The organism is Haemophilus paracuniculus (assembly GCF_002015115.1).
GTDB classification, from domain to species: domain Bacteria; phylum Pseudomonadota; class Gammaproteobacteria; order Enterobacterales; family Pasteurellaceae; genus Haemophilus_E; species Haemophilus_E paracuniculus.
Map to the genome: position 1 here is coordinate 207,784 of NZ_MUYA01000004.1, position 57,671 is coordinate 265,454.

The window sequence follows — 57,671 nt, forward strand, 5'->3', positions numbered from 1 at the left end:
CCCAATCCCTGGTTCGAGCTTTATCGACATTCTCAAACTGTTCCAAGAAGATCCGCAAACAGAAGCGATTGTAATGATCGGCGAGATCGGTGGATCAGCGGAAGAAGAAGCGGCTGCCTTTATCAAAGCTAATGTAACCAAGCCAGTGGTGAGCTACATCGCCGGCGTAACCGCCCCGAAAGGCAAACGAATGGGGCACGCAGGGGCGATCATCAGCGGCGGCAAAGGCACGGCAGATGAAAAATTCAAAGCCCTTGAAGACGCAGGCGTAAAAACCGTGCGTAGCTTGGCGGACATCGGTTCAGCCTTACGCTCGCTCTTGAAGTAAGGACATTCAATGCCATTACACAAACCCGTTATCTCAAATCAGCACGGTGCGTTGGTAATGGCATTCGTGCCTTTCCTTTACGGAATGTTCGCAGGGCAGCCGAGCCTCTGGCATTTACTGCTCGGACTGGCGTGGCTCGCCCTCTATTTCTGCTCTTATCCGCTACTTTCCCTGTTCAGCAAAAAGCCAACCGAACGAAATCGTCAGTGGGCAATCATTTACGGCGTCATCAGCCTAATTTTTGCGATCCCCGTACTGATTTACCGCCCTCAACTATGGCAATTTTTCGTGCCAATCCTACCGCTTGCAGCGGTACAACTCCACTTCGCCAAACAACGCAACGAACGCCATATCCTCAACGACCTCGCAGGGATTTTAACCTTTGGCATCGTGGGAATGGCAAGCTATTTTCTGACAACTGAACAACTTAATTTTGCGATTTTAATTGAACCCACCCTCTTTTTTATTGGCACAACCCTCTATATCAAAAGCGTGGCAAGAGAACGTAAAAATCCCCTTTACCTCAAACTCAGCCTCACGTGGCACTTGGCAATATTGTTGATCTACCTATCCAACACCCAATATCTGATCGCCTTTGCCTATCTCACCGCCCTCGTGAGAGCAATTATAATTCCTCGCCAAAAATGGAACATCAAACAAATCGGTATTCTAGAATTTCCGATAACATTGTTATTTTTGGTGGCACTGATCTTAGGGAGGTAGCAATTTGCTTAAAACATAACTACTCAAAAGTAGCCATTCAAAATCAACCAAATCCGTGTATAATTGCCCGCGTTTATGAGGGGAAATGATGTTCAAAGCTCGTTCAAATCGCACTGCCTTTCGTTCTTCTACTCGCCGTTCGCAAGCGGTTCAAGGGGATCGGAAAAAAATCAAAAAGCTACCCCTTGCATTGGCGGATACGGTGGTGGTGCTGTTTAATAAGCCCTATGATGTGCTGACCCAATTTACGGACGAGCAAGGGCGGCAGACGCTGAAAGATTTTATCCCCATTCCGCAGATTTACCCTGTGGGGCGGTTGGATCGAGATAGTGAGGGGCTTTTGTTGCTGACCAACAACGGCGAAATTCAGCATCGGCTCGCCCACCCTCGTTTTGAAAAAGCCAAAACCTACTGGGTGCAAGTTGAGGGCGAACCGCAGTCGGACGATCTCGCCAAACTCGAAAAAGGGGTGATCTTGAAAGACGGTTTAACCAAGCCAGCCCACGTTCGCCCGATTGATCCGCCCGATTTTAACTGGGCAACCGCCCCGAAAATTCGGGAACGCAAAACCATTCCAACCAGCTGGCTTGAATTGACGATTAGCGAGGGCAAAAATCGCCAAGTGCGGCGGATGACGGCACACATCGGTTTTCCTACCCTGCGGTTAATTCGAGTGCGGATCGGGCAATTTGCCCTTGACGATCTGAATGCGGGGGAATATAAAATCCTATCCGATGCGGAAAAAGCCCAACTATTTCGCCATTTACAACTGCGAGAATCACGATGATAACCAAACAGCCCCCTGAAATCCTTTCGATTAAAACGGTCGCCAAAAGCCGAATTTTCTCGGTGCAAGCGGTCGATTTGCGTTTTTCCAACGGCGAACTTCGCACCTACGAACGCCTTACCCCGCAACGCCGATCTTCGGTAATGGTGTTGCCGATCCACGAAGATCATCTTATTTTTGTGAAAGAATATGCGGTCGGGCCGGAACGTTATGAACTCACGTTCCCGAAAGGGATTGTCGATCAGGGCGAACAGCCGATTGAGAGTGCCAACCGCGAATTGCAAGAGGAAATCGGCTTTGGGGCGAAAAGCCTTGTGCCGTTGCGGACGCTCTATTCCTCGCCGAGCCATATGTACGGCTTAATGCACTTGTTTGTAGCGACCGATCTTTATCCCTCTCAATTAACGGGCGATGAGCCTGAGCCGTTGGAAATCGTGCGTTATCCGCTGGCTAAAATTGATGAATTATTAGCCGATCCAGCTTTTGCCGAATCTCGCAATTTGTCGGCGTTATTTTTGTTACGGGATTATCTCAACCAAACCAAGGGGTAATATGCTGACATCTTCGCTACTTCACGCCGTGATCAAGATCGCCCACCAAGCTGGCGAGCATTTGCAACGGTTTTACGCTCGTTCGGTGGCGGTGCAGATTAAATCGGACAAAACCCCCGTTACCGAAGCGGATCTCTTTATCAGCCAGTTTGTGATCGAGCAGTTGCAAGCCCTCACGCCTGATGTGCCGATTTTGTCGGAAGAAAATTGCAACATTCCCCTCGCTGAACGAGCCAACTGGCAACAGTATTGGATTATCGATCCGCTAGACGGCACGCAACAATTCATTGACCGTACCGATCAATTTGCGGTGGTGATTGCGTTGGTACAGCACAATCGCCCTGTGTTAGGCGTGATTCACGCTCCACAACTCAGCAAAACTTACTACGCAATGCAGGGCTTCGGGGCATTTTTGCAAAAAAATGGCGAAATCCTACCGCTTGCACCGCGTCCGTTGCCTGCTCATTCCTTTAAAATTGCGGTCGGCACTTCCCACCAGCCAAAAATTTTGGCGAGCGTTCAGCCACCGTATCAGGCGAGCTTTGTGCAGTATGGTTCAAGCAGTTTGAAAGCAGGTTTGGTGGCGGAAGGCGTTGCCGATTGCTATGTGCGACTCGGCGACACGGGCGAGTGGGACACCGCCGCTGCGGAAATTTTGCTGGCGGAAATCGGTGGGGCGATTTTCAATTTGGCGTTTGAGCCGTTGAGTTACAATCGGCGAGAAACCTTTGTCAATCCGCATTTTGTGATGGTCGGCAACCGCCAAGGCGAGTGGCAAAATATCTTTCGTTTCAATCGGTAATAACCATTCGCTTTTTCGGGCGAAATGTTGCATAGTACGCAAATTTTTAAAAACAAGGACAGATAAATAATGATCGCAGACAATAACTGTATCGTGATTTTCGGGGCGTCAGGCGACCTGACTTATCGTAAATTGATCCCTGCCCTCTATAATCTTTACAAAATCGGCAGGCTGGCGGAACATTTTTCCGTGCTGGGCGTGTCTCGCACCGAGATGACGGACGACAGTTTCCGTGAAAAAATGCGTCAAGCCCTGATCAAAAGCGAAAATGCAAGCGGTGAGATGCTCGAAAATTTTTGCCAACACCTTTACTATCAAGCGGTCAATACGTCCGACCCTGTCGATTACGGCAAACTTTTGCCACGCCTTGACGAGTTGCACGATAAATATCAAACGGGCGGCAACACCCTCTACTACCTTTCCACCCCGCCGAGCCTGTATGGCGTGATCCCCGAATGTTTGGCAGCTCACGGCTTGAACACCGAAGAATTTGGCTGGAAACGGATTATCGTGGAAAAACCGTTCGGCTACGACATCAAAACCGCCAAAGAGCTGGACGTGCAGATCCACCGTTTCTTTGAAGAACATCAAATCTACCGTATCGACCACTATCTCGGCAAAGAAACCGTACAAAATTTGCTCGTTTTACGTTTCTCAAACGGCTTATTTGAACCCCTTTGGAACCGCAATTTTATCGACTATGTGGAAATCACAGGGGCGGAATCGATTGGCGTGGAAGACCGAGGCGGTTACTATGACGGCTCGGGGGCGATGCGTGATATGTTCCAAAACCACTTGTTGCAAGTGTTGGCAATGGTGGCGATGGAACCGCCTGCGATCATCAACGCTGATTCAATGCGTGATGAAGTGGCGAAAGTGTTGCACTGCTTGCACCCATTGAGTGTCGAAGACGTGAAAAATAATTTGGTGCTAGGGCAATATGTGCGAGGCGAAGTGAACGGCGAAGAAGTGCAGGGCTACCTTGAAGAAAAAGGCGTGCCAGCGGATTCCTTGACCGAAACCTATATGGCGTTGCGTTGCGAAATCGACAACTGGCGTTGGGCAGGCGTGCCGTTTTATGTGCGTTCGGGCAAGCGAATGCCGACTCGGGTAACGGAAGTGGTGATCCATTTCAAAACCACCCCTCACCCCGTATTTAGCCAAAACGCCCCCGACAATAAATTGATTATCCGCATTCAGCCCGATGAGGGCATTTCAATGCGATTCGGTTTGAAAAAACCAGGGGCAGGCTTTGAGGCGAAAGAGGTTTCAATGGATTTTCGCTACGCCGATCTCGCCTCGCCGAGTTTGCTGACCGCTTACGAACGCTTGCTATTAGACGCAATGAAAGGCGATGCGACCTTATTCGCTCGTACTGACGCGGTGCACGCCTGCTGGAAATTTGTGCAACCGATCCTCGACTACAAAGCCGAACGCGGTAGAGTGTACGAATACGAAGCGGGAACTTGGGGTCCAACGGAAGCGGATAAACTGATCGCCAAACACGGCAGAGTGTGGCGGAAACCAACTGGCGAAATGAAAAAGAAAATTTAAGGGCAATAAAAATGAACACCACTATTTTTGAGACCGCCCAAGCGGCGGTTGAGCAAATCGCTCAACAATTTTTGGCGTTAAGCCGTGAAAACCGCCCCGTGCATATTTCCCTCTCGGGCGGCAGCACCCCTAAATTACTGTTTAAAACCCTCGCCGAAGCCCCGTTCAATCAAGAAATTGCGTGGCAAAATCTGCATTTTTGGTGGGGCGATGAGCGAATGGTTGAGCCGAATGATCCTGAAAGTAACTACGGCGAAGTGCAAAAATTGCTGTTCGACAAGGTACAAATCCCTGCGGAAAATATCCACCGCATTCGGGGCGAAAACGAGGTGGCACAAGAGCTAACCAGATTTTCACAGGAACTGACCGCTTGCGTGCCAGATTTAGCCTTTGATTGGATTATTTTAGGAATGGGAACGGACGGACACACCGCTTCACTATTCCCACACCAAACGGATTTTGACGATCCCAATCCTGCCGTAATCGCCAAACACCCCGAAAGCGGTCAGATCCGCATTTCCAAAACGGCGACTTTACTTGAAAAGGCAAAACGGATCACCTATTTGGTTACGGGCGAAAGCAAGGCAGAAATTTTAAAAGAAATCAAAACCACCCCAGCAGATCAACTGCCTTACCCCGCAGCAAAAATCCAAGCGAAAAATGGGATTACCGAGTGGTATCTCGACCAAGAGGCGGGGAAGTTGCTGTAAACATAAAGTGCAAACAGCGTTCGCACAATCTCAGGTAGGGACGCCAAGCTGGCGTCCTCACAAATAAAACATTACAAGCGGTCAGATTTTTTAAAATTTTCCGCAAACCATTTCAATAATCTAACAGGAGCAAAAAATGTCAGTGAAAGGCGATATTGGCGTCATCGGGTTAGCCGTGATGGGGCAAAACTTGATTTTAAATATGAACGACAAGGGTTTTAAAGTCGTGGCATATAACCGTACCACCGCCAAAGTGGACGAATTTTTAATGGGAGCGGCGAAAGACACCAACATTATCGGGGCATATTCGTTGCAGGATTTAGCCGATAAGCTCGAAAAACCACGCAAAGTAATGCTAATGGTGCGTGCGGGCGAGGTGGTCGATCAATTTATTGAGGCGTTGCTGCCGCATTTGGAAGAGGGCGACATCATTATTGACGGCGGTAATTCAAACTACCCTGACACCAACCGCCGCGTTGCCGCATTGCGTGAGAAAGGGATTCGCTTTGTCGGGGCAGGTGTATCGGGTGGCGAAGAGGGGGCGAGACACGGACCGTCCATTATGCCAGGCGGTAACATTGAAGCGTGGGAACACGTTAAGCCAATTTTACAAGCGATTGCCGCCAAAACCGACAAAGGCGAGCCGTGCTGCGACTGGGTTGGGGCAGAAGGCTCGGGGCATTTCGTCAAAATGGTGCATAACGGGATCGAATATGGCGATATGCAGTTGATCTGCGAAGCCTACCAATTCCTCAAAGACGGCTTGGGCTTAGGCTACGATGAAATGCAACAGATCTTCGCCGAGTGGAAGAAAACCGAACTCGACAGCTATTTGATCGACATCACTACCGATATTTTGGGCTACAAAGATGCAGACGGTCAGCCGTTGGTGGAAAAAATCCTCGACACCGCAGGGCAAAAAGGCACGGGTAAATGGACAGGCATCAACGCCCTCGATCTCGGTATTCCATTAACTCTTATCACTGAATCCGTGTTCGCCCGTTGCGTTTCTTCGTTCAAAGATCAACGCGTAGAAGCGGAAAAACTATTCGGCAAAACTATCGGCAAAGTGGAGGGCGATAAAGCCGTTTGGATCGAAGCGGTGCGTAAAGCCTTGCTCGCTTCAAAAATCATCTCTTACGCCCAAGGCTTTATGCTGATCCGTGAAGCCTCGCAAAATAACGGCTGGAACATCAACTACGGTGGCACGGCATTATTATGGCGTGAGGGCTGCATTATCCGCAGTCGTTTCCTCGGCAATATCCGTGATGCGTACGAAGCCGATCCGAATTTAGTGTTCCTCGGTTCAGATCCTTACTTCAAAGGCATTTTGGAAAACTGTTTGGCAGACTGGCGTAAAGTGGTGGCGAAAGCGATTGAAATCGGCGTGCCAATGCCGTGTATGGCGTCTGCGATTACTTTCTTAGACGGCTACACCTCGGCTCGCTTGCCAGCCAACTTGCTACAAGCCCAACGCGATTACTTCGGCGCTCACACCTACGAACGCACCGACAAGCCGCGTGGCGAATTTTTCCATACCAACTGGACAGGGCGTGGCGGCAATACTGCCTCAACCACTTACGATGTCTAATTAACCTTTGGGCGAGTGCAAAACTCGCCCTTACCGATTTTTTCTATGTCTTTACTTGACGTTCATCAACTCAGTAAACGCTTTACCGACCACATCGGGCTGTTCCGCCAGCAGGATTTTTACGCGGTGCAAGCGGTCAGTTTCTCGCTAAAAAGACGAGAAACGCTGGCGATTATCGGCGAAAACGGAGCGGGTAAATCGACCCTCGCCAAAATGATCGCAGGGATCACCGAACCCACCGCTGGCACAATGCACTTTTCGGGGCAGGAACTGCGGTTCGGCGACTATGATTTCCGAGCCAAACATATCCGAATGATGTTTCAAGATCCGAATGATGCCTTTGATCCCAATCTCAACATCGGGCAGATCCTCGATGCCCCATTACGGCTTGCCACGGGCTTATCAGAACAGGAACGCAACGAGCGGATTTTCAACACCTTGCGATTGGTGGGAATGTATCCCGAACACGCTTTGATCCCGATTCGAGACGCATCAAGCAGTCAGAAACAGCGGATCGCCCTCGCCCGTGCCTTGATTTTAGAGCCTGAAATCATCATCGCAGACGATACATTGAGCAACCTTGATTTTTCGGTCAAAACCCAACTGCTCAACCTAATGCTGAATTTGCAACAACGGCTCGGCATTGCCTACATTTATGTGGGGCAGCACCTTGGCATTATTAAGCACGTAGCCGATAAATTGATGGTAATGCACCAAGGGGAAGTGGTGGAATATGACGAAACCAAACAGATTTTGCTCAATCCGCAAAGCCCGATCACGGCACGCCTTATCGAAAGTCATTTCGGCAAAAAATTAACGGCGGAGGCGTTTGCACAATCTCATTTTTAAATTGAATGGAGCATAAATATGGAACTCACCCAAGCAATTCAACAACGCAAAACGATCAAAGCCTTTGATCGCAATGCGAAAATCAGCCGTGCAGAACTGGAAGAAATGCTCAACCTCGCCCAGCTCGCCCCCTCAAAAGCCAACTTGCAACCGTGGCGATTTATGGTGCTAGACAGCCCCGAACAAAAAAGCCTGCTCAACGGCAAAGTGGCATTCAATGAACTGCCGTGCGAAACGGCTTCGGCGGTGGTGTTGATTTTGGCAGATCTGCACTATCCACAACTGCTCAGCGATATTTTAGATCTTGCGGTGGAAAAAGGTTATCTGCACCCTGCCACCCGCCAAAATTCCTTTGAATTTTTGAGCAATATGCACAACAGCCAAACCCCACAACAGATTCGCGATCAAGTGCTGATCGATAGCAGCCTTGTATCAATGCAATTGATGTTAATCGCCAAAGATCGGGGCTATGATAGCCACGCCATCGGCATTTTCGACCGTGAGGCGGTGCTAAACAGTTTCAATCTTGATGGGGAACGCTATGTGCCAGTGATGATCCTCGCCCTCGGCAAAGCCGCCGCTCAACCGATTCCAAGCGTGCGATTACCGCTCGATTATACCCTCGCCTATAACGGCGAACCGTTCAAAAAATAGCGAACAAGCGGGTAGATTTTTGATTTTTCCAAGCGAAATTTATTAAAAATTGCTAGAATCTACCCGCTTGTTTTTTGACTCTTACCTTTTATGAAAACCGATTTAACAACTCGACAAAATTTATTTAGCAAAATTATTTTTGCCAGCCGTTGGTTGCAATTACCGATTTATTTAGGGCTAATTGTGGTGCAGGCGATTTACGCCTACAAATTCATCAAATCCTTGTGGAATTTGGTGGTAAACCTCGGCGTAATGGACGAAAACACCATTATGTTAGCGGTGCTGAACTTAATTGATGTGGTAATGATTGCCAACTTGCTGATTATGGTAATTGTGGGCGGCTACGAAACCTTTGTTTCGCGGCTGAATGTGGATTCCCACCCTGATCAACCCGAATGGCTGGACCACGTTAATGCCTCGGTGCTGAAAGTGAAACTCTCAATGGCGATTATCAGCATTTCCTCAATCAATTTGCTACAAACCTTTATCAACGTGCCAAAACTGCCCGTTGAAACGATTCAATGGCAAATTTTAATCCATTGCGTCTTTATTCTATCGGCGATTGGAATGGCTTACACGGATAAAATTTTAACGGCAACCGCCAACCAAAATAACCACTAACAAGGGGTCAGATTTGACCAAATTTTTGAAAGGAAACATTTATGAAACATTATGATTATTTAGCCATCGGCGGCGGCAGCGGTGGGATCGCTTCCATTAACCGAGCGGCAAGCTACGGCAAAAAATGTGCGATTATTGAAGCCAAACACCTCGGCGGCACTTGCGTAAACGTGGGCTGCGTGCCGAAAAAAGTGATGTGGCACGGAGCGCAAATCGCCGAGGCAATCAAACTCTACGCCCCTGATTATGGTTTTGACGTGAGCCTCAACCACTTCGACTTCAACAAATTGATCGAAAGCCGTGAAGCCTACATCGGCCGTATTCACACCTCGTACAACAACGTGCTCGGCAAAAACAACGTGGATGTGATCAACGGTTTCGCCAAATTTGTGAACAAAAACACGGTGGAAGTTACCCTCGCCAACGGCGAAAAAGAGCAAATCACCGCCGATCATATTTTGATCGCCACAGGCGGTCGCCCAACTCGCCCAGCGATTAAAGGGGCGGAATATGGGATTGATTCAGATGGCTTCTTCGCCCTCAACGCCCTGCCAAAACGCGTTGCGGTGGTGGGTGCAGGCTATATTGCTGTGGAAATCGCTGGCGTATTAAATAGCCTCGGCTCAGAAACCCACTTATTCGTTCGCCAACACGCCCCACTTCGCACCTTTGATCCACTGATTGTGGAAACCTTGCTTGAAGTAATGGCACAAGACGGCATTCAACTACACACCCAAGCGATTCCGCAAGAAGTGGTGAAAAACGCGGACGGCTCGCTCACCCTCAAATTGGAAGACGGACGTAGCCAAACGGTGGATTGCTTGATTTGGGCGATCGGTCGCCAGCCAGCGACAGACGTAATCAACCTTGAAGCGACAGGTGTTGCCACCAACGAAAAAGGCTACATCAAAGTCGATAAATTCCAAAACACCAATGTGGACGGCATTTATGCGGTGGGCGACATCATCGAAGGCGGCATCGAATTAACCCCAGTCGCCGTGGCAGCAGGTCGCCGTTTGTCAGAACGCTTGTTCAACAACAAACCGAACGAACATTTGGACTACAACCTCGTGCCAACGGTGGTTTTCAGCCACCCGCCAATCGGCACGATCGGCTTAACCGAACCGCAAGCGATTGAGCAATACGGTGCAGACAACGTGAAAGTGTACAAATCCTCATTCACGCCAATGTACAGTGCGGTTACCCAACACCGCCAACCGTGCCGAATGAAATTAGTGTGTGTCGGCGAACAGCAAAAAATCGTGGGCTTACACGGCATCGGCTTCGGAATGGACGAAATCCTACAAGGCTTTGCGGTCGCGATCAAAATGGGTGCCACCAAAGCCGACTTCGACAACACCGTAGCAATCCACCCAACCGCCGCGGAAGAGTTTGTAACGATGCGATAGGCAAAACAAGCGGTAGGATTGACGGAAATTCCCAAAAATCTTACCGCTTGTTTGAGATTGTTACTTTTCTTTGCTTCGCCAAAGAAAAGTAACCAAAAGAAAGGCGACCCCGAGCATTTTGCTGATGTTTCGCTTGTTTCTAATTTCTACGGTCGATTTGTAAACTCGCTTGCTACGTAAGCTCAAACAGTACAAATCGCCCTTGAAATTAACGAAACCGCTCAACGCAAAATGACGGGGATTTTTTCTTGCAAAATTTTAAAATCTTTGGAAAGAATAAGAAGACTTTTAGGAATTCTATCTGACAAAAAATAATTTCTGCGAAATGGGAACTAAATTTCCCTTTTTTCTACTAACAAGCGGGCATTTTGCCTGTTTTTTATCATTTTTATTAAGGATCAATTATGAAAAAATTACTCGGTTTAGCGGTGGTTGCTTTGGCATTGACCGCCTGTTCACAAGGCGGAAACCGCCCAAAACACGATAACCCAGCTTTTCAAAAAGCGATGCAAGAGTGCCGTAAAACAAGTCAAGAACGTACCGCTTTTGAGAATTGTATGGTGCAACGTGGTTTTGAAAAACCAGCGGAAATGAAAGACCACCCGAAAAATCCCGAAGTGGAACAAGCCTTAAAAGCCTGCCACCAAAACAACGCTGACCGTACTGCCGTTGAAAATTGTATGAAACAAAAAGGCTTTGAAAAACCTGAACACAAAGGCGAGAAAAAAGGCAAAAAAGTCAAACATAAAACCCACAAAGCGAAAAAATCTGCACAAGCGAATTAAGTCAGATTCTCATAAATACAAACTTTCCCTTTGCAGAATGAGGGTGTTAGTAATCAATAAAAAAGGCGGAATTTCCGCCTTTTTATTATTAAGTTATCAAGAACTTTGATTACCAATACGCACGAACACCAATAACGGTGGTGTTATCACGCACTTTTGAGGTTTTTGCACCGTTGGTGTAGTTTTTGGTGCTTGCTGTTTTCCACTCTACGAAGGTTTTTAAGTATTTCGGTACGATGTAATACTCTGTGCCCACCATAAATTCGTGGGTTTTCGCTTTGCGGTTGTTCGCTGAGGTTTTGTCGGTTTTGAACGCATACATTGTGTAAGCGTTTAATTGGTCGGTAACTTTTTGGTAAACCACCGTTCTCACTTGGTTTTGGGTGCGTTTATTACCCAAAATACCGCTTTGGTTTTTACCGATGCTACGCTCTAAGTCTAAGCCAAGGGTGGTTTTGTCAAAGGTGTATTTGGTGCCGAGTGAGTAAGCGGTACGATTTGAATCGTTCATAAAACGCTCGCGAGTTACGCCCGTTGCCACGGTGGCACTTTGTTTGTCGTCAATTTTGTGCTTGTAGATTGCCGCCAAACCCCATACATCTTTACGCTCAACGGCCAAATCTAAACCGTTGTTGCCACGTTGGCTGCGGTCGCCGTAGAATCCACCCACTTTTAAGCCCTCGATGCCTTGGTAGCTATATTGTAACGCACGGCGAGCTGAACCTACTAATAAACCCTCGCTGAGACTTAATGTGTTTGGTAGGTCGGTTTGTTTCACTTCATCGGTAATCACAGTCATATTACCGTAAAGTACTTCGCCGTATTTTTTGTTGCCGATACCCGCATAAAGTTGGCGTGTGTAAATATCGTCAAAATCGTGTTGTGAGCGAGATGTGCCACGGAAACGCCATTCGACACGACCAATCCCGTAGTAGCCGTAACCTAACTCTTGGCTCGCTTTAAAGCCGAAACGTGAGCTGTTATTTCTCACCGCTTCATTGATATGCTCACGGGTTGTTCCCGCTGCGGTTGAGGTTTTGTTTGAGTTGCTGGTCCATTTCAAACGAGCCGATCCCGTAAAATCGACTTTTGTGCCTAAATCTTCGTTTTCATAGACAGTAATAGCGGAAGCCGTATTCACCGCTAAGGCAAGTGCCGAAATGGCAAGGGTTACTTTTTTCATCATTGACTCCGAGTTTAAGAAAAAGTGGCGAAAGGTTATCCGAAACCGATTGCGAGTGCAAGGCGATTTGGTTGTTTGATATTCCCACCCGTTATAATGGGCGAGAATTACGCCAATTTTAGGTTAATTTCAATGCAAGGGGTGGGATCATTAAAAATTCACATAAATATTCGTCAAAACCCAAATCTCTGCTCGAACAAAATCCCCCCATCATTTTGCGTTGAGCGTTTCGTCAATTTCAAGGTCAATTTGTACTGTTTGAGCCTACACAGTAGGCGAGTTTACAAATTGACCGCAGAAATTAGAAACAAGCGAAACAACAGCAAAATGTCTGGGGTCGCCTTTCTTTTTGGTTACTTTTTCTTTGGCGAAGCAAAGAAAAAGTAACAGAACCAAAAATACGCTATAATCCCCCCCACTTTTCACTTCAAAATGGATCGATTTATGCAAACAAATTCCCCCGTAATTGCGATTGTCGCAGGCGAGATTTCTGGCGATATTTTAGGGGCTGGGCTGATTTCTGCCCTTAAAATTCACTACCCTCACGCTCGTTTTGTCGGGGTGGCTGGCGAGCGAATGAAACAGGCTGGCTGTGAAAGTCTGTTTGATATGGAAGAACTGGCGGTGATGGGCTTGGCGGAAGTGGTGAAACATTTGCCACGCCTGCTGAAACGGCGGAAGCAGGTGATCGATACAATGCTCGAACTCAAACCCGATGTGTTTATCGGCATTGACGCCCCTGATTTTAACCTTGATGTCGAGCTGAAATTAAAGGCGAACGGGATTAAAACCATTCACTACGTTAGCCCGTCCGTGTGGGCGTGGCGGCAAAATCGGGTGCATAAAATCGGCAAGGCGACCGACCTCGTCCTCGCCTTTCTGCCCTTTGAAAAAGCCTTTTACGACCGCTTTAACGTGCCGTGTCGTTTTATCGGGCATACAATGGCGGACGCAATCCCCCTCAAACCGAGCCGTGCGGAGGCGTGCCAAGCCTTGAATTTGGACGAAAATCAACGCTATCTAGCGATTTTGTGTGGTAGTCGCGGTAGCGAAGTGGCATTTTTAAGTGAGCCATTCCTCAAAACCGCTCAAATCCTCAAACAGAAATATCCCGACCTGCAATTTTTAGTGCCGATGGTCAATCAAACACGGATCGACCAATTTAACCAAATCAAAGCGAAAATCGCCCCTGATCTCGATCTGCACATTTTGCACGGCAACGCTCGCCAAGCGATGATCGCCGCCGAAGCAACTCTACTCGCCTCTGGCACAGCGGCGTTGGAAGCGATGTTGTGTAAATCGCCAATGGTGGTGGGCTACAAAATGAAACCGCTCACCTATTCGATTGCGAAACGGATGGTCAAAACCAATTACATCTCGTTGCCAAATTTACTCGCCAATGCACCGCTTGTACCCGAGTTAATTCAGCACGAATGTACCCCTGAAAACTTAGCCGCGGCGTTGAGCGGTTATTTATCAACCGATCCTGAACAAAAAATCCAAACCCACGCCCTCAAACAACGCTTCACCGAGTTGCATCAACAAATCCAATGCAACGCCGATCAACAAGCAGCACAGGCTGTGGTGGATGTGATTTATGGTTGAGAAAGGTTTTTTTGGGAAATTTCCCAAAATCCCACCCCTTGCAACAGGTTTTAATCATTCCACAATCCAAGTTGCCCGTGATTGGGTTTTTCTGGATTTTTGGATTCAGGGAAATGGGTGTTTAGCCCGATTAGGCGTACTTTTCGTCCGTCTCGCCGTTGCCAGATTTGGGTGAGTAATGCCAAAAATTGGGCTTTTTCAAAGCCTTGTTCGGTTGTTTTTTCGAGAGTGGTTTGGGTGAAATCGTCAAATTTGAGCTTGATCCCCAATTTCTTAAATTCGCTCAACGGCTTGTCGCCCCAGTTGCGTTCAAGGCGGAAACGCAATTTTTCAAACAGTTCTTCGACAAATTTTTCCGCTTCGCTCAGATCGTCAATATCTTCCAGTAGGGTGTTTTCCACCGCTTGCGATTTACGCGGGCGATTGACTTCCACCCCTCGCTCATCAATGGCGTGGCTAAAATCCCACAATCGCTGCCCAAATTTGCCGAAATGGTGCAAAATGGTGGCACGATCCGACCGCTGAATGTCGGCACAGGTGTGAAAACCGAGCTGTTTCAATTTTTCGTGGGTAACTTTGCCGACCCCAGGGATTTTTTTGAGGGGCAATTTCGCCACAAAATCCGCCACATTTTCGGGCGGGATCACAAATTGTCCGTTCGGTTTATTTTGATCTGAGGCAATCTTGGCGAGAAATTTCAAAGGGGCGACCCCAGCGGATGCGGTCAATTTCAATTCGTCCCAAATTGCTTGGCGAATGGCTTGGGCGATCCACGTTGCTGAGCCAAAACAATGCGGATTATTGCTCACATCGAGATAGGCTTCATCGAGGGAAAGCGGTTCAATCACGTCCGTATAACGGCGGAAAATTTGATGAATTTGTGCCGAAATGCCTTTATATAACGGCATATTGATGGGAAGTAGCACCAAATGCGGGCAACGTTTCAACGCTTGGGCGGACGACATCGCACTATGCAAACCAAATTTGCGTGCTTCATAATTGCAAGTGGCAAGCACCCCACGCTGATCGAGCGAACCACCGACCGCAATCGGCTTACCCACCAGCGAGGGGTTATCTCGTATTTCCACCGCCGCATAAAAGCAGTCCATATCAATATGAATGATTTTTCGCACTTCCGACATTCAAAATTTCCCACCAAACCATCGCTTGATTATGGCAGAAAACTGGATAAAAATACATATCCAATATGCATATTTGTAAATAAGATTGATTATCATTTTCTTAAAACTTAAAATCCACACTCTATTTAATGTTATTGATAAAAGGGGATTTTAATGAATTTACATAAAAACCATTCTGCCTTGTGGAAGTTAAGTGCTATTTCGGTGGCGATTGCAAGCGTATCTGGCTTTGCTTATGAACAAGGGAAAGGAAAAATCGCTCAAATTGCAGTGGGTGAGAAAGTTGAGAAAATCGATCAGGTTACTAGCGAAGATTTAAACGAACGGATTCGAGGGGAATTTGACCGTTCGGGTAATCCTGTGCGGATTATTTGGTATGAGGATGATATTCAAACGGGGGCAAATAACCAAGGGCAAATTCACGGCAAAGTGATTGCGGAAGGTAGAGAAACCCAAACGAGTGAACAACGTGCCAGTGCCATTGCGGTGGAAGCCCAAGGAAACGGCATTGATGCACTCGGTTGGTCTGCTCCGTCAAATCCACGCGATGTGGATTTCCATTTAACCACTATTACCAACAGTGGGCGTGTTCTAGGGGAAGCCGATTTAACCGCTGGTAAAGCAGAAACACACGGTGATGTGCAAAGTTTTGGCAGCGGAAACGGGATTTCGATTATTTCTCTCTCCGATTACGGTAAAAGCAATGTGCAGGCAGGGGCGGACGGTGTTGTCGATGGTTATAGCGGTGCAACGGGTATTTCATCACGCTCGGTTCGCTCTGCCACGACCAGCACTCGCTCAACGGCAAGCACGGAAAGCCTACCTCTCACGCCTGAAACGGCTGAATCGGATATGTACGGCAAAACCGCCAAAGTGGTGCTAGATAAATTGGAAAATAGCGGTACGATTGAAGGAAAATTTAGCGGCAAAGCGGATCAATCGATCACCATTCCCCATACAGCAAGCTATAAACCACAATTTTATAATGTGGTGGCTTCGGCAGTGGGTAATGCGTTAAATGCAGCATCTTATGTGAATACGATTGATCGCTACACTTATTCTGAACAGAAGCAAAATCACGCTGAAATTGGTAATATCAATAATAGTGGCACAATGTTGGGTAATGCCGATCTATTGGCAGGTAAAAATATCACCCATACCCGCACCCATTCTTCAAATTCGGGCAATGCGGTTTCTGCTTTTGCCAAATCAGGAAGTTATGCCAAACATAGCACGGTTGCCAAAGTCGGCGATATTGAAAATAGCGGGCAGTTAGTAGGGCAATTACGCCAAGTGTCAGGGCAAAACTCTAATTATCAAGGGTATCATCTTTATTCTGATGCCGTGGCTTATGGCAGTGGTAATGGGGTTTCTGTTACCACCGATTCTTATAATTACAACGTGCCGACCACCTCATCTAGCCTTGGGAATGTCACCAATTCAGGCAAAATCAGTGGTTCAGGTGAATTAAAAGCAGGCTCAGGAATGGGCGTGCTAATGGCTCAATCCTATGCGTCTGGTAATGGTCTTTCTGTTTATGCACACGGCAAAAATGAAACCAGCTCGTTGGGGAATGTGGAAAATAAAGGGATTATCAAAGGCGAAATGACCGTCTATGGCGGAGCAACTAACGGTAAAGTTTTCGTGCCAGAAATTACCGAAACCAAACCGCAAACAAGTTCATCGTCCCTCTCTGCTTGGCTCGCGCCAAGTCGCCCAGCGGCTAAACAGAGCAACCTTAATCATCAAGCGAGTACGGTTCAAAGCCAAACCGATGTTCACGCCAGCGGTAATGGCATTTCCGTTTGGACTTACGGCGAATCAGGCTCTCAAAATAGCAATCCGTGGCTCGCCCCTAACAAGCAGACCAAAATTAAATCAACCCTTGGCAACATTGATAACCAAGGGGTGATCAGTGGTTACAACAAGGTTTATCAAGGCTTTTCCCAAAATGAAAATACACGGGTAGATTATCGTAATAACGGAAATGGGATCAGCATTGATGCCGAAACTAATGCCAATATTACAAATGCAGGGATCATTTCGGGCAGTTTGAGTGCCATTCTCGCACAGGGCAAAATTGATTCCAGATTCAGTTTTAGCCAACCCACTTATCAATCAGGTTTCAAAGGCAAAGTGGAAAACTATGGGATTATGGCGGGTCGTATGATTACAGGCGGCTATCAATTAGAAAATAATAATCCACAGGTGCATAAATACTTTGAAGCCACCCCAGCTCAAATGCAAAATAAAGGGATTTATGTTCGCCTTGATGCCACAGGGAATATTAGCTCCGTGGAACGTGCCGAAAATTCTACCTTTACGAATAAACAAGGCGTGCAATATCACATCATTAACGCACCGCTTGTTTCAGAAAATAAAGATAGCGAACTAAACGCGGAGGCATTTTATAATCACTCTATCATCAATGGCGTTGGATTAAATAATGGGACGTTAGTCGCCAATAAAGGTCTTGTCGTTCAAGATAGTATTATCAATGGCTTCCGAACTGCCTTGAAACTAAATAGCGACCAGACGGCAATCCTGATGGATAGCACCTTAAATGCCAATGGTTTCAATGTAAACCAAGATCAGCCGACCTATGCCATTTTAGGTAATCAAGAGAACAACAATCTGATCCTAGGAGGGAAAAGCAGCCAGATCAACGGTAACATTGATCTTAAAGGCGGTGATGATTCACTCACTATGGCTTCCTCAACAGTCAAATTTAATGGAAATACCCTTGATATGGGCGAGGGAAATGACCGCCTTAAATTTGGCGTTGATAGCACAAATCCGCCTCCAACAACCACGCCAATTCGGGTCGATTATGCGGTCAAAAATGCGGAAACCGTCGAAGTGAATCAACCAACCACCTTTACCGCAGAGGCGAAAATCACCGGTACGGATCAAATTGCACTGAATAGCAACCTCACCTATCAAGTGCCGACGCCAACACAACACGCCCTCTACGATAATAACCGCACGGGTAAAATTGCCTTAACGGGGCAGGGAAATTTTGTGGTAGATATTGCGCAATCTCCGGCAAATTATGAAGTAAGTTTTGGCAAGTTACAGCTAGAAAATCAGGAAAATGGCGTTAAATTTAGTACCTCCAATGCAGTGCAAGCGGTGGAATTAAAAGAGGGCAAACTGGTTATCAATCCAAAAGCCCCAGAGCCGCCTGCTCCAACCAAGGAAGAGCTGGAACAAGCGAATCAACAAGCCAACCAGCTACAAGATCAGTTCAATCAATTACAGCAAGATTTAGCCAACAAACAAGCTGAACTGGAACGCTTGCAAGCGACAAAAAATCAGTCGGATCTGACCGCTAGCAAAGCTCAACAGTCGCAAGCCACAACTGCTGAACAACTTGCCAAAGCGGAACAAGATCTCGCAAATAAACAGGCAGAATTGGCACGTTTACAAACGGCAAAAAATCAGTCGGATCTGACCGCTAGCAAGGCTCAACAATCGCAAGCCACAACCGCCGAGCAACTTGCCAAAGCGGAACAAGAGCTTGCTAACAAACAGGTGGAATTGGCACGTTTACAAACTGCAAAAAATCAGTCGGATCTGACCGCTAGCAAAGCTGAACAATCGCAAGCGACAACCGCCGAGCAACTTGCCAAAGCGAAGCAAGAGCTTGCCAATAAACAGGCGGAATTGGCACGTTTACAAACGGCAAAAAATCAATCGGATCTGACCGCTAGCAAGGCTCTACAATCGCAAGCCACAACTGCCGAACAACTTGCCAAAGCGGAGCAAGAGCTTGCTAAACAAAAAGCAGAGCTTGAACGCTTACAAAAGGTTAAAAATCAAACGGCAACGAAAGCTGACACTTTTGCGACATCCTATTCAGCCGCTTACCAAAGCTACATTCAAGCGTGGCAACGCACTGGCGTGAATATGTTAGAGAAATCGGCTTCGACCAAAGATAAATCGGCGGAACAAGCCAACCGAGCGGTCAATCAATATCTTGCCAAAACCGTTAAGCAAAATATCTATGGCGGTATTCCACGCCTTGCACAAGATAACAGCTCTCGCTACCGTGAGCAGATTTTGAGCAGCGATAATCCTTTGGGGCAGGGGCAAATTCAAGTGAATGCTGCTACACCCCATCAAAAACAACGTTTTAGCCATGTGGTTGATTCCGCACAATTCGCAGGCGTACTCACCTCCGGTCGCTATGGCGTTACGGATCAGCTTGCATTAGGGATGGCGTTCGGCACAGGCAAAACCGCATTGAATGGTATCAATCAAGATAAATTAAAAGGCAACGATCATTTTGCTAGCTTATTCTTGAATTACCATCCAAACAACTGGACATTGAGTGCTGGCGTGGGATATGGCGTGCTTGATTTGAAAGGCACTCGAACCATCGATAACAGATTTGATTCCGCTAAATTTGAGAGCAAAGCCAAAGCAAATCGTGTTAGCCTCTATTCGCAACTCAAATATACGTTACCGCTTTCTGACATCTGGTCGATTGAGCCGAAAATTGGCGTTGCCCACCAGTTCACCAAACAGAGTGAAATTCGCGAAACAGGCGTGACTGGGTTAGTTGCCGAACCATTAAAACAAAACACCACAGAATTGTCCGCAGGTTCAGATCTGATTGCGAAAATACCAACCGCCAATGGCAAAATGCAGGCTAAACTCTCATTGGCTTATCTTGCCACCTCGGGTGAAAAAGATCTAACGGCACGCTTTAATGGTGGCTCACCATTCAGATTGGATACCGTCAAATCACCAAATCAAGTGCAACTTGGGCTAGGCGTGGGTTATCAATGGCATAACGGTTTTGCCTTGAATCTTGATGCTTCACATCGTGCAAGCAAAACCGTTAAACAAACGGCGATAAATGCCGGCGTTTCCTACCAGTGGTAGTGAAATAATCCTCCTGCAAGCGGGTAAATTTGTAAAAATTTTTGCAAATCTACCCGCTTGTTTTTTCAATTATGGCATACTACGTCCATTTTAAATTTAGGGGGAAATTTCAATGTTATTCGGTCTTTCGATTGTATTTATTCCACTCGTATTGGGCTATCTGTTTCGTTTCGCCAACCATCAGGCGTTGCTCGGCAAAATCACGATGCTTTGCCTCTATTTGATTTTGTTGGCGATGGGGATTTCGGTCGGGCAGTTAGACGATTTAACCACCAAACTGCCCCAAATCGGGGCGATTGCGTTCGGGGCTTGTGCGATTTTATTTTTGAGCAACGTGGCGTGCATTGCGATTTTCGATCTGTTCCGCCCCCTTTCGCAAAAAACGGACGAAAACCAACCGCTTCCCTCTCGCCTCGCCCAACTGTGGGAATCATTGCAACTCTGTTTGACCGTGTTCGCTGGCGTGCTCATCGGCTTTTTCAGCAAAGGGATTATCGACTTTCCGCTACACAGCAGCACCTACGTTTTGGTGGTAATGATTTTCTGCGTAGGCAGCCAATTACGCAGCAGTGGCATTCCGTTGCGAGAAGTGTTTATCAACAAACGCGGCTGGCAAGCCTCGATTTTGTTTATTGTGAGCTGTTTGCTCGGCGGCGTAGTGTTGGGCTATCTGTTCGATTTGCCAATGGCGAGAGCCTTAGCGATTGCCTCGGGCTTTGGCTGGTATTCCTTGTCAAGCGTGCTGTTGAACGATGCGTGGGGGGCAGTTTACGGCAGCATTGCGTTCTTCAACGACTTGGCGAGAGAAATTTTGTGCCTGCTGTTTATTCCGTTCTTGATGAAACGGTTGCCGTCCACCGCCGTAAGTGTCGCAGGGGCAACCGCAATGGACTGCACCCTGCCGATTATCCAAAAATCGGGCGGGATTCAAATCGTCCCCTTCGCAATGAGCTTCGGCGTGATTATCAACCTCGCCGCCCCGATTTTATTGGCGTTTTTTATTGGGGTGGGGTCATAATTATCTAAAATCCCACCCCTTGCAACGGTTCAATCTGCCGTCCATTCTGGTCAAAATTCGCCTTATCTAGCCAGCGTTCAAGTCGGATTTTATTGGCGTGCCATTCGTGGTCGAGTAGGGAAAACCAGGCGGTGTCGCGGGTGCGGTTTTTGTACACTTGCATTTGGCGGAATGTGCCTTCGTAGCGGAAGCCGAGGCGTTCGGCGGCGTGGCGTGAGGGGGCGTTGAGGGCGTCGCATTTCCATTCGTAACGGCGGTAGCCCAGCGTTTCAAACACATATTTCATCACGAGATATTGGGCTTCGGTTGCCATTCGGGTGCGTTGTAGGGCGGTGGAATAGACCACCCAGCCCATTTCAAGGGTGCGGTTGTGGCGGTCGATTCGCATTAGGGCAAAACTTCCCAAAATCTGACCGCTTGTTTTGGCTTTGATCTCGAGATAATAGGGATCAGTCGATTGGTGCATTTGGGCTTCAAACGGCTCGAAATCCGCTCGGCTGGCGAAAGGCTCAATCGGTAAATATGTCCAATTTTGATAATTCTCAAAAAAAGAAAGAGTTTAGCATTTCTTTTTAAAAATCTAACCGCTTGTTGGCTAATTTTTATTTATTCTAATGTTGTTCTATTTAACCCAAATCCCTCTGGTATCAACAATCCACCGTTGGCGAATTTCGCTCACAGGCTTGGCTTTAAATGGTTTGTGATCGACTAAAAGCACCAAAATATCCGCTTGTTCGAGGGCGTTCTCAAAATCGACCAATTTTACTTTACCTGCCAAAGATTTCGGCAACTCAGCCACATTCGGCTCAACTGCCCAAACTTCATCCGAATGCCAATCGGCAAGTTCGGCGGTAATTTCCACCGAAGGGCTTTCTCGCAAGTCGTCAATATCAGGTTTGAACGCCAAGCCCAAGCAGGCGATTTTCACTTCGCTCGCTTTTACGTTTTTCGCCGTAACACAATCCGCCAAGGCTGATTTGACTTTGTCGATCACCCAGTGCGGTTTGTGATCGTTCACTTCACGAGCGGTTCGGATCAGGCGAGCCTGCTCTGGGGCTTGTGCCACGATAAACCACGGATCGACAGCGATGCAATGTCCGCCCACGCCTGCCCCAGGTTGCAGAATGTTCACACGCGGGTGGCGGTTCGCCAATGCAATCAATTCCCACACGCTGATGTTGAGTTTGTCGCAAATCAACGAAAGCTCGTTGGCGAAAGCGATGTTCACATCACGGAAGCTGTTTTCGGTGAGTTTGCACATTTCGGCGGTACGAGCGTTGGTTTGAATGCACTCGCCTTTAACAAAAATTTGATACAAAGCCACCGCTTGTTCGGCACATTTTGGGGTCAAACCGCCGATCACTCGGTCGTTTTCAAACAGCTCGGTCATAATTTTGCCCGGCAACACACGTTCAGGGCAGTAAGCGAGATGAATATCGGCGTTTTCGCCTGCGTCCGTTGGGAACGAAAGATCAGGACGAGCCTGTTTAAGCCATTGCTCAACGGATTCGGTCGCTCCGACTGGCGAGGTGGATTCCAACACCACCAAATCGCCCTTTTTCAACACAGGGGCAATCGACTTCGCCGCCGCTTCCACATAGGCAAGATCGGGTTGATAATCGCCCTTGAATGGGGTCGGCACCGCGATCAAAAACGCGTCCGCAGGTTGCACCGTTAAACTCGCCGATAGCTTGCCCTGCTCAACCGCACGATGCACCGCCACATCTAAATCAGGTTCAACAATATGAATTTTGCCTTGGTTGATCGTCTCCACCGCCACAGGGTTCACATCTACCCCCAACACTCGCTTTCCTGCGGAAGCGAATGCCGTGGCGGTTGGCAAACCAATGTAGCCCAAACCGATCACCGAAATGGTATTAAATGTTTTCATTTTTTCTCGTCAATCAAAAAAGAGGGCTATTATAGCCCAGCTGATCCATTTTTTATTTGCACAAATTGGTTTTCTTCTGTATTGTTTTCAGTACAAAATTCAAACGTTTTTAATGCGTAACCCCACATCTTTCCGCCCCAAGCGGGCAGATTTTTCAACATTTCTACGAGATAAATTTGTACAAAATAGGATTAAAAAATGAGTAATTTAGCTTTCGATGAAAAATATGGCGTGAAAACATTTGATGTGGCGGAACACCTCAAAAATGATGAGTTGATTGCCCTTTATCTTGCAGAAATTTTGAAAGACGGCACAGATGAAGAATTTATCCAAGCCCTCAATGATGTGGCACGAGCCAAAGGAATGAACGAATTGGCTCAAAAAGCAGGGATTGGGCGAGAAAGTCTTTATCAAACCCTTTCCTCAAAAAAGCCTCGTTTTGAGACGATCCGCAAGATTTTAAATGCCTTAAATATCGAACTCGTGCCAACCATCAAAACTGTCTAAACCAAAAGAGGCGAATGCCTCTTTTTTGATTTATCTATCCCCTTGCAACTGCTGATTTAAAATATCCACAATCCGCTGGCAAGCATCGCCGTTGCCGTAGGGGTTGTGGGCTTGTGCCATTTGTTGGTAGGCGGTGGGGTTGGTCAGTAAAGCGGTGGTTTCTTGGCAAATTTTAGTGGGGTCTGTGCCGACTAATTTTACTGTGCCAGCTTCGACCGCCTCGAACCGCTCGGTGCTTTCTCGCATTACCAACACGGGCTTGCCGAGGGCGGGGGCTTCTTCTTGGATTCCGCCCGAGTCAGTCAAAATCAAATAGGCTTGATCCATTAAATAGACGAAGGGCAGGTAATCCTGAGGTTCGATCAAAAAGATGTTTTCAAACTTGGTGAGCCAGCGATGAACGGGTTCTTGCACTTTAGGGTTGAGATGAACGGGGTACACAATCTGCACCGTGGGGTGCTGTTCCGCCAGCGTTGCCAAGGCTTGGCAAATCCGCTCAAAGCCCTCGCCAAAATGTTCTCGGCGGTGAGCGGTAACCAAAATCATTTTTTGATCAGGGTTTAAAAAGGGGTAACGTGCCGCCAACGCCGTTGCAAGCGGTGGGTTTTGCTGAATTTTTTGGCGAACCTCAAACAAAGCGTCAATCACGGTGTTGCCTGTTACCCAAATTCGCTCGGCGGATTTGCCCTCTCGCAACAAATTGGCTTGGGCGGACAGCGTAGGGGCGAAGTGATAATCGGCAAGCACGCCCGTTAAAGCTCGGTTGCCCTCTTCGGGAAAGGGGGATTTGAGATTGTGGGTGCGTAGTCCTGCTTCAACGTGTGCAATCAGAATCTTGGCGTAAAAGCTGGCGAGGGCAGCAGAAAATGAGGTGGTGGTGTCGCCGTGGACGATCACAAGATCGGGGCGAAATGCCTCAAAAATTGGGGGTAATTTTTGTAAGACTTTGGCGGTAATGTCGGCGAGGGATTGCCCGTTCGCCATAATGTTGAGATCAAAATCAGGTGTGATCTCAAACAGATCAAGCACCTGATCCAGCATTTGCCGATGTTGCCCCGTTACGCAAATTTTGACGTTACAAGCGGTCTGTTTCGCCAATAATTTTGCGAGGGGGGCGAGTTTGATCGCCTCTGGGCGAGTGCCAAAGACGATCAAGATATTGCGATTAGCCATTTTGTGCCGATTTTGGCGAACGGCGAGCGGAAAGCCCGATCATTCCGAGCAATAAACCGCTCAATGCCCCGATCATCGCCCAAATCGAACGTTTTGGGGCAATTGGCGAGCCAGCTTCCGTTGGGCTTTGCACAAAACGGTAAGCGACTAATTTATCATCAAGGGGCTGCACGGTTTTCATAATGTTAAGTTTACCGTTCCAATCTTGCATTGCAATTTGGTTGCCCTGTTGGGTCGGGCCGAGTTTCAATTCCGTTGCATTTTTCACTTGTTGGAACAGGATTTTCCACTTCGCAATCAAATCGGTGTTGAGGTTTACACGGGTTTGCTGATTGGCAAATTGAATGAAGCCGTTAAGCATTTTTGCAGCTTCATCGGTTTTGGTTGAGGTTACGCTCAAACTGTCCGCTGTGCCTTTGTTGAGGTTGGCTCGTTGGAAGTTGAATTGGCTGGAAAGTTGTTCCATTGCCGCCGTTTCGGAAATGTTTTCCGTTTGGGATTTCACTTTCACTAAGTTGGTGCGAGTGAGGTAATCTTTCAGCACATCAGGCGAGGTTAAATTACGTTTAAATTCTTGATAAGCGGATTCGGTTGCCATTTGTTCCGCTGTTTGTGAACGTTGTGGGGCAAGGCTGAATTGACCCTGTTCGTTTTTTAATAGGGTGTAAGATTGTGGCTCGCCACCGTTCAAAAAGGTGTAGGTTGAGTAAAGATCGAAATAGTTACCCAATTCGCTCACTTTCGGCTGGTCAAATTGTGCTGTCGCTCGCCATTTTGGGGTTTGCACATAGCTTGCCCCAAAGCCGATCCCCGCCCCAATGGCGGTGGTTAAAGCAAGGGTGATCGCCCCTGTCAAAATGGTTTTGGTAGTTGAAGATGTTTTTTGTTCTTGTTCCATTTGATCTTACCTTTTATGAAATTTGTTGTTTGCGTTTCGCTCTACGCTTCATTCGGCGAATAAAACGGGTTACCCGCCACGCGTGAGTAATGGAATACGCATAAAGAAAAAATAAGCCGATAAAGCCAATCGACATTACCCATTGATTCCAATAATAACGCTCGCCGAGTACGCCAATGGTGGCACAAACGCCCGCCCCGAATGTGATAACGGCTAAGGCTTGGCGAGAGGTTAAGCCTGCTCGCATCATTAAATGGTGCAGGTGCAAGCGGTCGGGACGGAACGGGCTTTTGCCTTTTTTCAAGCGGCGGATAATCACCGCCACCATATCAATTAACGGCACGGCGATTAGCCATAAGCCTGTAATCGGGCTGATAGAATGCCCTTGCCCCTGCGTGCTGAGTAGCAAAATCCAGATAATCGTGAAGCCAATCAACGTACTGCCCGAATCGCCCATAAAGACTTTCCATTTCGCCCCAAACAGGCTGAGATTGAACATCGCATAGGGGATTAGCACTACCACAATCGCAAAGCACCAGTAAGCGAGGATATATTGACTATCTAGCCACATCAAAGTTCCAATGCCGAGAAAACTCACGCTCGAAAGCCCTGCGAGCAAGCCGTCAATGCCGTCAATCATATTGAACGCATTGATTACGCCAATGGTTACTAATACGGTGAACACTACGCCCAACACGCCTAATTCTAAGCTAAATGGGGCGATCAGTTGCCCTAAACTTTCGAGGGATAATCCGCTGTAAATCATTAGCCCTGCGAGGGTCGCTTGAATAATCGCTCGCAAAAAGGGGCTAACATCAAAGCGATCATCTAGCACGCCGATAATCAGCAACGCCGTTACCGAAGAGAGATAGAGCCACGGCAGTTCCATTTGATCCCATTGCAACAGGTAAAAGGTAAGGTTGCCGAGAAAGAGGGCAATCCCCCCAATCAGCGGAATCAAGCCCTGATGACGTTTGCGGTAATTCGGTTTATCCACCAAGCCGATTTTTTCGGCGACAGGACGCATTGCGATCAACGCAGTAAAAGAAACAAGAAATACAGCAACAAAAGTCAGCCACATCAAAATGCGAACCCTCAACAAGTGGAAAATTCAAAATGTGCGGATCATAACATAACCGCTAAAACACTCAATTTTTTTCATCTGTTTTGTGAATTTAAAGTACAATATCGCCCATTTTGATTGATTTAAAAAAGGAACAACAATGCAATCTTCTCAATCTCTGTTTGAAAAAGCCCAAAAAGTGATCCCGGGTGGGGTAAATTCGCCGGTGCGAGCGTTCAAAGGCGTGGGTGGCACGCCGTTATTTATCGAAAAAGCCGAAGGGGCTTATATTTTCGATAGCGAGGGCAAGCGTTATATTGATTACGTTGGCTCGTGGGGTCCAATGGTGTTAGGGCATAACCACCCTGCGATTATCAAAGCGGTGTTGGACGCTGTGCCGAACGGATTAAGTTTCGGTGCACCAACCGCCCGTGAAATTGAATTAGCCGAATTAGTTTGCCAGCTCGTGCCGTCTATCGAAATGGTGCGAATGGTCAGCTCTGGCACGGAAGCGACAATGTCTGCGATCCGCCTTGCACGAGGCTACACAGGGCGAGATAAAATCATCAAATTTGAGGGCTGTTATCACGGACATTCCGATTCCCTACTCGTCAAAGCAGGATCAGGTGCTTTGACCCTTGGTCAGCCAAGTTCGCCAGGTGTGCCAGAAGATTTCGCCAAGCATACGCTCACTTGCGAATACAACAACCTCGACAGCGTGAAACAAGCCTTTGAGCAATATCCCGACCAAATCGCCTGTTTGATTATCGAACCCGTGGCGGGCAATATGAACTGCATTCCGCCAACAGCAGGCTTCTTGCAAGGCTTGCGTGAGCTTTGCACCCAATACGGGGCAGTGTTTATTATTGACGAAGTGATGACAGGCTTTCGTGTCGCCCTCGGCGGTGCGCAAAGCTACTACGGCGTTACCCCTGATCTTACCACCCTCGGCAAAATCATCGGCGGCGGAATGCCAGTCGGGGCGTTCGGCGGTAAAAAAGAGATTATGGAATATATCGCCCCAACCGGCCCTGTTTACCAAGCAGGCACTTTATCGGGCAATCCAATCGCAATGGCAGCAGGTTTAGCGTGCTTAACCGAACTGTCAAAATCGGGCAATGAGCAACTGCTCGCCGATAAAACCAAAACCCTCGCCGAAGGCTTGAAAGCCCTAGCCGACAAGCACGGTATCCCATTCACGGTACAATATGTGGGCGGAATGTTCGGCATTTTCTTTACCGAACAAGAAAAAGTGGCAAGCTACCAAGATGTGATGAAATGTGATGTACAAAAATTCAACACATTCTTCCACAAAATGCTCGCCCACGGCGTTTACCTCGCCCCATCGGCATTCGAGGCAGGTTTTATGTCCCTCGCCCACAGCGACCAAGACATCGCCGACACCCTCGCCGCTGCGGATAAGGTTTTTGCGGAAATGAAATAATTTGCCGTGCAAGGGGCAGGATTTCCGAAAATTTCGATCATCCCCCCTTGCAAATTGATTACCCTCTCAACTTCGCCAACACCCCTTTGAGGTTTTTGTCGAGGGGGGCGGTGATATGCATTTGTTCATCGGTTTTGGGGTGGATGAAGCGGATCGAGTGGGCGTGTAGGAACAAGCGGTTTAGCCCTGTCTCTTTCATTTTTTGGTCGAAATCTTGATCGCCGTATTTGTCGTCTAACGCAATCGGATGCCCTGCGTATTGGGTATGCACGCGGATTTGGTGGGTTCGCCCCGTGATTGGCGAGGCTTTGACGAGGGTAGCGGTTGGGTAGCGTTCCTCAATGGCAAAACGGGTTTCGGACGGTTTGCCCTCTTCGCTCACTTTCACAATCCGCTCGCCGCTCGCCAGTTCGTTTTTGAGCAACGGGGCTTTGATCGCCTTAACGTGAGCCTGCCATTGCCCTCGCACGAGGGCGAGGTAATCTTTTTGCACCACTTTTTCACGAAGCTGTTCGTGTAGGGAACGCAACGCCGAGCGTTTTTTCGCCACCAGCAGAATACCCGAGGTGTCGCGGTCGATTCGATGCACCAATTCCAAAAAACGAGCCTGAGGACGCAACGCTCGCAAGGCTTCGATCACGCCGAAGCTCAATCCGCTGCCGCCGTGCACCGCAATCCCCGAGGGCTTGTTGATCACCAGCAATACCTCATCTTCATACAAAATCTGCTGTTCGAGTTCAGCGACTTTATTCAGTTTGGTGGATATTGGCGGTTCGTTTTTTTCCGCCACTCGTACGGGCGGCACTCGCACCACATCATCGGTTTGCAATTTATATTCAGGCTTGATTCGCCCTTTGTTTACACGCACCTCGCCCTTGCGAACAATGCGGTAAATCAGGCTTTTCGGCACACCTTTCAGTTTGGCGAGCAGGAAATTATCGAGGCGTTGCCCTGCCTCGTCTTCGCTGATGGTAAAAAATTGTACCGCGGCACTAATGATTTTTTCTGTTGTCATTGATTACATCGTGATAAAAAATAATGCAAATCCTACCATAAAATCTATGCTAGGATTGCATTTTTTCATAAGAGGTAAATATGACAACAACGACCACCAATGACACCGCAGATAAGGCGGTGCAAGCTCTCACTAACTTGCCCGAAAAGACGGTTGAGGTACTAAAACAAGCGGAAACAATGGATCTCAACACCATTCTGAATCAATGGATTATCCCTTACGGCACGAAAATTTTGCTGGCGATTGCGATTTTTGTGATCGGGCGTTATCTGGCACGTTTTTTCAGCAATATTTTGAGCAAGGGCGTTTTGCTATCCAGCAAAGACGAAATGTTGCATAGTTTCGTCCGCTCAATGAGCTATTTTCTGTTTTTGCTGATTACCGTGATCGCCTCGCTCTCGCAACTGGGGATTAACACCAGTTCGCTGGTGGCGTTGATTGGTGCGGCAGGTTTGGCGATTGGTTTGGCGTTGCAAAATTCCCTGCAAAATTTTGCGGCGGGCGTGATGATTTTGATCTTCAAACCATTCAAAAAAGATGATTTTATCGAAGCGGGCGGTGTGTCGGGCAAGGTGCGACAAATGGGCTTGCTGATGTTGGAACTTCGCACCCCCGACAATAAAACCATTCTCGTGCCAAACGGCAAGGTGTTTGCCGACAGCATTACCAACTATTCTCGCAACAAAACTCGCCGTATTGATATGATTTTCGACATCGCTTACGAGGCGGATATCGCCAAAGCGAAAGCGATTATCGCCGATTGCTTGAAAGCCGACGAGCGAGTGCTAACCACCCCTGAACCTGTGATTTCGGTCGGCAATTTGGCGGCGAGCAGCGTGCAGATTTTCGTCCGTCCGTGGGTCAAAACCGCCGATTTCGCAACCACCCAGTTTGCGATTATGGAAAGCGTCAAAATCGCCTTTGATCGTGAGGGAATTTCCATTCCTTACAACCAACTCGATCTGCATTTACCGCAGGAATTGTTGGGGGCGTTGGAAAAACCGTCAAAATAATTCACAAGGGGCATTCGGAACGCCCCTTTTTTATGCTTGCAAGGGGTGCGATTGCGTGAAATTTCCACCCCCTTTTCCTTGCCACTTCCCCCCGAAAAATGGCATAATGCCGTGCTTTTTTGTGTGCCTAATTTGCAAGGCAATTTGAGGTAAAAATTTGCTCAAATCCCACCGCTTGCAAGCAAGTTTATGCAAGTTAAGTGATTGATTATGCGGTCAATTTAGTCAAACGAATTGAGTGTAAGACGTGATCGCACAAGGTGAGCCTAATAGGCGTAAAAAGCAAATCGTTGCGAGGAACTGACCGTCGTGAGATAGCCAACGAACTTCCACGCTTTATAAAATCAAAAAGAAAGATGAGAAAACACAATGAAAAGAATGTTAATCAACGCAACGCAAAAAGAAGAGTTGCGAGTTGCCCTCGTTGATGGGCAGCGACTGTTCGATCTGGATATTGAAAACCCAGGCTTCGAGCAGAAAAAATCGAATATCTACAAGGGCAAAATTACCCGTGTCGAGCCAAGTCTTGAAGCCGCATTTGTCGATTATGGTGCGGAACGCCACGGTTTCCTTCCCCTCAAAGAAATCTCTCGTGATTATTTCCCTGCCGATTATGTGTTCCAAGGTCGCCCAAATATCAAAGATATTATTCAAGAAGGGCAAGAAGTTATCGTTCAAGTGAGCAAAGAAGAGCGTGGCAACAAAGGGGCAGCCCTGACCACCTTTATTTCATTGGCGGGTAGCTATTTGGTGTTAATGCCGAACAATCCGCGTGCGGGGGGGATTTCTCGCCGCATTGAGGGCGATGAGCGTTTGGAACTCAAAGAAGCGTTGGATTGCCTTGATGTGCCTGATGATGTGGGCTTGATCGTGCGTACCGCTGGCGTGGGCAAATCGCCAGAGGAATTGCAGTGGGACTTAAAAGTGCTGCTGCACCATTGGGATGCGATTAAAAAAGCGGCGGAATCCCGTCCAGCCCCGTTCCTCATTCATCAAGAAAGCGATGTGATTGTGCGTGCAATTCGCGATTATCTTCGCCGTGATATTGGCGAGATTTTAATCGACAACAAAAAAGTGTTCGAGAAAGCCAAAAATCACATTCGCCTTGTTCGCCCTGATTTTATCAACCGTGTTCGCCTTTATGAGGGCGAAGTGCCGTTGTTCAGCCATTATCAAATTGAGTCGCAGATTGAATCCGCTTTCCAACGTGAAGTGCGTTTGCCGTCTGGCGGTTCGATTGTAATTGATGTTACGGAAGCCTTAACCGCAATTGATATTAACTCGTCTCGTTCCACCCGTGGTGGCGACATTGAGGAAACCGCCCTCAACACCAACTTAGAGGCGGCGGACGAAATCGCTCGCCAGTTGCGTTTACGCGATTTGGGCGGTTTGATCGTAATCGACTTCATTGATATGACCCCAGTCCGCCACCAGCGTGAAGTGGAAAATCGTATCCGTGAGGCAACCCGTCAAGATCGTGCCAGAATCCAATTCGGTCGCATTTCACGCTTCGGCTTGCTCGAAATGAGCCGTCAGCGTTTAAGCCCATCATTGAGCGAAGCGTCTAGCCACGTTTGCCCTCGTTGCCAAGGCACAGGCAAGGTGCGTGATAACGAGTCGATTGCCCTTTCAATCTTGCGTTTACTCGAAGAAGAGGCGATCAAAGAGAACACCGCCCAAGTGCATACCATTGTGCCAGTGGAAGTAGCGTCTTACTTGCTCAACGAAAAACGCAAAGCGATTTCCAGCATTGAAAAACGCCACGATGTGCAAGTGATTGTGGTGCCGACTGAAAGTATGGAAACCCCACATTTCAGCGTTTACCGCTTGCGTGAAAACGATGTCGTGCCAACATTGAGCTACGATCTTGCCAAACATTATCAAGCGTTGGAAGAACAGCAACCGCACTATCATCACAACCATAGTTCAGCGGAAGAAACCCTCGTTACTCGCAACGAACCTGTGATTACGGTGGAATCGGTGCTACAAAGCAGCGAGTTGAATTTACAACCTGCCCCAACCCCTGTTGAGCCTGCGAAACCGTCTCTGTTGAGCCGTTTATTCGCCACGATCAAAGGGTGGTTCAAATCGGAAGAAGAGCCAGCGAAAAAGCCAAAAGGCAAAAACCGCAATCCGCGTGATCGCCGTCAGCAACGCCGTGAGCGTCCGTCTCGTCAAGAGAAAAACGAGCAACGCAAAGCTCAGCAAGACGAAGCGAGAAATAGCCAACAGCGTGAAAAAGCGGATCGCAACGAGCCGAAAAAAGCACGCCGTCAAGTGGTGGAAGAAGTCGCTGGGGCAAGCCAAGCGGAAGCCTTTGAGCCACGCCAGCAAAATGTCTCAGAACGTCGCCAACGCCGTGATTTACGCAAAAAAGTGCGAGTGGATAATGTGGAAGCGAACGACAATCTCGATGCGGTAAACAATGTTGTGGCGACCGAAAGTGTTGCCCCACAAGCCTTTACCGCAAAAGAGGCGGAAGCACCGCAAAAATTTGAGCAAAACCCACCGCTTGCAACGGACATTCCAGCAGAAAGCTCAATGGAAAGCGTAGCAACCTTTGAGGAACAAGGTTTCGAGCAAGGTGCAGATCGTCAAGAGCGTGAAAACGGTCGCCAACGCCGTCTGCCTCGCCATTTGCGTGTCGGCAACCAACGCCGCCGTGATGATCGCCGCCGCAACGAGCCAAAAGCCCCAATGCCGTTAAGTTCGGCAGTGGCTTCGCCAGAGCTGGCAAGCGGTAAGATTTGGGTGAAATTTGACAGCCCGAAAGTGGAAGAAAAACCACGTTTCCTGTCGGTCGATGAAATGTTGCAACAGCAAGAGCCACAAGTTCAAACTGCGAAAGCCCAATCAGCACCGTTCGAGCCAGTGTTGCCAATCTCGGAAATGCCAGTCGCCAGCCAAAGCACGGCAAGCGTGCCGTTCGGTGGTTTTGTGTCGCAACCAAGTGAGCGTGATCTCGTTAAAGAGAAAAACGAACGAGTGGCGGCTCAACAGCAATCCGCCCAAGCGGTCGAAAGCAAAGCAGGTTCAGCAATGATTGGGGCAACCCAACCGCCAGCGGTGGAAGCGATTGCTGCCGTGCAGCAGCCAACGTCCAGCTACCAAAGCGACTACCGCTTTGAGGGCAAACTCGGCACATTCTCGCGAGCGGAACACACCAAATCGGCGATGACCCAAGCGAAAACCGAGGGCGAAATGGCGAAGCCTTACCCAATCGTAGAGTGGCAGTATTCACGCTACTACTTCTACGGCAAAGGTTTCGGGGGACATTCCAGTGCCGTCAGCCACGTTCATTCCGCCCCACGTTCCACCGCGAACGAATAAGGTGCATAATGCCTAACAAATTGCCGAGCCGAAAGGTTCGGTAATTTTTTTTATGGCGTGAATGAACTTCTCGGATTTTACTGTGTCTTAACCACCGCAATTACTTGATCCCATTTGGGGTTTTTCTTTTCTTACATTGAGGAATAAACCAATGAAAAAATCATTATTAGCTATCGTTTTAGGTTCAGTATTCGCATTAACCGCTTGTGATCAAGCACAACAGGCGAAACAAGCGGTCGAAAACAAAGCTGCCGAAGTAAAACAAGCTGCAACCGATGCGACTAACGCCGTTGCTGAGAAAGCCGCAGAAGTGAAAGATGCAGCAGCCGCAAAAGTGGAAGAAGCAAAACAAGCAACTGCTGACGCAGCAAACGCTGTGGCGGACAAAGCAACAGAAATGAAAGATGCCGCAGCTGCAAAAGTGGAAGAAGCGAAACAAGCAACTGCTGACGCAGCAAACGCTGTGGCGGACAAAGCAACAGAAATGAAAGATGCGGCAGCTACAAAAGTGGAAGAAGCGAAACAAGCAACTGCTGACGCAGCAAATGCTGTGGCTGACAAAGCCACAGAAATGAAAGATGCCGCAGCTACAAAAGTGGAAGAATCGAAACAAGCGACTGCTGACGCAGTAAAAGCGGTTGAAGAAAAAGCGACCGAAGTGAAAGATGCTGTAACTAAGTAAGTTTAAAATTTTAAAGTAGTACGACTGTAAAAATACCCGCTTTCGAGCGGGTGTTTTTTATACTTTTTTATAACTCAACCAGTTGCGTAGCATCTGTTCGCCAAACTCGGTCATAAAGGATTCGGGGTGGAATTGCACCCCGAAAATCGGTAAATCTTGATGTTTGAACGCCATTAACACCCCTTGATCGCAGGTGGACGTGGCGACAAGCGGTGTGTTAGCGAGGGATTTTGGCGAAATCGCCCACGAGTGGTAAAGCCCGATGCCAAAAGTATCGGGCAGGTTGGCAAACAGCGGATTAGGCTGTTGCTGAATCAGAGGGCGTTTCTGCCCGTGTCGCACTTGGTTGAGGTTGTAAAGCTCGCCACCAAAAAACTCGCACAGGGTTTGATGTCCTAAACAAACCCCCAAAATCGATTTGCGTTGATGATAACGATCCAACATTGCGAACAGATTGGGGTAGGCTCGTGGCACATCAGGACCGGGCGAGATCAAAATATGGCTAAATTTTTCGACTTCGTCCAAATCTAATTTTTCCGCCGACACCACCTCAAAGGACGTGCCGATTTTGCGGAACAGATCGACCAAATTAAAAGTAAAAGAGTCGTGATTATCCACGATCAGCAACATCGCTCGCCCCCTTTTGTTCGGCAATCAACACCTCTAACCGTGCGGTTTCCACCTCACTATTTAGTAGTTCAATTTGTGGTACTTCTTGGCTGGCTTTTGCCGAAAGTTTTTGGAAACGTTCCACCTTGCCGAGCAAACCTTGTTTGCCGACAAGGGCGGTAACTGTTTGATTATATTGATTATTTGCGGTGGTAATCGTATTCCCCAAACGGTTCAAACGCTCGGCAATGGTGCAAACTTGGTTATAAATTTCCCCCGCTTTTTCGCTGATTTCCCTCGCCTCATTGTTGCCCCGTTCAATCCGCCATAGGTTCGCCACCGTGCGTAAAATCGGCATTAGGGTGGTGTGCGAAACTAAAATCACGTTGCGTTCGTAGCCGTAATTGAACAGGTGCGGATCGTGCTTCATCGCCTCGATGTAAGCTGGCTCAATCGGCACGAACATCAGCACAAAATCGGGGCTTTTGATCCCCAACAGCTCGCTATATTTTTTCTTCGCCAAACCGTCAATGTGGGATCGCAGGGATTTGCAATGCTCGTCCAACGCCTGCGAGATTGCAAAATTTTCGTGGGATCGTACCGCTTGATCATAGGCGAGTAGCGACACTTTGCTGTCGATCACAAGGTGTTTTTGGTCGGGCAAATGCACCACAAAATCAGGGAAAGCACTTTTCCCTTCTTCATTTTTGTAATGCTCTTGGGCGATATAATGCTCACCCGCCAGCAAGCCCGCCGCCTGCAATGCACTTTCCAACTGCACCTCGCCCCAGTTGCCGACCACCTTATTATTGCCCTTCAACGCCGTGGCGAGATTTTGGGCTTCTTCCGACATCGACACCCCGATTTGCAGCACCCGTTTAATCTCAGCCTCTAAATTCGCCGTGCCTTTTATCGACTCGCTATGCACCTCATTCACCCGCTTTTGAAAACCCTCGATCTGCTCTTTGAACGGTTTGAGCAACGCCTCTAACGAAGATTGGTTGCTCTCACTAAACGAACGGCTTTTTTCCTCTAAAATTTGCTGGGCGAGGTGCTGAAATTCCACGTTAAGTTGTTGTTTTACCTCAATAAAATTACGCTGTTGAGCCTCAAAATTCGCCTGTTTTTCGGCAAGGGTGGTGCGAAGTTCGGTCAATTCCTGCTGAACCTGATGAAGTTGCCCCAACAAGCGGTGGTTTTCCTGCGATTTTTCGCTGATCTGCTGCTGGGATTGTTGCAGTTGCTCATCCAATGTTTCCGCTTTGGTGGTGGCTGAACCAACCCGCTCTTTTAGCTCGTTAACATAACTTTCAAGGCGATTTTCTTCCTGCTCGGCGATTTCAATTTTGTGGCTAATCGTTTGAATTTGTTGATCTTTTTCGCTAATGCGTTGCAAGCTCGCCTCTAATTGGGTTTTATACTGCACCGCCCACTGCTCAATCTGATTTTTATCCAACAAAATCTGATCGTGCTTTTGCTGAATTTGAACCAGATCTTGCTGACTTCTTTCAAGATCTAAGCGTAATTCTCTGGCATCTCGCTGATAATGGGATTGCAAAAAAAAGAGATAAATCGAAACCAAAAACAAAATAAAAAGGGCAAGATAAAGCCAAATTGGGTCAATGTTCATCGTGGATTGCGGAAAATACTGTAAAAAAATTGAGTGGATTTTAGCACATTATTTTAACTCTTACGATGTGATTCTCTGCAAGGGGTGGGATTTTGGGGAATTTCGAGGTTTTTTGTGAATGTGAAAATTTTTCAAAATCCTACCCCTTGTTTGGGATTTGTTACTTTTTCTTTGCTTCGCCAAAGAAAAAGTAACCAAAAAGAAAGGCGACCCCCGAGCATTTTGCTATTGTTTCGCTTGTTTCTAATTTCTGCGGTCAATTTGTAAACTCGCTGACTTCGTCAGCTCAAACAGTACAAATTGACCTTGAAATTGACGAAACCGCTCAACGCAAAATGACGGGGGATTTTTTGTTCGAGCAAGATCACTGTTTGTAGGGGCGGATTTTATATCCGCCCTTATACGAAATTTTTGAAAATCCTACCCCTTGCTGTTGATTATTTCAGCGAAAAGTAGAATTTTCTTGCATAAATATGCAATAAATTTTAATATTCATTCAATTTTACGCCAATAAAACATAGGATTTTTTACCGATGGCAATTCGGATTAGTAATGTCAATTTCTTTTATGGCTCGAATCAAGCCTTGTTTGACATCAATTTGAACATTGAAAAGGGCGATACGGTGGTGTTGCTCGGGCCGAGTGGGGCGGGCAAGAGTACCCTCATTCGCACCCTGAATTTACTGGAAGTGCCGCAATCTGGTACGTTGAAAATTGCGAATCATCATTTTGATCTTTCGGCGAAAATGCACACCAAACAGCTCTCTGCATTACGCAAAGAGGTGGGAATGGTGTTTCAGCAGTATCATTTGTGGGCACATTTGAGTGTGTTGCAAAATTTGATTGAAGCCCCGATGAAAGTGCTTGGGTTAAGCAAAACCGAGGCGGTAGAGCGTGCCAAAAGTTTGTTGGAACGTCTGCGTTTAGCTCAGTTTGCCGAGCGTTTTCCGTTGCAACTGTCGGGCGGTCAGCAGCAGCGTGTGGCGATTGCACGAGCCTTGATGATGCAACCCGAAGTGTTGCTGTTTGATGAACCTACGGCGGCACTCGACCCAGAAATCACTGCACAAGTGGTTGATATTATTAAAGAATTACAAAGCACAGGCATTACGCAAGTGATTGTAACCCACGAAGTTTCGGTGGCTCGCAAAGTGGCGACCAAAGTCGTGTATATGGAACAAGGCAGAATTGTGGAAAGCGGCGATGCAAGCTGTTTTGAGCAACCGCAAACCCCACAATTTGCACAATATCTCTCTCACTCACACTAATTGAGGAATTTACAATGAAAAAATTATTGATTGCGTCAGCGATTGCATTAGCAACCCTTTCTGTTCAAGCCCAAGAGAAAATCACTTTTGCGATGGAACCCTCTTATGCCCCGTTTGAAACCACCAACGAAAAAGGCGAAATTATCGGTTTTGACGTGGATGTGGCGAACGCCCTTTGTGCGGAATTAAAAGCAACTTGCGAATTTAAAGCGAACTCGTTCGACAGCTTAATCGCTGGCTTAAAATTCAAAAAATTTGATGCGGTAATTTCAGGAATGGACATCACCGAAGCCCGTGCGAAACAGGTTGCCTTTACGAACCCATACTTCGACAGCACTGCGTCATTCTTAGCCGTGAAAGGCAAAGCAACCCCTGAAACAGCGAAGACCGTGGGCGTGCAAAACGGCTCAACGTTCCAACAATACCTTGTGAAAAACGGCAAGCAATACACCTTAAAACCTTATGCTACCTTGCAAACCGCCGTGCTTGATTTGAAAAGCGGTCGGATTGATATGTTATTTGGCGACACCCCAGTGCTTGCCGAGTGGCTCAAAACCGACAGCGAACTTGACTACGTTGGCGAAAAAGTTACCGATAAAGAGTTCTTCGGCAACGGTTTAGGTATCGCCGTAAACAAATCAAACACTGAGTTGTTGAATAAACTCAACGGAGCGTTGGCGACCATTAAATCAAACGGCAAATATCAAGAAGTTTACAATAAATGGTTCGCTAAGTAGGTTGTTACTTTCTTTGCTCGTGCAAAGAAAGTAACCAAAGAAACACGCCCCGAACATTTTGCTTTTGTTTCGCTTGTTTCTAATTTCTACGGTCGATTTGTAAACTCGCTTGCTACGCAAGCTCAAACAGTACAAATCGCCCTTGAAATTGACGAAACCGCTCAACGCAAAATGACGGGGGAATTTGTTCGAGCAAGATCATTATTCGTAGGGGCGGATTTTATATCCGCCCTCAATATCGAATGTGAGAAATCGAAAATAATAAAACTAAACAAGCGGTAGGATTTTCGTAAACTTTTTCAAAATCTAACCGCTTGTTGCCCCCTTCCCCACCTTCGGTGGTACTTCCCCCGTGAACGGGGGAAGATCACATAAATCTACCTTCTTGGGGAAATCCGATCTGCCCCCGCTTGCGGGGGAAGTGGCACGCAGTGCCGAAGGGGGCAAATCCCCTAAAAAACCAAAAATAAAAATACAGGATCAAACACAATGAAAAAACTTCTTTTAACTTCTGTTTTAGCGTTATCCGCTTTGGCGGCGAACGCCAATCAAACTTTGACCTTTGCGACTGAACCCTCTTATGCCCCGTTTGAGATCACCAATGAAAAAGGTGAGTTGGTCGGGTTCGATATTGATTTGGCGAAAGCCTTGTGTGAGGAAATGCAAGCCACTTGCCAGTTCAAAACCCAGAGTTTTGATAGCTTGATTGCCGATCTCAAAATGAAAAAATTTGATGCGGCGATTTCGGCGATGGATATTACCGAAGCCCGAGCGAGACAGGTTGCTTTTACCGATCCTTACTACGACAGCTCGGCGGCGTTTTTGGCGGTGAAAGGCAAGGCGACCCCAGCAACGGCGAAAACCGTGGGGGTGCAGACGGGATCGACGTTCCAGCAATATCTGGTTAAAAATGGCAAGCAGTATCAGTTGAAACCTTATGTGAGCTTGCAAACGGCGATGTTGGATTTGAAAAATGGTCGGGTGGATATGATTTTCGGCGATACCCCCGTGCTTGCCGAATGGCTTAAAACAGAACCAGAATTTGGCTTCGTGGGCGAAAAAGTGGTGGACAAAGATTTCTTCGGCAGCGGTTACGGTATTGCGGTGAATAAAGGCAATGCGGAATTGGTGTCGAAGTTAAATCAAGCGTTAGCCGCAATTAAAGCCAACGGAAAATATCAACAAATTTATCAAACTTGGATGGCGGACAAATAGTGTTTGCGGATTATCTTTCTCTGCTCGGCAACGCAACCCTGATGACCTTAGGGATTGCGGCGGCGAGCCTTGTGATCGGCTTGGTGTTGTCGATTCTGTTTGTGGTGTTGGAAACCCACAAAAATGCCCTCGTGCGAAAAAGTACGGCGGCGGTGGTTACGCTTTTGCGTGGCTTGCCTGAAATTTTGGTGGTGTTCCTGATTTATTTCGGCTTGACCCAAGCGATGTTTATGCTGACGGGGGATTTCGCCGAATTTAGTGCGTTCTGGTGCGGTTCGTTCGCCCTTGGGATTATTTTCGCCGCTTACGCTTCCCAGTCGTTGCGTGGGGCGATTAAGGCGATTCCCCTCGGGCAGTGGGAATCAGGGGCTGCACTCGGTTTGAGCCGTTCCCACACTTTCATCAAAATCATTATGCCGCAGGTGTGGCGACACGCTTTACCTGGGTTGAGCAACCAATGGCTTGTGTTGTTGAAAGATACGGCGTTGGTATCGTTAATCGGGGTGGACGATTTAATGCGTCAAGCGGAATTGATTAACGCCAACACCCATCAGCCGTTCACTTGGTTTAGTTTGGCGGCGTTGATTTATTTGGCGATTACGCTGGTTAGCCAACGAATTATCAAACGCCTTGAACTTCACGTTACCCGATTTGAGCGAGGAAATGCCTAATGTTATGGGAATATTTAACCACGATTGCCCAAGGGATCGGCACGAGCTTGCAACTCACGGCGGTGGCGTTAGTGATTGCGTTCGCCTTGTCGGTGTTGCTCACGTTCTTGCTCTCAATGGACAACCGCCCAATCAAATGCTTGATTAACGGCTTCATTACCCTGTTTACGGGAACGCCGTTGCTGGTGCAATTTTTCCTGATTTATAGTGGACCGGGGCAGTTTCAATGGATTATCGACAGCCCTCTTTGGTACTTTTTCTCGGACGCGTGGTTCTGTGCGATGTTAGCCCTCGCTTTGAACAGTACCGCTTATTCGACTTTATTGTTCCACGGGGCGGTGAAAGCCATTCCAAAAGGGCAATGGGAAACTTGTGCGGCACTCGGATTGAACCGCTTGCAGACCCTCAAAATTTTGATTCCTTATGCGTTAAAACGAGCCTTGCCCTCTTACAGCAACGAAATCGTCCTCGTGTTCAAAGGCACGTCCCTCGCCTCAACCATCACGATTATGGACATTATGGGCTACGCCCGCCAGCTTTACGGCACGGAATATGATGCCCTCTCAATCTTCGGAATGGCTGGCGTGATTTACCTCGTGATTACGGCGATTATGACCATAATCCTACGCAAAATCGAAAGCAAAGTGCTTGCCTTTGAAAGATTTGAAGCGGAACAGACCGCTTGATCGACAAAATAGACATCGAAAGATGTCTATTTTTTTATCGGTTAAAATAAAATCAAAAAATAAAGCCGCAAAATCGCTTTTTTTCCTCTTGACGAGTTGTTTTTTTTTTTTACAGTCGGAAAGTTTTACACTTACCAAATGAAAGGACAACAAAATGCAACGTTTCTGGGAAATTGCGATCGCCCCGATTTTACCGATTGTCAAACCAAAGCACATTATCGAAATTGGTTCAGACACGGGTTTAAACACGATTAAAGTGCTAAATTATTGTGTGAATAACGATTGCCACTTCACGGCGATTGACCCATTCCCACAATTTGACGCAGACAGCCTCGAAAAACAGAGCAACGGCAAATTCACAATGGCTCGCGAACTCAGCTTGCAAGCCCTGCCGAAACTCAACGCCTGCGACATCGCCCTTATTGACGGCGACCACAACTGGTACACCGTTTTCAACGAATTAAAATCCATCGCAGCAAAAAGCAAAGAACAAAATAACCCTTTCCCGATCTGCTTTTTCCACGACATCGGCTGGCCTTACGGACGCCGTGATATGTATTACAACCCGAGCAACGTCCCTGCCGAATTTGTGCAACCCCACGCCAAAATGGGAATGGTGCCGAACCAAAACGAACTCTCGCCAACCAGCCGCTTCAACGCAGGTTTCGCCAACGCCTTACACGAAGGCGGCGAGAAAAACGGCGTTTTAACCGCGATTGAAGATTTCATCAAAGAATCCGATTTAGACTTTATTTTCTACCCATTCAACGGCTTAAACGGCTTCGGCATTCTAATGGAAAACACCGAACGCAACCGTAGTTTATATAACCCTTATTTACTGCAAGCCCAAATTGCGGGAATGGTTGAATATCAACGGCTAATGACTCAAATCTAATCACAAAAAAACCGAACAAATTGTTCGGTTTTTTACTTCACAATCAATCTTAAAACTGTCCGCTTGTAAAAAAACAAAAGGGGCTTTCGCCCCTTGATTTGGTTGAGTTGGATTAGAACTCGTATTTGACACTTGCGTAGTAAGCTCGCCCTGGTTGGTTGTAGGTAGCGGCACCTGCATTTGAACGTTTAATTTGTTTGTCAAACAAATTACTTACTCCTGCACGAACGCTGATCGCTTTGTTCCATTTATAACCTGCGTTCACGCCCCAAACGCTGTAACTGCCGAGCGTGGTCGGGTTGAGTTCCATTTGTTCACGCGGTGTAGTTGCCACGGTGCGAGGTTTTTGGCGACCATATTGGGTGTAGGTCAAATTCGCATCAAAGGCTTCGGTTGGTGTCCAATTTAGGCTTGAATTTAGCGTATATTTTGGAATGATCGAAAGCGGATTGCCCGTCTCTTTATCTTTCGATTGGATCATATAGGTGAAGTTATTGACTAAGCGTAATTTGTCTTGCACCAATGGCAGGGTGAGATTGCCCTCAACACCCTCAACAATCGCACGTTTGGCGTTCTTCCATTGATAAACTTCTCGACCTGCACTGGTGATCGCAATCGCTTCTGTACCTGCGATAATTTTATTGCGGTAGTCATTGTTGAAGTAGGCAACTGACGCGGTGAAATCGTCTTTGCTATATTCTAAGCCAATCTCTTTGTTCCAGCTGATTTCTGGTTTGAGATCCGCCGAGCCGAGCAAGTAGCAAGGCACAAAGCCTTCTGGCAAGATTCGGCAACTTCTTCCGTTACTATAAATCATATAGTTCGGGTTGGCTTGATAGAGGTTTGGATTTTTGAATGCACGTGCCACACCGCCTTTGATTTTGAGGTTGTCGGTAATGTTATGTGCCACATTTAAGCCCCCTGTTACCACTGAGCCTGCGTCATCGCTGTAATTGTAGCGAACAGCTGGGGTAACGAAAGTGCGGTCGCTGGCGGCGATATTATCTTCAAGGAACACCGCCCATTCGGTGCGTTTAATCAATCCCGTGCGATTTTGCCCAATGCCTGCGTAGCTATCAGGTGTTTCCTGCCCTGTTCTTCGATTGGTTTTTGCCACAAGACTTTGACTGGTTGAAGCACCATCATCGAGTTTGGTTTGTGCAAATTCCGCCCCGATGGTGAGCATTTGATCGAAACCGAGTGTAAATGGAATATTGAGTTCGCCATTTAAACGGGAATTTTTTAAGACACTGTCGCTGAACCCACTGGCTCTTGTCTCGTTTGGATTACGGCTTGCCGGTGCATAAGCCCCCTCAATGTTCCCTGTTAAGGCTTCTTTCAAGCGGCTGTTGGTGGTACGATCCCAGCTAAACCCAAGTTTGCTATCCCCCCAACCATATTTGCCCGTGTGGGTAATCGCATAGCTTTGGCGATACAAGCGGGCAGTTTCTTGTCCATTTAACGCCGAAGTAACGCCAATGTTGCCGCCCGAGCTGGTTTGGGTATCGCCGTTGTAGATATTCCCTTGACGGCTGTTGCTAATGTCGATACTGACTTTTTGGTTATCGGTAACATTCCAATCAATACGCCCTGCAATATCTTTGTTACGCACCCCCTCACGTCCTGCAATAAATTTGGCGTTATTGCGGCTGCGAGCTTGGGCGGAAAGATCATTATATTGTGCGTTGATATTGGCGGAATCGGCATCGGTTTTGTTCCAGTTGCCGTAGAGACGAAACGCCAATTTATCTTTAATTAACGGACCGCTAAACGCAAAGCCAACGCGGTTGGTTGCGCCTTCTTTGCTATCTTGCGGTTGGTTGGTGTAGTAATTTAGGCTACCGTGAAATTCGTTGGTGGCGGGTTTGGTTTTGATATTCACCACTCCGCCCATCGCCCCCGAACCATAACGAGCAGCGGCAGGACCACGCAGCACTTCAATCGACTCAATCATTTCCGCTGGCACCCAGTTGCTGTCGCCTCGGGTGTTTCGCTCGCCCGAACGACCGTAACGCTCGGCGTTACGTGAGGTTACAGGTCTGCCATCAATCAAAATCAAGGTATTTTCAGGCCCCATTCCACGCACATCAATTTGGCGTTTGTTACCGCGAGCTGATCCTGCGGCGTTGCCCGTCAAGTTTACTCCTGGCATTGTGCGTAACACTTCGGACAGATCGTTCTGTACAGGGCGTTTTTCTAAATCTTCCTTACTGATATTCGACACCCCTAACGATTGTTTACCTTGCACCTCAGCGGTAACAACAATTTCATCAAGTTGGGTAACAGTTTCGGCATACGCCATTGAGCTGGTCGCCACCACCACAGCAGCGGCGAGTTTGGTTAAATTGAATCGCATTGGGTTCTCCTGAAAATTGCGGAAATAAGAATAGTTCGCAATTTACATAATTTGCAAATGCAAGTCAATTTCATTTACAAAAATTTTTGGGAACTTTATGCAAGGGGTAGGATTTTACGAAATTTCACGAAATCCTATCCCTTGCAAGGGCGAAAAAGAAACCCCTTGCTGGGCAAGGGGTTAAGGATTATTTGCTGGTTTGATGCCAAGGGGCGATTTTGAATAGCATTAACATTCCAGGGATACCGACCACGAAGCAGATCCAGAAGAAAGTGTAATAGCCGTAGTTTTCAACCAATACGCCCGAGAACGCCCCGAAAATTTTGCTCGGAATGGCGGAAAGGCTGGTAAAAATCGCGAGTTGGGTGGCACTATAAAGTCGATTTGTTTCTTTTGCCATAAATGCTGCAAATGCTGCACTCCCTAAGCCAACCCCTATATATTCGCCACTAATAACAATCGCTAAAAGCACAATTTCATAAGTACCAACAGTTTCAAATTTACCAAAACTTGATAACCAAACAAAGCCTAGTATTGTTACCAGCTGAACAAATCCAAATATCCATAATGCTCGGTTAAGCCCTAATTTATTTGCAATTAGCCAACCTAACATTCCAGCTAAGATGACCGAGCCTAAGGAAAAGAATTTTACAACAGTGCCTAAATGGGTGCGACTAAATCCCATATCTAAAATAAAGGCGGTTTGTAATGATGTAGCTAGGGAATCACCGAATTTATATAAGAAAATAAATAAGATAAATCCCAAACCTGCATATATGCCTTTACGCTGGAAAAACTCTTTAAATGGCAAAGTAAATGCTTTATAGAACGGTATTGAGCGATCAATGTGTGGTACATCTGGTTCTTTGGCTAAGAAAAGGGAAAGAGCAATACCAGGAAGCATAAATAATGCTGTAAAAATAAATGTTTTATCCCAACTAATATAATCGGATAAAATTAACGCTAGCCCACCTGGGATTAAACTTGAAAAACGATATGCCGCAATATGTAATGAATTACCGCCACCAAGTTCTTCATCGCTTAAAATTTCACGGCGGTAAGCATCAATCACAATATCTTGCACCGCTGAGAACACCGCAATCGCAGTTGAAATAATTGCCACCGTTGAAATGCTTTCGACAGGGTTAAATTGCCCAAGCAAAGCTAACAGAGCAAGCAAACAGATTTGAGTGAGGAACATCCAACTGCGGCGGCGACCGAGGAAATTGGGGTAGTAACGGTCAAGTAGTGGCGAAATAATGAATTTCCAAGTGTAAGGAAACCCAATCAAAGTAAAAAAACCAATGGTTTTAAGATCTACACTATTTGATCTTAGCCAAGCTGGTACGAGTTGGTATAGCACATAGAGCGGTAAGCCTGAGCTAAATCCCGTGAAAATACAGAGCAACATATTTTTAGTGAAAATTTGTTGCCAAATTGAGGGTTTGGTGGTGGTCATCATTTATCCTTATTGTGAGCTTTTGTAGCCGTTCGGGTTATTTTTCTGCCAATTCCACGTATCTTTCATCATTTGGTCGAGATCACGTTCCGTTTTCCAGCCTAGCACGTCAAGGGCTTTGCGAGAGTCGGAATAACATTCGGCAATATCCCCCGCACGGCGATCGACGATTTTGTACGGCACGGCGATTTCATTCACTTTCTCAAAGGCTTTGACCATATCCAGCACCGAATAGCCTACGCCTGTTCCCAAGTTGTAGATATGTAAACCTGCGTGATCCTGATGTTTTTCAAGGGATTTCAAATGCCCAATCGCTAAATCGACCACGTGGATATAATCTCGCACGCCCGTGCCGTCTTGGGTTGGGTAGTCGCCACCAAACACGGACAGTTGCGACAATTTGCCCACCGCCACTTGGCTGATAAATGGCATTAGGTTGTTGGGAATGCCATTCGGATCTTCGCCGATCAAACCGCTTGCGTGTGCCCCAACAGGATTGAAATAACGTAGGATCACCGCACTAAATTGCGGATTGGCTTTGACCGTATCTTCCAACACTCTCTCAACCATATATTTGGACGTGCCGTATGGATTGGTCGTGCCACCTACCCCAAAATCTTCGGTAATAGGCACTGCTTTCGGTGTGCCGTAAACAGTGGCGGACGAGCTAAACACAATGGTGTTCACCCCTGCTTTCAACATTTCTTCCACCAACACAATCGAACCGCCTACGTTATTTTCGTAGTAGAACAACGGCTTTTGCACGCTTTCGCCCACCGCTTTCAAGCCAGCGAAATGGATCACCGATTCGATGTTGTGTTCCGCAAAAATTTTACGCAGGATTTCACGATCTAAAATATCGCCCTTGTAAAACGGAAAATCTTTGCCCGTAATCTGTTTGACACGTTCGAGGGAAACTTCCGATGAATTGTGCAAATTATCTAACACCACGATCTCACGCCCAGCGTTCAATAATTCCACCGCCGTATGTGAACCGATATAACCTGCACCACCTGTTACTAAAATTGCCATTTGCACTTCCTTTTCGTTAAGAAAAACGCCTATATTCTACAAGGTTCTGAAAAAAGTTAAATCATACTTACAAAAAAACCGCCAAAAATGGCGGTTTTCTTTGTTGAAACTAAAAATTAGTTTGCTTTGATGTGAACACGACGGTTTGGTTTTAAGCACGCTTTTAACGCATCGCCTGAAACGCCGTTACATGCTTTCACTTGGTTTGCTTTACCACGACCTACCGCAGAGATTTTCGCTTTCACGCCTTGTGCTTGTAAGTATGCTTTCGCTGTGTTAGCACGCTCTTGTGAAAGTTTTAAGTTGTAAGCCGCTGAACCTAAACGGTCAGTGTAACCAGTAACAACCACTTTGCTTGAACCTGCTGCTTTAAGCTCTTGTGCGATGCGGTTTAAGGTTGATTTACCTTGTGCAGATAAGTTTGATTTGTCGAAATCAAATAAGAAGTCGCCACTTAAAGTGTACTCTTTCGCTGGTTTAGCTGGTGCAGGTGCTACCGCTGGGGCTGGTGCGTCAAGGTTGATGCTTTTTGCTGAGAAACAGCCTGCTAACATCATTGAAGTTGCCGCCACTGCGGTTAATTTTGCTAAATTTTTGATCATTTTTAATTTCCTATTAAGGTTTTGTTTAACAAAAGTAAGTTTTATGAAACTTAAAAAACGTGCTAATGGTAAATTTTCCCGCCTTAAAAAACAATAGCAAGCGGTTAGATTTCCCACATTTTTTTGCAAAATTTTTCAAAATCAGCCCGCTTGCAAGGCGAATTTGATCTATAATACCGCCCACTGTATAAAAGTACATTAAGAGCAAGCGATGGATTTTTCTTTATTATTAGACGGTTTGAACGATAAACAACGGGAAGCGGTGGCAGCACCCTTGGGGAATTATTTGGTGTTGGCGGGGGCTGGTTCGGGCAAAACGCGGGTGCTAACCCACCGCATTGCGTGGCTGATTGGGGTGGAAAATGTGCCAGAATCGAACATTCTCGCCGTTACCTTTACCAACAAAGCCGCCGCTGAAATGCGGCACCGCATTGAGCATACCCTGTCGCAAACCAGCGATCACCGCCTGTTTGGAATGTGGGTCGGCACTTTCCATAGCATTGCCAACCGCCTGTTGCGTTCGCACTATCTGGATGCCGACCTGCCGCAAGATTTCCAAATTATGGATAGCGAGGATCAACAACGCTTGCTCAAACGGTTGTTGAAACTGCATAACATTGACGAGAAACATTTTCCGCCGAAACAGGTCGCGTGGTATATCAACGCTCAAAAAGATAAGGGCTTGCGACCAAGCCACATCGATCACGGCAATGATCCGAACGAGAAAAAATTAGTCGAAATCTACCAAATCTATCAAGACGCTTGCGACCGTGCAGGCTTGTTGGATTTTGCCGAATTGTTGATCCGTGCCTACGAATTATTCAAATTTAAACCACCGATTTTGCACCGCTACCGTGAGCGTTTTCAGCATATTTTGATTGACGAGTTCCAAGATACCAACAACATTCAATATGATTTAATCCGCTTGTTGGCGGGCGACACCAGCAAAGTGATGATCGTGGGCGATGATGATCAGTCGATTTACGGCTGGCGAGGGGCGCAGGTGGAAAATATCCAGCGTTTTCTCAATGATTACCCGAATGCCCAAACCATTCGCCTTGAACAAAATTACCGCTCAACGGGGCATATTTTGTCGGCGGCGAACGGCTTGATCGCCAACAACGATAACCGCCTCGGCAAAAATTTATGGACGGATCAAGGCGAGGGAGATCCTGTCGAAATTTATTGTGCGTTCAATGAGTTAGACGAAGCTCGCTTCGTGGCTTCGCAGATCAAACAATGGAAAGAAGACGAGGGCGAGCTGAACGAATGTGCGGTGCTTTACCGCAGCAACAGCCAATCTCGTGTGATTGAAGAAGCCTTGATCCAAGCCAACATTCCTTACCGTATTTACGGCGGAATGCGATTCTTCGAGCGTCAAGAGATCAAAGATGCGTTGGCGTACCTACGTTTAATCGCCAACCGCCAAGACGATGCCGCCTTTGAACGGGTGATCAACACCCCACCGCGTGGCATTGGCGACCGCACCCTCGACACCTTACGCCAGCTCACTCGCCAACGTCAAATCACGCTCTGGCAAGCGATCCAAGTGGCGATCAAAGAGGAAATGCTCACGGGCAGAGCTTCGTCCGCCCTGTTGCGATTTACCGAATTGATCAACGCCTTAGAGCAAGAAACCAGCGAAATGGCACTGTTCGAGCAGACCGATTTTGTGATCAAAAAATCGGGTTTATACGCAATGTATCAGCAAGAAAAAGGCGAAAAGGGTGAAGTGCGGATCGAAAACTTGGAAGAACTGGTTACCGCCGCCCGTCAATTTAGCAAGCCCGATGAAGCAGAAGATCTCACGGATCTGACCGCTTTCCTCACCCACGCGTCCCTCGAAGCGGGTGAAGCCCAAGCCTCGCCGCATCAGGATTATGTTGAGTTAATGACCTTGCACTCGGCAAAAGGCTTAGAATTTCCGAGAGTGTTTATGGTCGGGGTGGAAGAGGGGATTTTCCCAAGCGGAATGAGCTTTGACGAAGGGCGATTGCAGGAAGAACGCCGCCTCGCCTATGTCGGCATTACCCGAGCCAAACGCAAATTGACGATCAGCTATGCGGAAAGTCGCCGCTTGTACGGCAAAGAAGAACGGCATATTCCGTCTCGCTTTATCGCCGAATTACCCGAACAGCATATCCGTGAAATCCGCCTGCGTGGCAACATCAACCGCCCAGCGAATTTCAGCCCCTTTGCAAAAAATCCACGAAATCAGCCCGCTTGCAACCCATTGCAAACGGAAAATGAGTGGAAAATGGGGAAAAAAGTCCGTCATAGCAAATTCGGACAAGGCACAATCATCAACGTCGAAGGCTCCGGCGACCAAACCCGCCTGCAAATTGCTTTTGTACAAAATGGGATAAAGTGGCTGATTGCGAAGGTGGCGGGGTTGGAAAAAATTTAATAAATTTATTATTTAATCCGTGATAAAAAAGCCTCAAATTAAAATTTGAGGCTTTTTTAATTTTATTTTGGAATTACGCGATTAGATCGGATTTCTGTGCTGACGGCAGTGGTTTTTGAGGTGGTGTAATCGGCGTTGGCAAATTCGCTGTGGGGATTGTCGAGGAAGAATCGGCGGTATTCTTTTACCCACATTGCGGTTGCACCGCAGACGGCAACGGGCATTACCACGAGGTTGATGAAAGGCAACATCGTGAAAATGCTGACCAACGCCCCAAAGGTGAAATTCATTGTGCGTTGTTGGTAAAGGGCGTTTCGCATTCGTTGGAATTGGATTTTGTGGTTGTCGAACGGGTAATCGCAATACTGAATCGCAATCAGCCACGAGCCGAACGCAAAAGCTAAAATCGGCACAACGGTTTGCCCAACAAGGGGTAGGAAACCGAGAAAAAACAGGGCAATCAAACGTGGCAGGCTGTACATCATTTTTTGCCACTCACGCTTTAACATTCGAGGCACATCTTTTAGCACGCCCATTAGGGAAGTGTCGCCCAGCGGTTCGCCCGTGAGTTGCAATTCGACTTTTTCCGCCAATAAGGCATTGAAAGGGGCTGCGACAAAGTTGGCGAGGGTGGTGAACGCAAAATAAAATGCGACCAAAATCATTAGGAAAATCAATGGGATAAGCACAAAACTTAGCCACTCTAACCAACTTGGTAGAAAGCTGTCGAGCAAGCCGCCGATGGACGAAAAGAATAGCCAAATCAAGCCAATCATTATTATGGCGTTGATCGCAATCGGGAAAATCACGAAAGGTAAAAATTCACGCTGAAACAATAATTTCCAACCGTAAATAAAATAGTGAAAGCCTGATTCCACTTGGTTTTGCGGTTGAGGAAAAGGGGTACGATTCATAAACATCCTTTAAATTTAATGATCAATTTTTCACAAATATGGTAAGCTATGCACCCTTTTATCGCAAACGCAAATCCGTTCCAAAATGACATTTTAACGAGGATCCAATGGAAAATATTGATACGTTGCTGATTGTTTTTGGTGTTTTATTAGCCTTAATCGTGGCGGGCTGGACGATTTTCAGTCATCGCAAAGAAAAATCTCGTGTTTTTTCAAACAGTTTTTCTTCTCAACCCCAGCCAAATCCGTCCTTTGGACAAGAAAATCCGCTTTCTGTTGCACCACCGTCTGAGCAAAATTTTGGTGCTTCGCCCATTGCGGATTATTCCCCAATGCAAGGGGACACTTTACCGCAAGAATCCGTGCAACAAGACATTGAGAAAGAACTCGGTAAGATTCAGGTGCGTTTGTCAGATCAAGTTGCCCCGCAACAAAACGTTCAGCTCAACAATGCTCAACCGAACATTGAGCAAACCGCACCTCAGCCTGAAATTCAAGTGCAAATTCAGCCACAACAATCGCAGCCAGAACCTGAACCAGAGCCAGCGATCCCTGCAAATCAAATTCAGCTTTATGTAATGGCGAGCCAAGGGCAAGTGTTTGCGGGCAGCGAGTTTGTTAAACAGTTGGAAAATCTCGGTTTCTTGTATGGCGAGAGCAATCTTTTCCACCGCCACATTGACGGCACAAGTGCCAGCCCCGTGGTGTATAGTGTCGCCAACGCCTACAACCCAGGGGTGTTTGATTTAACCCAAATTCATCAATTAAGCACCGCAGGGTTGATTTTCTTTATGTATCTGCCGTCTGCGGGAAATGATCTCGTCAATTTCAACCAGCTATTAAACGATGCGAAAGATCTCGCCCAAGCCCTCAACGGTTGGGTGGTTGATGATCAAGGAAATGTCTTTGATGAAGACTCTCGCTACCGTTATTTAGCCAAATTACGTCAGCCTCATTAGTCCTCAATCCCCCTCGCATCGCAAGGTTTCACTGATTTCGCCTTGCCTGCGTTGGGGGATTTCTTTTCTAAGTTTCAAAAATGCCACTATTCGACCAAAATTCTATTCAAAATCAATTAGATAGATTAAGAACCCAACTGCGTGAATACGAATATCACTATCACGTTTTGGATAATCCCCTCGTGTCCGATTCGGAATATGACCGCTTGTTCAACGAGCTGAAAAACCTTGAATGGCAATATCCCGAGCTGATCACCGCCGATTCGCCAACCCAACGGGTGGGGGCGAAGCCGTTGGACGGTTTCGCTCAAATCACCCACGAAATTCCGATGTTGTCCCTCGATAACGGTTTTTCGGACGAGGATCTGACCGCTTTCTTAAAGCGAATTGAAGATCGGATTGGGCTCAACGCCGACCAAATCGAATTTTGTTGTGAGCCAAAATTAGACGGTTTAGCCGTGAGTATTTTGTATGTGAACGGCGTGCTAACCCAAGCGGCGACAAGAGGCGATGGCACAACGGGCGAGGACATCACCGCCAACATTCGCACCATTCGCAACATTCCGCTACGCTTGCAAGGGCAAAATCCCCCTGCTCGCTTGGAAGTGCGGGGCGAGGTGTTTATGCCGCAACAGGGCTTTGAGGAACTCAACCGCAAAGCGTTGGAAAAGGGCGAAAAAACCTTTGCCAACCCTCGCAATGCGGCGGCTGGCTCGTTGCGTCAGCTCGATCCGAAAATCACCCGTCAGCGTCCGCTCACCCTCAACGCTTATGGGGTCGGCGTTTACGAGGGCGAACAGCCCTTGCCCGACACCCATTTTGAGCGGTTGCAATGGCTCAAATCCCTCGGCATTCCCGTTAATGCGGAAATCCGTCTGGCAAAAAATTATCAGGAATTGACCGCTTTCTATGCCGAGATTCAAGCCAAACGCCCAACCCTCGGCTACGATATTGACGGCACGGTGCTGAAAGTGAACCAGATCGCCCTGCAAAATCAGCTTGGCTTTATTTCCAAAGCCCCTCGTTGGGCAATTGCTTACAAATTCCCTGCCCAAGAGGAAATGACGATCCTCAATGATGTGGAATTTCAGGTCGGTCGCACGGGGGCGATTACCCCTGTCGCCAAGCTCGAACCTGTGTTTGTGGCGGGTGTAACCGTCAGCAATGCGACCCTACACAACGGCGATGAGATCGCTCGCTTAGGGATTGCGATTGGCGATACGGTGATCGTCCGCCGTGCTGGCGATGTGATTCCGCAAATTATCGGGATCGTGGCGGAACGCCGTCCTGCCAATGCGAAAAAAATCGAATTTCCGACCGCTTGTCCTGTCTGTGGCTCGGCGGTAGTGCGAGTTGAGGGCGAGGCGGTGGCACGCTGCACGGGCGGCTTATTCTGCGAAGCCCAACGCAAAGAGGCGTTAAAACATTTCGTTTCACGCAAGGCGATGGACATTGACGGCGTGGGCGAAAAATTGATCGAACAGTTAATGGAACGTGAGCTTGTCCGCACCCCTGCCGACCTGTTCAAACTCGATCACACCACCCTAATGCGATTGGATCGAATGGGGGAAAAATCGGCGAATAATGCCTTACAAAGCATCGAAAAAGCCAAACAAACCACCCTCGCTCGCTTTTTATTTGCGTTGGGGATCCGTGATGTGGGCGAGGCAACCGCCCAAAACCTCGCCAACCACTTCGGCACGTTGGACGCGATCCGCACCGCCAACCTCGACCAACTGAAAGAGGTGCAAGATGTGGGGGAAGTGGTGGCAAACCGTCTTTTCCAATTCTGGCAAGAACCGCACAATGTGGAAGTAGTGGAAGATCTCATCGCTTGTGGCGTGAGCTGGCAGGCGGTGGTGCAACAGGAAATCGCCGATAATCCGCTCAAAGGCAAAAATGTGGTGCTGACTGGAACGCTGACCCAACTTACTCGTGATGAAGCCAAAGCCTTGCTACAACAGCTCGGCTGTAAAGTATCGGGCAGTGTTTCCAGCAAAACCGACTACCTCATCGCCGGCGAAAAAGCAGGCTCAAAACTCGCCAAAGCCCAAGAACTCGGCGTGGCGGTGTTGAGTGAGGAAGATTTGATTAAATTAGTAGAGAATAAATAATGACCGAATTATTACGCTGCGAAAAAATCAGTAAATTTTATCAAGAGGGCGAGCAAGCGGTGCAGGTGTTGAAAGAGGTTTCTTTCGCAATGCAAGCGGGCGAATTGGTGGCGATTGTGGGTAGCTCGGGGTCGGGCAAAAGTACCCTATTGCACACGCTCGGCGGCTTGGATCAGCCTAGCCAAGGCGAGGTGTTTATTAAGGGGCAATCGCTACAAAAATTGAGCAGCAACCAGCTCGCCCAGTTGCGGAATCAAAATTTAGGTTTCGTCTATCAATTTCATCACTTAATGGCGGATTTTACCGCCCTTGAAAATGTAATGATGCCGATGTTAATCGGTAGCCACAATAAGGGCGAAGCTCGGGATCGTGCCGAAAAAATGCTACAAGCGGTGGGATTATCGCACAGAATTAGCCACCGCCCTTCGGCACTTTCGGGGGGGGAACGGCAACGGGTGGCGATTGCTCGGGCGTTGGTGAATAATCCTGCGTTGGTGCTTGCCGATGAGCCAACGGGCAACCTCGACCAGAAAACCACCGAAAGCATTTTTGAGCTGATTCAACAGCTCAACCGTGAGCAAAATATCGCATTCTTGCTGGTAACCCACGATTTGAAATTAGCCGATAAACTCTCTCGCCGTTTGATTATGCAGGACGGCGTTCTGCGTGAGGGCAATTAAATGAATGCCCCGTTTTTTATTAGCTGGCGTTATCAACGAGGCAAGCAGAAAAATCGCCTTGTGTCGCTGATTTCGCTGTTTTCCAGCATTGGTATTGCGTTGGGCGTGGCGGTGTTAATCGTTGGGTTGAGTGCGATGAACGGTTTTGAGCGAGAGCTGAACCAGCGGGTGCTTTCCGTTGTGCCGCACGCGGAGTTACGCTCTTATGCAATGAATGAAGCCCAGCCGATTGAGGATCTCAACACCCTCGAAAGCCTTGTGCAACAAAGCCCGAACGTGGTTGCCACTTCGCCATTTGTTACCTTTACGGGCTTGATTGAAAACGGCTCGCAACTGAAAATCGCCCAAGTGCGAGGGGTTGATCCCGCCAAGCAAGATCAAGTGAGCCAGTTAGGGCAATTTGTGCCAACCGAACAGTGGCAAGCGTTCCACAAAGAGGGCGGTTTGGTGTTAGGTTCTGGCATCGCCAAAGCCCTTGATGTGGCGGTAGGCGATGAAGTTACGCTGTTGCTACCGCAAGCCACCGAAGACGGCTCATTGGCTCAACCACTACGCTTTTCGCTACCTATTACGGGGATTTTGCGTTTAGAGGGGCAACTCGACCATAGTTACGCCCTGCTGCCATTAAGCAAAGCCCAAGAGCTGTTGGAATATCAGCCAAACCAAGTGTCGGGCTTAGAACTTGCGTTAAAAACGCCATTTGAGGCACGCAATCTTGCCCTGCCTGAATTGCGAAACTATCCGCAGCCCCTCTATTTAGAGACGTGGGTCGAAAAATTTGGCTATATGTATAACGACATCCAGCTGATTCGGGTGGTGATGTATATCGCAATGGTGCTGGTGATCGGCGTAGCGTGTTTCAACATTATTTCCACCCTGATTATGGCGGTTAAAGACAAACAGGGCGACATTGCGATTATGCGAACCCTCGGGGCGAACAACCGTTTTATCCAGAAAATTTTCCTCTGGTATGGTTTGCTGTCGGGAATGAAAGGGGCGATTTGTGGCATTATCCTCGGCGTGATTGTCGCTTTAAATTTAACCAACATCATCAAATCCCTCGAAAATTTCTTCGGCGTGAAACTGCTCTCAGACGGGGTCTATTTTGTCGATTTCCTACCCAGTGAATTAAACTGGCTAGATGTGGTCTGGGTGCTACTCGCCACCTTAATCCTCAGCCTCTTGGCAAGCCTCTACCCTGCAGTTCGTGCTTCAAAACTCGAACCTGCGAAAGTGTTGAGTGGGCATTAGGATTGATGAGATCTGAGAAATTTTCCTACCCATTGTCAAACAAAAATGCCAGCAAAAGCTGGCATTTTTTGTGCGAAGAATTAAAGATTTCTCAACGCTTCAATACGTTTTTCAAGCGGTGGGTGGCTCATAAAGAGTTCTTTGGTGCGTCCACCGTTGATCATAAAGGCAGCGAGTGAGCCTTGCATTTCTTGTGGTTCGTGTACATTTTGCAAGCGTTGTAAAGCCGCAATCATTTTCTCTTTGCCGACTAATTGGGCTGAACCTGCGTCCGCACGGAACTCACGGTAACGCGAGAACCACATTGCGATCATTGTCGCTACTACGCCGAACACCATTTGCAACACGATATCCACCACCCAGAACACGAGGGTATTTGAGGTGGAATTACCGTTTTCATCACGACCGCCTGCCGCGAGGGTTGAGATAATGCGTGCGAAGAAAATTACGAAAGTATTCAAAATCCCTTGTAGTAAGGTCATTGTTACCATATCGCCGTTGGCAATGTGGGCGATTTCGTGTGCCACCACCGCTTCGGCTTCATCTTCGGTCATTGCGTTAAGCAAGCCCGTACTGACCGCTACAAGTGAATTGCTTTTGGTCGCCCCTGTCGCAAAGGCATTTACATCCGCCGAGTGGTAAATCGCAATATCAGGCATTGGAATGTTCGCCTGTTGCGATTGGCGTTTGACCGTGTCAAATAACCATTGCTCGGCTTGATTGCGAGGCTGTTGAATCACTTCCGCCCCCACCGAACGCAACGCCATCGTTTTTGATAGGAATAATGAAATTAACGAGCCTGCAAAACCGAATAAGAGCGACATTACTAAAATACCGCCCGTGCCACGGCTGTCAATGCCCGTTACGCTGAAAATAATGTTAAGCACGATCCCCAAAACAAAGGTGATCGCTAAGTTCGTTAATAGAAAGAGGATAACTCTTTTTGCCATAATGTTTTGTTCTCCGTAGTCAAAGTCAATTCGGCAATGCCGAAACCGCAATTTAATGGCAATGCTGCCAAAATTCAAGGCTAAGACAATGATCCTTTAAAGAAATTTCACGATTTTGTAAGATTTTTTTAAATTTCAATTACCCAACGGAACTATCTAAACCTGATACTTCCCCTTATCCCCAATATCAAAATGCAGTGGCATTCGCCATTTTTGGATGCTGAGGATCAGCAATAACAGGCTGGCGATTGTCGAGAGGATGATTTGGGCGAGGGGGATTTCCGCCACGGTGGCGAGCCATAATAGTGCGAGCAAAATCGGTTGAGCGGCTAAGCCAAAAATGCGGAAGCAGAAGTATTCTTTGTAGCATAATCCGCCGATCACTAACAAAGCCGCCCCGAGGGCGAGGGTTGGCACGCCGAAAATTTGGCAGAGCAAGCCGATCCACATTGCGAATTGGAACGTGAAGCGGATAGGTTTGAGGTAAATGTGTAGCGAGGAAGCCAGCATTGTGCCTGCGATCAGTAGCCCAAGTTGGGCGAGGTTGGGAAAATAGGGCAACAGGGCGAGCATTAGGGTTGCGACCACAAAGCCCGAGCGGTAGCAGATGACGGTGAGTTTATCCCAAACATCAAGGGGGGATTGAATATGCGGATCAGCCATTGGATTTTCCTTAAAAAATAACCGCTTGTGAGAAACAAGCGGTTAGATTGATGTGAATTTTTGCGATTAAACGTTAAAACGGAAGTGCATTACATCGCCGTCTTGCACGATATAATCCTTGCCCTCTAAACGCCATTTTCCTGCGTCTTTCGCCCCGTTTTCGCCTTTGTATTGGATGAAATCATCGTAGGCAATCACTTCGGCACGGATAAAGCCTCGCTCGAAGTCGGTGTGGATCACAGCGGCAGCTTTTGGTGCGGTTGCCCCGACTGAGACCGTCCACGCACGCACTTCTTTTACGCCAGCGGTGAAGTAGGTTTGCAAGTTGAGCAAGGCGTAACCTGCACGGATCACG

At 47.5% G+C, this 57,671-nt stretch carries 51 protein-coding genes (2 of these 51 only partly in view); 32 read left to right on the forward strand and 19 right to left on the reverse strand.

The window, feature by feature from the left end:
• The 13 genes from sucD to B0187_RS03680 form a co-directional block, all read left to right on the forward strand.
• Positions 1-328, forward strand: the 3' portion of a protein-coding gene (sucD, locus tag B0187_RS03620; protein ID WP_078236494.1) for a succinate--CoA ligase subunit alpha. The gene continues 542 nt to the left of window position 1, outside the view; only the last 328 of its 870 coding nucleotides appear in the window; its start codon lies off the left edge, out of view; it ends in the stop codon at positions 326-328.
• 9 nt (positions 329-337) lie between these two features.
• A complete protein-coding gene (locus B0187_RS03625) occupies positions 338-1,051 on the forward strand; it encodes a YwiC-like family protein (RefSeq protein ID WP_078236495.1) in 714 nt (237 codons plus the stop codon).
• Positions 1,052-1,139: 88 nt separating this feature from the next.
• A complete protein-coding gene (locus tag B0187_RS03630) occupies positions 1,140-1,838 on the forward strand; it encodes a pseudouridine synthase (protein WP_425432435.1) in 699 nt (232 codons plus the stop codon).
• Positions 1,835-2,389: an ADP compounds hydrolase NudE gene (nudE, locus tag B0187_RS03635; protein WP_078236497.1), complete on the forward strand. Its 555-nt coding sequence runs from the start codon at positions 1,835-1,837 to the stop codon at positions 2,387-2,389. The genes B0187_RS03630 and nudE overlap by 4 nt, the downstream gene beginning before the upstream one ends.
• A gap of 1 nt (position 2,390) precedes the next feature.
• On the forward strand, positions 2,391-3,191 hold the full coding sequence (gene cysQ / locus B0187_RS03640) for a 3'(2'),5'-bisphosphate nucleotidase CysQ (protein ID WP_078236498.1): 801 nt from the start codon (positions 2,391-2,393) through the stop codon (positions 3,189-3,191).
• Positions 3,192-3,260: 69 nt separating this feature from the next.
• Positions 3,261-4,745, forward strand: coding sequence for a glucose-6-phosphate dehydrogenase (gene zwf, locus B0187_RS03645; RefSeq protein ID WP_078236499.1), 1,485 nt, complete (start codon positions 3,261-3,263; stop codon positions 4,743-4,745).
• Positions 4,746-4,756: 11 nt separating this feature from the next.
• Positions 4,757-5,455, forward strand: coding sequence for a 6-phosphogluconolactonase (gene pgl, locus B0187_RS03650; protein ID WP_078236500.1), 699 nt, complete (start codon positions 4,757-4,759; stop codon positions 5,453-5,455).
• Between the two features lie 136 nt (positions 5,456-5,591).
• Positions 5,592-7,046: a decarboxylating NADP(+)-dependent phosphogluconate dehydrogenase gene (gnd, locus tag B0187_RS03655; RefSeq protein WP_078236501.1), complete on the forward strand. Its 1,455-nt coding sequence runs from the start codon at positions 5,592-5,594 to the stop codon at positions 7,044-7,046.
• A 45-nt stretch (positions 7,047-7,091) separates the two neighbouring features.
• The gene (locus tag B0187_RS03660) at positions 7,092-7,895 is read left to right on the forward strand and encodes a peptide ABC transporter ATP-binding protein (RefSeq protein ID WP_078236502.1); all 804 of its coding nucleotides are present in this window, start codon (positions 7,092-7,094) and stop codon (positions 7,893-7,895) included.
• 18 nt (positions 7,896-7,913) lie between these two features.
• Positions 7,914-8,549 carry a nitroreductase family protein gene (locus B0187_RS03665; protein WP_078236503.1) on the forward strand — a complete coding sequence of 212 codons (636 nt, stop codon included), beginning with the start codon at positions 7,914-7,916 and terminating at the stop codon, positions 8,547-8,549.
• Positions 8,550-8,639: 90 nt separating this feature from the next.
• Positions 8,640-9,170: a TIGR00645 family protein gene (locus tag B0187_RS03670; RefSeq protein WP_078236504.1), complete on the forward strand. Its 531-nt coding sequence runs from the start codon at positions 8,640-8,642 to the stop codon at positions 9,168-9,170.
• Positions 9,171-9,211: 41 nt separating this feature from the next.
• A complete protein-coding gene (gene gorA, locus B0187_RS03675; protein ID WP_078236505.1) occupies positions 9,212-10,579 on the forward strand; it encodes a glutathione-disulfide reductase in 1,368 nt (455 codons plus the stop codon).
• A gap of 404 nt (positions 10,580-10,983) precedes the next feature.
• A complete protein-coding gene (locus tag B0187_RS03680; protein ID WP_078236506.1) occupies positions 10,984-11,364 on the forward strand; it encodes a hypothetical protein in 381 nt (126 codons plus the stop codon).
• Positions 11,365-11,473: 109 nt separating this feature from the next.
• Here the strand turns inward: B0187_RS03680 and B0187_RS03685 are convergent, their stop codons facing one another.
• Positions 11,474-12,547, reverse strand: coding sequence for a porin (locus B0187_RS03685; RefSeq protein WP_078236507.1), 1,074 nt, complete (start codon positions 12,545-12,547; stop codon positions 11,474-11,476).
• Between the two features lie 444 nt (positions 12,548-12,991).
• On the opposite strand from B0187_RS03685, the gene lpxB reads away from it, so the two are divergent.
• Positions 12,992-14,152: a lipid-A-disaccharide synthase gene (gene lpxB, locus B0187_RS03690; RefSeq protein ID WP_078236508.1), complete on the forward strand. Its 1,161-nt coding sequence runs from the start codon at positions 12,992-12,994 to the stop codon at positions 14,150-14,152.
• A gap of 50 nt (positions 14,153-14,202) precedes the next feature.
• Here the strand turns inward: lpxB and dinB are convergent, their stop codons facing one another.
• Positions 14,203-15,294 carry a DNA polymerase IV gene (gene dinB / locus B0187_RS03695; protein WP_078236509.1) on the reverse strand — a complete coding sequence of 364 codons (1,092 nt, stop codon included), beginning with the start codon at positions 15,292-15,294 and terminating at the stop codon, positions 14,203-14,205.
• A gap of 153 nt (positions 15,295-15,447) precedes the next feature.
• Between dinB and B0187_RS03700 the strand changes: the two genes are divergently transcribed.
• Together B0187_RS03700 and B0187_RS03705 are read left to right on the forward strand one after the other, a co-directional pair.
• Positions 15,448-20,184 carry an autotransporter domain-containing protein gene (locus tag B0187_RS03700; RefSeq protein WP_078236510.1) on the forward strand — a complete coding sequence of 1,579 codons (4,737 nt, stop codon included), beginning with the start codon at positions 15,448-15,450 and terminating at the stop codon, positions 20,182-20,184.
• Between the two features lie 112 nt (positions 20,185-20,296).
• Entirely contained in the window at positions 20,297-21,202 is a 906-nt protein-coding gene (locus B0187_RS03705) for a LysO family transporter (protein WP_078236511.1), read from the forward strand.
• Between the two features lie 4 nt (positions 21,203-21,206).
• On the opposite strand, the gene B0187_RS03710 is transcribed toward B0187_RS03705, so the two are convergent.
• The 3 genes from B0187_RS03710 to B0187_RS10420 all read right to left on the reverse strand — a co-directional run bounded on the left by B0187_RS03710 (position 21,207) and on the right by B0187_RS10420 (position 23,254).
• Complete coding sequence (locus tag B0187_RS03710) at positions 21,207-21,716, reverse strand: GNAT family N-acetyltransferase (RefSeq protein ID WP_078236512.1); 510 nt, start codon at positions 21,714-21,716, stop codon at positions 21,207-21,209.
• A gap of 108 nt (positions 21,717-21,824) precedes the next feature.
• Positions 21,825-23,093 carry a UDP-N-acetyl-D-mannosamine dehydrogenase gene (gene wecC, locus B0187_RS03715; protein ID WP_078236513.1) on the reverse strand — a complete coding sequence of 423 codons (1,269 nt, stop codon included), beginning with the start codon at positions 23,091-23,093 and terminating at the stop codon, positions 21,825-21,827.
• A 29-nt stretch (positions 23,094-23,122) separates the two neighbouring features.
• Positions 23,123-23,254, reverse strand: a complete 132-nt coding sequence (locus tag B0187_RS10420; protein ID WP_281247595.1) for a hypothetical protein — start codon at positions 23,252-23,254, stop codon at positions 23,123-23,125.
• A gap of 37 nt (positions 23,255-23,291) precedes the next feature.
• On the opposite strand from B0187_RS10420, the gene B0187_RS03720 reads away from it, so the two are divergent.
• Positions 23,292-23,600 carry an addiction module antidote protein gene (locus B0187_RS03720; protein WP_078236514.1) on the forward strand — a complete coding sequence of 103 codons (309 nt, stop codon included), beginning with the start codon at positions 23,292-23,294 and terminating at the stop codon, positions 23,598-23,600.
• Between the two features lie 30 nt (positions 23,601-23,630).
• On the opposite strand, the gene wecB is transcribed toward B0187_RS03720, so the two are convergent.
• The 3 genes from wecB to wecA are packed head-to-tail and all read right to left on the reverse strand — an operon-like array spanning position 23,631 to position 26,752.
• Positions 23,631-24,773: a non-hydrolyzing UDP-N-acetylglucosamine 2-epimerase gene (gene wecB, locus B0187_RS03725; RefSeq protein ID WP_078236515.1), complete on the reverse strand. Its 1,143-nt coding sequence runs from the start codon at positions 24,771-24,773 to the stop codon at positions 23,631-23,633.
• Positions 24,766-25,671 carry a Wzz/FepE/Etk N-terminal domain-containing protein gene (locus B0187_RS03730; RefSeq protein WP_078236516.1) on the reverse strand — a complete coding sequence of 302 codons (906 nt, stop codon included), beginning with the start codon at positions 25,669-25,671 and terminating at the stop codon, positions 24,766-24,768. The genes wecB and B0187_RS03730 overlap by 8 nt, the downstream gene beginning before the upstream one ends.
• A 13-nt stretch (positions 25,672-25,684) precedes the next feature.
• Positions 25,685-26,752 carry a UDP-N-acetylglucosamine--undecaprenyl-phosphate N-acetylglucosaminephosphotransferase gene (wecA, locus tag B0187_RS03735; protein WP_078236517.1) on the reverse strand — a complete coding sequence of 356 codons (1,068 nt, stop codon included), beginning with the start codon at positions 26,750-26,752 and terminating at the stop codon, positions 25,685-25,687.
• A 142-nt stretch (positions 26,753-26,894) separates the two neighbouring features.
• On the opposite strand from wecA, the gene hemL reads away from it, so the two are divergent.
• Complete coding sequence (hemL, locus tag B0187_RS03740; protein WP_078236518.1) at positions 26,895-28,178, forward strand: glutamate-1-semialdehyde 2,1-aminomutase; 1,284 nt, start codon at positions 26,895-26,897, stop codon at positions 28,176-28,178.
• Between the two features lie 58 nt (positions 28,179-28,236).
• Here hemL and rluC read toward each other — a convergent pair whose 3' ends face one another.
• Positions 28,237-29,193: a 23S rRNA pseudouridine(955/2504/2580) synthase RluC gene (rluC, locus tag B0187_RS03745; protein ID WP_078236519.1), complete on the reverse strand. Its 957-nt coding sequence runs from the start codon at positions 29,191-29,193 to the stop codon at positions 28,237-28,239.
• A gap of 80 nt (positions 29,194-29,273) precedes the next feature.
• Here rluC and B0187_RS03750 point away from each other — a divergent pair, with 80 nt between their 5' ends.
• From B0187_RS03750 to fgbA, 3 genes are all read left to right on the forward strand, one after another.
• Complete coding sequence (locus B0187_RS03750) at positions 29,274-30,206, forward strand: mechanosensitive ion channel family protein (RefSeq protein ID WP_078236520.1); 933 nt, start codon at positions 29,274-29,276, stop codon at positions 30,204-30,206.
• 369 nt (positions 30,207-30,575) lie between these two features.
• On the forward strand, positions 30,576-33,536 hold the full coding sequence (gene rne, locus B0187_RS03755) for a ribonuclease E (RefSeq protein WP_211272704.1): 2,961 nt from the start codon (positions 30,576-30,578) through the stop codon (positions 33,534-33,536).
• Between the two features lie 151 nt (positions 33,537-33,687).
• Entirely contained in the window at positions 33,688-34,218 is a 531-nt protein-coding gene (gene fgbA / locus B0187_RS03760; RefSeq protein ID WP_078236521.1) for a fibrinogen binder A, read from the forward strand.
• Positions 34,219-34,275: 57 nt separating this feature from the next.
• Here fgbA and B0187_RS03765 read toward each other — a convergent pair whose 3' ends face one another.
• Positions 34,276-34,848 (reverse strand): anthranilate synthase component II, encoded by a 573-nt coding sequence (locus B0187_RS03765; RefSeq protein ID WP_078236522.1) that lies wholly within the window; start codon positions 34,846-34,848, stop codon positions 34,276-34,278.
• Positions 34,829-36,457, reverse strand: coding sequence for a DNA recombination protein RmuC (locus B0187_RS03770; protein WP_078236523.1), 1,629 nt, complete (start codon positions 36,455-36,457; stop codon positions 34,829-34,831). The genes B0187_RS03765 and B0187_RS03770 overlap by 20 nt, the downstream gene beginning before the upstream one ends.
• A 533-nt stretch (positions 36,458-36,990) precedes the next feature.
• Here B0187_RS03770 and artP point away from each other — a divergent pair.
• From artP to B0187_RS03800, 6 genes are all read left to right on the forward strand, one after another.
• The gene (gene artP, locus B0187_RS03775) at positions 36,991-37,725 is read left to right on the forward strand and encodes an arginine ABC transporter ATP-binding protein ArtP (protein WP_078236524.1); all 735 of its coding nucleotides are present in this window, start codon (positions 36,991-36,993) and stop codon (positions 37,723-37,725) included.
• A 14-nt stretch (positions 37,726-37,739) separates the two neighbouring features.
• Positions 37,740-38,462 (forward strand): transporter substrate-binding domain-containing protein, encoded by a 723-nt coding sequence (locus B0187_RS03780; RefSeq protein ID WP_078236525.1) that lies wholly within the window; start codon positions 37,740-37,742, stop codon positions 38,460-38,462.
• 489 nt (positions 38,463-38,951) lie between these two features.
• Positions 38,952-39,677 carry a lysine/arginine/ornithine ABC transporter substrate-binding protein gene (locus B0187_RS03785; protein WP_078236526.1) on the forward strand — a complete coding sequence of 242 codons (726 nt, stop codon included), beginning with the start codon at positions 38,952-38,954 and terminating at the stop codon, positions 39,675-39,677.
• A complete protein-coding gene (artQ, locus tag B0187_RS03790; RefSeq protein ID WP_078236527.1) occupies positions 39,677-40,348 on the forward strand; it encodes an arginine ABC transporter permease ArtQ in 672 nt (223 codons plus the stop codon). Before B0187_RS03785 ends, artQ begins: the two co-directional genes overlap by 1 nt.
• Positions 40,348-41,034, forward strand: a complete 687-nt coding sequence (gene artM / locus B0187_RS03795) for an arginine ABC transporter permease ArtM (protein ID WP_078236528.1) — start codon at positions 40,348-40,350, stop codon at positions 41,032-41,034. Before artQ ends, artM begins: the two co-directional genes overlap by 1 nt.
• Before the next feature lie 154 nt (positions 41,035-41,188).
• Complete coding sequence (locus tag B0187_RS03800; protein WP_078236529.1) at positions 41,189-41,929, forward strand: class I SAM-dependent methyltransferase; 741 nt, start codon at positions 41,189-41,191, stop codon at positions 41,927-41,929.
• A 112-nt stretch (positions 41,930-42,041) separates the two neighbouring features.
• On the opposite strand, the gene B0187_RS03805 is transcribed toward B0187_RS03800, so the two are convergent.
• The 4 genes from B0187_RS03805 to B0187_RS03820 all read right to left on the reverse strand — a co-directional run bounded on the left by B0187_RS03805 (position 42,042) and on the right by B0187_RS03820 (position 47,378).
• Positions 42,042-44,285: a FepA family TonB-dependent siderophore receptor gene (locus tag B0187_RS03805; protein ID WP_078236530.1), complete on the reverse strand. Its 2,244-nt coding sequence runs from the start codon at positions 44,283-44,285 to the stop codon at positions 42,042-42,044.
• Positions 44,286-44,472: 187 nt separating this feature from the next.
• Positions 44,473-45,744: an AmpG family muropeptide MFS transporter gene (locus tag B0187_RS03810; protein ID WP_078236531.1), complete on the reverse strand. Its 1,272-nt coding sequence runs from the start codon at positions 45,742-45,744 to the stop codon at positions 44,473-44,475.
• A 9-nt stretch (positions 45,745-45,753) separates the two neighbouring features.
• Positions 45,754-46,776: a UDP-glucose 4-epimerase GalE gene (gene galE / locus B0187_RS03815; RefSeq protein ID WP_078236532.1), complete on the reverse strand. Its 1,023-nt coding sequence runs from the start codon at positions 46,774-46,776 to the stop codon at positions 45,754-45,756.
• Between the two features lie 116 nt (positions 46,777-46,892).
• Positions 46,893-47,378 carry an OmpA family protein gene (locus tag B0187_RS03820; RefSeq protein WP_078236533.1) on the reverse strand — a complete coding sequence of 162 codons (486 nt, stop codon included), beginning with the start codon at positions 47,376-47,378 and terminating at the stop codon, positions 46,893-46,895.
• Between the two features lie 211 nt (positions 47,379-47,589).
• Between B0187_RS03820 and uvrD the strand changes: the two genes are divergently transcribed.
• A complete protein-coding gene (gene uvrD, locus B0187_RS03825; protein ID WP_078236534.1) occupies positions 47,590-49,785 on the forward strand; it encodes a DNA helicase II in 2,196 nt (731 codons plus the stop codon).
• Between the two features lie 62 nt (positions 49,786-49,847).
• Here uvrD and cysZ read toward each other — a convergent pair whose 3' ends face one another.
• On the reverse strand, positions 49,848-50,699 hold the full coding sequence (gene cysZ, locus B0187_RS03830) for a sulfate transporter CysZ (protein WP_078236535.1): 852 nt from the start codon (positions 50,697-50,699) through the stop codon (positions 49,848-49,850).
• Positions 50,700-50,806: 107 nt separating this feature from the next.
• Here cysZ and zipA point away from each other — a divergent pair, with 107 nt between their 5' ends.
• From zipA to lolE, 4 genes are all read left to right on the forward strand, one after another.
• The gene (gene zipA / locus B0187_RS03835) at positions 50,807-51,658 is read left to right on the forward strand and encodes a cell division protein ZipA (RefSeq protein ID WP_078236536.1); all 852 of its coding nucleotides are present in this window, start codon (positions 50,807-50,809) and stop codon (positions 51,656-51,658) included.
• 80 nt (positions 51,659-51,738) lie between these two features.
• A complete protein-coding gene (gene ligA, locus B0187_RS03840) occupies positions 51,739-53,772 on the forward strand; it encodes an NAD-dependent DNA ligase LigA (RefSeq protein WP_078236537.1) in 2,034 nt (677 codons plus the stop codon).
• Complete coding sequence (lolD, locus tag B0187_RS03845) at positions 53,772-54,452, forward strand: lipoprotein-releasing ABC transporter ATP-binding protein LolD (RefSeq protein WP_078236538.1); 681 nt, start codon at positions 53,772-53,774, stop codon at positions 54,450-54,452. The genes ligA and lolD overlap by 1 nt, the downstream gene beginning before the upstream one ends.
• A complete protein-coding gene (gene lolE, locus B0187_RS03850) occupies positions 54,453-55,703 on the forward strand; it encodes a lipoprotein-releasing ABC transporter permease subunit LolE (RefSeq protein WP_078236539.1) in 1,251 nt (416 codons plus the stop codon).
• A gap of 80 nt (positions 55,704-55,783) precedes the next feature.
• On the opposite strand, the gene htpX is transcribed toward lolE, so the two are convergent.
• The 3 genes from htpX to ychF all read right to left on the reverse strand — a co-directional run.
• Positions 55,784-56,653, reverse strand: coding sequence for a protease HtpX (gene htpX, locus B0187_RS03855; RefSeq protein ID WP_078236540.1), 870 nt, complete (start codon positions 56,651-56,653; stop codon positions 55,784-55,786).
• 156 nt (positions 56,654-56,809) lie between these two features.
• Positions 56,810-57,316, reverse strand: coding sequence for a DUF2301 domain-containing membrane protein (locus tag B0187_RS03860; protein WP_078236541.1), 507 nt, complete (start codon positions 57,314-57,316; stop codon positions 56,810-56,812).
• A 66-nt stretch (positions 57,317-57,382) separates the two neighbouring features.
• Positions 57,383-57,671 carry the 3' portion of a redox-regulated ATPase YchF gene (gene ychF / locus B0187_RS03865; protein WP_078236542.1) on the reverse strand. Its footprint extends 803 nt past the window's final position, so only the last 289 of its 1,092 coding nucleotides appear in the window; its start codon lies beyond the right edge, outside the window; its stop codon occupies positions 57,383-57,385.

Bases quoted from the DNA above. Each gene is read 5' to 3' on its own strand.
- B0187_RS03625 (WP_078236495.1), top strand. From the start codon at position 338: ATGCCATTACACAAACCCGTTATCTCAAATCAGCACGGTGCGTTGGTA.
- B0187_RS03630 (WP_425432435.1), top strand. From the start codon at position 1,140: ATGTTCAAAGCTCGTTCAAATCGCACTGCCTTTCGTTCTTCTACTCGC.
- nudE (WP_078236497.1), top strand. From the start codon at position 1,835: ATGATAACCAAACAGCCCCCTGAAATCCTTTCGATTAAAACGGTCGCC.
- cysQ (WP_078236498.1), top strand. From the start codon at position 2,391: ATGCTGACATCTTCGCTACTTCACGCCGTGATCAAGATCGCCCACCAA.
- zwf (WP_078236499.1), top strand. From the start codon at position 3,261: ATGATCGCAGACAATAACTGTATCGTGATTTTCGGGGCGTCAGGCGAC.
- pgl (WP_078236500.1), top strand. From the start codon at position 4,757: ATGAACACCACTATTTTTGAGACCGCCCAAGCGGCGGTTGAGCAAATC.
- gnd (WP_078236501.1), top strand. From the start codon at position 5,592: ATGTCAGTGAAAGGCGATATTGGCGTCATCGGGTTAGCCGTGATGGGG.
- B0187_RS03660 (WP_078236502.1), top strand. From the start codon at position 7,092: ATGTCTTTACTTGACGTTCATCAACTCAGTAAACGCTTTACCGACCAC.
- B0187_RS03665 (WP_078236503.1), top strand. From the start codon at position 7,914: ATGGAACTCACCCAAGCAATTCAACAACGCAAAACGATCAAAGCCTTT.
- B0187_RS03670 (WP_078236504.1), top strand. From the start codon at position 8,640: ATGAAAACCGATTTAACAACTCGACAAAATTTATTTAGCAAAATTATT.
- gorA (WP_078236505.1), top strand. From the start codon at position 9,212: ATGAAACATTATGATTATTTAGCCATCGGCGGCGGCAGCGGTGGGATC.
- B0187_RS03680 (WP_078236506.1), top strand. From the start codon at position 10,984: ATGAAAAAATTACTCGGTTTAGCGGTGGTTGCTTTGGCATTGACCGCC.
- B0187_RS03685 (WP_078236507.1), bottom strand. From the start codon at position 12,547: ATGAAAAAAGTAACCCTTGCCATTTCGGCACTTGCCTTAGCGGTGAAT.
- lpxB (WP_078236508.1), top strand. From the start codon at position 12,992: ATGCAAACAAATTCCCCCGTAATTGCGATTGTCGCAGGCGAGATTTCT.
- dinB (WP_078236509.1), bottom strand. From the start codon at position 15,294: ATGTCGGAAGTGCGAAAAATCATTCATATTGATATGGACTGCTTTTAT.
- B0187_RS03700 (WP_078236510.1), top strand. From the start codon at position 15,448: ATGAATTTACATAAAAACCATTCTGCCTTGTGGAAGTTAAGTGCTATT.
- B0187_RS03705 (WP_078236511.1), top strand. From the start codon at position 20,297: ATGTTATTCGGTCTTTCGATTGTATTTATTCCACTCGTATTGGGCTAT.
- wecC (WP_078236513.1), bottom strand. From the start codon at position 23,093: ATGAAAACATTTAATACCATTTCGGTGATCGGTTTGGGCTACATTGGT.
- B0187_RS10420 (WP_281247595.1), bottom strand. From the start codon at position 23,254: ATGTTGAAAAATCTGCCCGCTTGGGGCGGAAAGATGTGGGGTTACGCA.
- B0187_RS03720 (WP_078236514.1), top strand. From the start codon at position 23,292: ATGAGTAATTTAGCTTTCGATGAAAAATATGGCGTGAAAACATTTGAT.
- wecB (WP_078236515.1), bottom strand. From the start codon at position 24,773: ATGGCTAATCGCAATATCTTGATCGTCTTTGGCACTCGCCCAGAGGCG.
- B0187_RS03730 (WP_078236516.1), bottom strand. From the start codon at position 25,671: ATGGAACAAGAACAAAAAACATCTTCAACTACCAAAACCATTTTGACA.
- wecA (WP_078236517.1), bottom strand. From the start codon at position 26,752: ATGTGGCTGACTTTTGTTGCTGTATTTCTTGTTTCTTTTACTGCGTTG.
- hemL (WP_078236518.1), top strand. From the start codon at position 26,895: ATGCAATCTTCTCAATCTCTGTTTGAAAAAGCCCAAAAAGTGATCCCG.
- rluC (WP_078236519.1), bottom strand. From the start codon at position 29,193: ATGACAACAGAAAAAATCATTAGTGCCGCGGTACAATTTTTTACCATC.
- B0187_RS03750 (WP_078236520.1), top strand. From the start codon at position 29,274: ATGACAACAACGACCACCAATGACACCGCAGATAAGGCGGTGCAAGCT.
- rne (WP_211272704.1), top strand. From the start codon at position 30,576: ATGAAAAGAATGTTAATCAACGCAACGCAAAAAGAAGAGTTGCGAGTT.
- fgbA (WP_078236521.1), top strand. From the start codon at position 33,688: ATGAAAAAATCATTATTAGCTATCGTTTTAGGTTCAGTATTCGCATTA.
- B0187_RS03765 (WP_078236522.1), bottom strand. From the start codon at position 34,848: ATGTTGCTGATCGTGGATAATCACGACTCTTTTACTTTTAATTTGGTC.
- B0187_RS03770 (WP_078236523.1), bottom strand. From the start codon at position 36,457: ATGAACATTGACCCAATTTGGCTTTATCTTGCCCTTTTTATTTTGTTT.
- artP (WP_078236524.1), top strand. From the start codon at position 36,991: ATGGCAATTCGGATTAGTAATGTCAATTTCTTTTATGGCTCGAATCAA.
- B0187_RS03780 (WP_078236525.1), top strand. From the start codon at position 37,740: ATGAAAAAATTATTGATTGCGTCAGCGATTGCATTAGCAACCCTTTCT.
- B0187_RS03785 (WP_078236526.1), top strand. From the start codon at position 38,952: ATGAAAAAACTTCTTTTAACTTCTGTTTTAGCGTTATCCGCTTTGGCG.
- artM (WP_078236528.1), top strand. From the start codon at position 40,348: ATGTTATGGGAATATTTAACCACGATTGCCCAAGGGATCGGCACGAGC.
- B0187_RS03800 (WP_078236529.1), top strand. From the start codon at position 41,189: ATGCAACGTTTCTGGGAAATTGCGATCGCCCCGATTTTACCGATTGTC.
- B0187_RS03805 (WP_078236530.1), bottom strand. From the start codon at position 44,285: ATGCGATTCAATTTAACCAAACTCGCCGCTGCTGTGGTGGTGGCGACC.
- B0187_RS03810 (WP_078236531.1), bottom strand. From the start codon at position 45,744: ATGACCACCACCAAACCCTCAATTTGGCAACAAATTTTCACTAAAAAT.
- galE (WP_078236532.1), bottom strand. From the start codon at position 46,776: ATGGCAATTTTAGTAACAGGTGGTGCAGGTTATATCGGTTCACATACG.
- B0187_RS03820 (WP_078236533.1), bottom strand. From the start codon at position 47,378: ATGATCAAAAATTTAGCAAAATTAACCGCAGTGGCGGCAACTTCAATG.
- uvrD (WP_078236534.1), top strand. From the start codon at position 47,590: ATGGATTTTTCTTTATTATTAGACGGTTTGAACGATAAACAACGGGAA.
- cysZ (WP_078236535.1), bottom strand. From the start codon at position 50,699: ATGAATCGTACCCCTTTTCCTCAACCGCAAAACCAAGTGGAATCAGGC.
- zipA (WP_078236536.1), top strand. From the start codon at position 50,807: ATGGAAAATATTGATACGTTGCTGATTGTTTTTGGTGTTTTATTAGCC.
- ligA (WP_078236537.1), top strand. From the start codon at position 51,739: ATGCCACTATTCGACCAAAATTCTATTCAAAATCAATTAGATAGATTA.
- lolD (WP_078236538.1), top strand. From the start codon at position 53,772: ATGACCGAATTATTACGCTGCGAAAAAATCAGTAAATTTTATCAAGAG.
- lolE (WP_078236539.1), top strand. From the start codon at position 54,453: ATGAATGCCCCGTTTTTTATTAGCTGGCGTTATCAACGAGGCAAGCAG.
- htpX (WP_078236540.1), bottom strand. From the start codon at position 56,653: ATGGCAAAAAGAGTTATCCTCTTTCTATTAACGAACTTAGCGATCACC.
- B0187_RS03860 (WP_078236541.1), bottom strand. From the start codon at position 57,316: ATGGCTGATCCGCATATTCAATCCCCCCTTGATGTTTGGGATAAACTC.